The following is a 55,162-nucleotide window of genomic DNA, read 5'->3' on the forward strand; positions in this document are numbered from 1 at the left end:
CGTCTCTTGTCACATGGATCTCACCCGCACCACAGCATGGGCTAGATCACCCGCACACCATCTCCCTGGACGTGAACAATGCTAACAATGCTGCCGCTGCTGCGTCACTGGGCCACCGCCGACACACCGGCCCCAGGCAACGGCTGGTTGCCGGTCGTCTGCGACCTGCTCACCCCTGAGGCCATCGCCCTGGTCCACGAGCTGGTCACCCGCCTGGCCGCCTACCGGGGCGGCCCGTTCGTCTGCCACCACGCCGACATCAACTGGAGCGAGGACCGTTTCCTGAAGGGCCGGACCATCTCGGTGGCGCGTGGCCTGATCTGGACCTGCGAGGTCATTGACGAACCTTGGGTCCCGTCGCTGCTCGCCGACGCCGCCGTCACCTGCGGCACCGGCCACGATGGCCCCAGCTCCACCTGCCGCAGCGAGACCGTCGCCAACGGGGCTGTCGGCGTGCTGGCCCGCCGGGGCGGACCCGAGACACTCACCCCACTGGCGCTCATTCAGACGCAGGTGCGTGCGGCGTCCGTACAGGAGAATGTCACGCGCGCGCTCGACGCGCTCGCCGACGCGGCCGCGCTGACTCGTGACCAGTTCCTCGACCGCACTCTGCCCGCCGCCGCCACGCCCAGAGAGGTCGAGCAGGCGCGCACGGCCGCGCGCTACCGTCTGGAACAGGCGCTCATCCACCAGCGCGAATGGACCTGGCGTGAGGTCGGCGAGCACCTCCTCGACCACCCCGTCACTGGCCCCGACGCACGCAGGTCAGAGGAAGATGATCTCTTCTTTCATGTAGGCCAAGTTGACCGAACGCAGCCCTGTCCTTGACGGGGCCACGGTGACGCGATTGTGGTTAACCCTTGATTTGTGCGGCCGCCCTGGCGATCTGCTCGATCTTCGCGCGGTAGGCGGCGCGTTCTTCCTCATCGATTGGCTTCTCGTGTTCGGCGCGCAACCCGGTCCGGCCGTCGAGGCCCTCGCGCAGGATGTCGGCGTGCCCGGCATGCCGGACGGACTCACTGAGGACATGGAGCATGATGGCGAACAGGTTCGTGTTCGGTTAAGGCTCCGGCCACCACGGCACATGGCCGGGGGCGTCGAGGGGAAGCTCGTTGATCGTCGCGTCCGAGTGTTCCCACGTGCGCCGGTAGAACCCGATGATCTGTTCGCGGGTCTCGTCTTCGGTCGCCCACTGATCGCTGCCGTCGGAGTCCTGCCACCGGGTCAGCGGTTCCGGGGAAGGACGGTCGAAGACCTCGCCGAAGTACCGGGCCTCGACGGTGGCCACGTGTTTGACCAGGCCGAGGAGGTTGGTCCCGGTCACTGTCAAAGGTCGGCGGGCGTCGTATTCGGACAAGCCGTCGAGTTTCCAGAGCAGCGCCTTGCGGTCCCGCCGCAGTCTCCCGTGCAGGTTGCCTTTCGCGAAATCGTCGATCACGGGTCACGATCCTGTCAGACTGCACCAACCGGGTGTGCACACGACTTCAGACATCCGTGCAGAGGACTCCCGGAAATCGACACTCTTCGCGAACCGCCGACAGCCCGTCTGAGTGTCGGAAAAACGTGTTGCGAAGTCGGAGTGTTCATCAACTGTTGTAGCACCGTTTCTCTACACTTCCGAGGTGTGACGACGCTCCGCGACGACTCGGCCCCCGCCGCAGTGAACGGCCAGGCCGCCGACGACCTCCTTGGCGCCGAACCTACACTCCTCACCGGAGCGCTCGTCGGCTACGCCCGGGTCTCCACCCGCGATCAGCGCCTCGACCGACAGATCCGCGCGCTCGAAGCCGCCGGTTGCATCCGCATCTTCGCTGACAAGCTGAGCGGCAAGAACACCGACCGCGAAGAGCTCACCAAGGCCCTGGACTACCTACGGCCCGGCGACACCCTCGTCGTCCCCTCGCTCGACCGGCTCGCCCGCTCCCTGGCTGACCTCGTCACGATCGTCGCTGAGCTGCGCCGCCGCGGCGTTGGCTTCCGGTCCCTGAAGGAAGCCCTCGACACCACCACCCCCGGCGGCCGCCTCGTCTTCCACGTCTTCGCCGCCCTGGCCGAGTTCATCCGCGAGCTGATCGTCGAGGGAACCCACGAGGGCCTGGCCGCCGCCAAGGCTCGCGGCGTGCGACTCGGCCGCCCACCCGCGATGACCCCCGAGCAGGTCCGGCACGCCCGTGCCTTGCTCACCCAGCCCGATGCCACCGTGTCCTCAATTGCCCGGCTGCTGAACGTCAGCCGCTCCACGATCTACAAGTATCTGCCCGAACTCGCCACGGACCGTCCTGCCGTCGAACAGCCGGCAGTGCGAGCCGAGCTGGAGAATGGCGGCTGATTCCCCAGGTCAGCGCCTACTTGGCGGCTGATGGCGCATTAGTTAACTGCACCCCATCTTCGCGCGAGCGGCCGCCAGAGCGTCTCGAAGCTCGACCTCGTGGCGGGCCGCCTGGAGGAGTTTCTCCGTGAGCTGGTGGCATGTGGGCGTCAGCGCGATCACCTGCTCATCGAGTTGCCCTGGTGGGATGGGCAGGTGCGGCGTGGCGACCGTTTCGTACCTACCTCTGCCTGACTTCTGTTCAGCTGGTGTGCGGACGGTTCGAAAGTTGCCAGGCACCCCAGTTCTGATCGCTACGTCGATCTTGACCACATGCGCTTGCTTCTGGCTTGATCAGGACGCTGAGATCGTTCTCGTCGAGCGGAGATTCCTGTGCGTCCGTTACCCCTGGCACGTTCCCACTCCATCACGTCACGTCTCGCCCGCCGATCGGCGGGACTCGCCTCGGCCCTGGCTATCGCGGCAGGGCTCCTCGTCGCACTGAGCCCGGCCGCCTCGGCCGCCGACACCACGACGGACCTCGGTGTGAACTACCTCTACAAGGACGGTGACCTGGCCGTCGGCAACGGCAAAGTCTTCGTCACGAATGGCGAGAACATCATTGTCGCCGGCACCGACGGTGAGCTCCTGGGTCAGGTCGGCGGGCTGACCGACGCCTCCGGACTGGCGATGGCACAGGACGGCGCCCACCTGTACGCGGCGCTGACCCAGTCCGGGCAGGTAGCCGAGATCGACACTGCCACCCTGCAGATCACCCGGAGCTTCGACCTCACGGGATACCCGTGCCCGACACACCTGGCGCGGTCCGGTGACAGGCTATGGGTGGGCTACGGCTGCGAGGGTGACAACGGCGTCGTCGGGCTCGATCTGAGCGTGGCTACGCTGCAGCCGATCGCGATCGCGTACGCCTTCTCCGGTGCTCCGCTGGTCGCGGCAGGCGGCGACACGCTGGTGGTGGTGGGCGCGGCTCATACGAGCACCTCCAGCTTGTTCGTCTACGACGTGAGCGGCACCCCCGTATTGCGCGGCCTGCTCGACGGGTTCACGCACGACATCGGCGGTCTGGCGGATCTCGCCGTCACCGCGGATGGAGCGGACGTGCTCGCGGTGGCCTCGCCCTGGCGCCGGACCTATCGGTGGGACGCCAGCAGCCTGGAGAAGACCCGCACCTACGCGGGGGCGACGGCCTCGGAGGGCATCCCCTCGTCCGTCGCGACCAGTCCTGATGGGGCCCACGTGGTCGTCGGCGGGGCCGACGGATCGGACATCGTGCTGTACGACGCGGCGACGGGCGAGACGATCCACGGCCTCGACAGTACGGACGCCACAGGCACGGGCGAGGTCGCGTTCTCGGGCACGGATGTCTTCGCCGTGGTGACTGCGTCCTCTGGCCGGCTGCACCTGTGGCGGGTGGAGAACATCACCTTCCCGGCCTCCATGCTGCCCCTGACGCTCTCCTCCGACGCGGTGGTGAATCAGCCGCTCACGCTGACCGGCACGCTCGAACTGCCCGGCGGTGCGGCGCCCGGCGCGCAACCGCTCACAGTGACCCGCCGCCTGCCCAGCGGGACCACCGAGACGCTCGACGACGTGACGACGGCCCCGGACGGCTCCTTCACCCTCACCGACACCCCGGCCGCCTACGGGGCGCACACCTATACCGTGCTCTGGAACGGCAACGACGACGCCCGCTGGACCACGACGTCAGCGACGCTGACGGTCAAGAACACCTCGTCGCTCACGGCGACGGGCCCGGCGGAGTGGCTCGTCGGCCTCCCGGTGACGATCAGCGGAGTGCTGCTGCCCAAACCTCCGGCCTCTGGGTGGGGGTACCCGCTCACGGTCAAGCGGACCTTGACCAACGCCAACGGCACCGTCACCATCGCCCTGCCGGGCGTAGGCGCCCGTAAGGACGGGACGTACAGCTTCACCCACACGCCGACCGAGGTAGGGATCTACACGTACACGGTCCAGTGGGCGGGCAACGCCGACTACACATCCGCCAAGGCCGACCACGAGGTGCAGGTCAAGGAGTGGGAGGAGTAACCGCGGCGTGAGCCGCTGGGCTGCGGCACCGCGTCGCGACCATTGAAGACCGTGTCTCGGTCACCGAAGCCGCTCGCGCCCTCAAGATCGGCCGCTCTACCGCCTGCGTGGCCCTCGCCGAGCGCTGCGTACTAGGCGATGACGGCGCGAGGCTGTTCCTCGAAGGGCGAATGGGATGGACCAGCTTCTATGGGATCTGATTGGCTGATTCGAATGGGAATGTCATCCATAGTGGCCGCAGAAGCGTCACCCTTCGGACGTCTGAGGTTTCGCCCAGGAAGGCGGGACCCCAATTGCCAGGTGCGCACCCTCCCCGCCGTCATGATCACCCGATCGCCCATCGCAGGTGGTGGCACAAGCCGTGGATGAAGTGGGCAGGCGTCTCAGTGGCAACGCCCGTGCTGGTAGGCGTGCTGACCTGGACTATTCAGCGTCCGTTCTCCTCGACGGGGGTGCCTGCCACGCCCGCTCCGACGAAAACGTCTGCTTCGCCTACCTTGCACAAGGAAGCGGCGAATCAACCAATTCTGATTGACCTTGTGAAGATAGATCCGGGCCTCAATCCCACACGAGTCCTGCCCGCATCCTGTCGAGTTGTCACAATCCGAACTCGCCTCGTTCAACCGGCTTCCGACCCAGAAACAGGAAACATGGTTCCGGCAGCACGGTTCGGTCGATCTCGATTTTCTCGAGGCGAAGGTGATCCTGCGCGGCAACAGCGAACAGAAGGTCCGCATCACCGAGATCGGCGCCGTCAAGCAGTGCTCCTCACCTTTCCACGGGACACTGTTCTACAGCCCTCCCGGAGGCGCGGACGACGACATCATCCGCCTCGGCTTCGACTTGGACCGGCCGGACTCCCGAGCGCAGCTCATGACGGGATGGAGCTGGAAAGGGAACTACTTCGATCAGAAAACCATCTCGTTGACACAGGGCGAGGACATCGTCCTGCAGTTCGTGACGACAACGGCCGAACACTACTGCAGCTTCTCGTTCGCGGTGAACTATCTGGTCGCCGGCCGCTCAGGATCCCTGGTGATAGATGACCACGGCAAGCCGTTCAGGCTGAACGCTTTGATCAAGGGCATGGACGACTACCCCTACGGTGACTACCGGAAATATCAGTCGCTGTATGTGGGAGGGCTGGGGGACCCCACCGGCAGACATCCTGAGTGGGTGAAGTGGCGGGCCGACGATCTGAGAAAGGCCCAGAACGTCCGACTCTCCAGCGAGTAACCACGCCGAGCGCAAAAAGCTTGGAGCGCCGACGCGGCCTGCGGTCACGGCGCGCGGTCGGCTGAACGTGGCGTGACCAGGCCGGCCTCGTAGGCGGCGATGACGAGTTGGGCGCGGTCGCGGGCGTTAAGCTTGGCCAGCAGACGGCCGATATGCGTTTTCACGGTCCCGGGACTCACCTGGAGCCGCACACTGAGCTCGGCGTTGGACAGTCCGTGGGCGACGAGGGTGAGCACCTCGCGCTCCCGCTCCGTCAACGTGTCGAGCCCGTGAAAGGTCTGCTGAAGCGGCCGCTGTACGAACTCCGCGATCAGCCGGGTGGTGACGGTCGGCGCGAGCAGCGTCTCACCCGACGCCACCACGCGGATGCCCTTCAACAGGTCGTCCGGAGGCGCGTCCTTGAGCAGGAACCCGCTGGCACCCGCGCGCAGCGCCGCATAGACGTACTCATCGAGGTCGAACGTGGTCAGGATGAGCACCCGCGTGTCCCCGGCGAGCTGCCCGGTCGCGGTGATGCCGTCCATCTCGGGCATTCTGACGTCCATGAGCACCACGTCAGGTGACTCCGTACGCGCGAGCGCCACCGCCTCCTGCCCGTCGCCCGCCTCCCCCACCACGGTGAGATCGTCCTCCGACTCGATCAGCAGGCGGAAACTGCCGCGCAGGAGTGCCTGATCGTCGGCGATGAGCACCCGAATCACGAGCCTCTCCCTGCCGCCCCCATCGCTACCGGGCCCGGCCCGGTCCGCGGACGCCCTGGCCGGACCCGCCGACTCCGCTTCCTCCGGCTCATGCTCGTGATCCTCGTCATCGCGTCCATCATGACCGATCCGTGCCTACCGTTCGCACCACGTCGACGCTAGGAACGCCTGCCGTACGTATCTCCATGCGCCACTGCGGCGCTCTGGCGAATGGGCCCGTCGTTCGAGCACGTCCGCGCCTGACGCCCGGCGCCGCGCCCGCTCCCCCGCGAACTCCCAGGCGGGTCAAGGGATCTCCCATGACGCGTGCACACCGAACCCCCTTCCCGGAAGCGGGCCGGCCTCGAAGGTGCCGCCGTACAGCAGCGCCCGTTCGCGCATTCCCGCCAGCCCGTGCCCACCCGGCAGCACCCGCTGCCCAGGCCCGTCGTCGACCACGGAGATCCGCACCCTCCCATCGGCGACCGACACGTCGGCCTGGCAGTGGGCGGGAGCGGCGTGCTTGACGACGTTGGTGATCGCCTCCTGGACGATGCGGTACACGGCCGGCGCCATGCTGTCGGGCACGGTTCCGTTCACCGACAGATCGACCTGCACGCCGGCCTCCGCCGCCCCGTGCGCCAGGGACGGCAGGTCGGCGAGCCGAGGCAGCGGCGTCCTGTCGGGTGCGCCGCCGGATGCGCGCAGCGCGCCGAGAACATGGCGCATCTCCGCGAGCGAGCCGCGCCCGATCTCTTCGATGGCCCGCAACGCCTTGCGCCCTTCCTCCGGATGCTTGTCCAGGACTTTGGCCGCCACCCCTGCCTTGACGGTGATCAGGCTCATCGAATGGGCGACGACGTCGTGCAGTTCGCGCGCGATCCGCAGGCGTTCGTCGGCCGCCGCCTGCTCGGCCTGGCTCCTGGCCTCGCGGGCGGCGAACTCGCGGCGGGTGCGCGCCGCCGTGCCGAGACTCCAGCTCGCCGCGAGGACCAGCCAGGCCGTACCGATGATGAAGACGGGGTCGGGCCACCCGTCCGAATACCGTGGTGGACCCGGCAACGACACCAGCAGCGAGCCTCCGTTGACCAGCAGGCCCGACACCAGGGCGATCGCCGATCGCCACACCGGCCGGCCGGTCGCCACCGGGTAGATGGCCAGGGCCGCCACGGCCGTCGGCATCAGCCGGTTGGTCTGCAGCGCGAGCACGGCAAGGCCGATCAGGAGCGCACCGTAGTAGGCGGGCTCCGGCCATACCCGCCGCACCGCCACGGGCACCGCGAGCAGCCAGCAAAGCGCCATGGTCACAAAGTTCGTGGTCAGCTCCGGCGGACTCGCCGTGGACGCCAGCGCCAGCAGCACCGCGACCACGGTGTCGGCCAGGATGAGCAGCCAGGGTGGAGGCCGCCGGGCGAGCAGGTTCACATGCCGACGTTATCGAGGAACGGCCGAGGGCGAATCGGAGCACGGGCCGTCGGACCAGGGTCGTACTCCGCCCACGTACGCCCGTACCGTACGACCCTGGTCCGATCCCAAAGATCGGATCTGGCTCCGATGTGCGGACCCGCTGCCGCACAGCATCGTTGCCGCCATGAACCGACGCAGACTCATCGCCGTGTGCCTGGCGGCCTGTCTCGCCGTGCCGCTCGGCGGCATCGCGCTGGCCTCGGCGCAGGCCCACGGCCTGGTGTGGAAGGACTGCGGTGACGGGCTGCGATGCGCCGAACTGGTCGTTCCCGTGGACTGGGCCGATCCTGGCGGGCCCAGAACCTCGGTGCACGTGGCCAAACTGCCCGCGACGGGCAAGAGCATCGGCCCGCTGATCGTCAACCTCGGAGGGCCCGGCACCAGCACCTCGATGCTCAGGCGGAAAAGTCAGCCCGACGCTCAGGCGGAGTTGCCGAACCTGCTCGACGAGTTGCAGAGGAGCTTCGACGTCATCGCCATCGATCCGCGCGGCCTGTCGGAGCCCGCGAGCGGCAAAAGGGTGAGCTGCGCGAAACCCGAGCCCTCCGTCTACGGACTGCTCCTGGCCAGGACGAAGCAGGAGTGGGACGCTCACGCCGCCGAGAACGCGGCCCATCAGGCGAGCTGCCGCATAGCGGCCAGATCGGCCTGGCGCGGGATAACGGCGTGGAACGTGGCGCACGACATCGACGCCCTGCGCGCCGCACTCGGCCAAGACAAGATCATCTATGCGGGCAACTCCTACGGCACCGTCTACGCCCAGGCATACCTGGAGCTGTTTCCGCAGCGGGTCGGCCGCATGTACTTCGACGGCACCGCCGATCACACCCAGCGGGAGTTCGAGCTCTGGATACGCAACTACGCGCTCACGCAGGAGCGCCATCTCACCCGCTTCCGCGACTGGTGCGCCCGCCGCACCGACTGCGCCCTGCGTGGCACGGACGCCGGCAAGGCGTGGGACGAGCTCGTCGCCAGGGTGCGCCGCGCGCCGCTGCCGGCGTCGGCCGGGCGGACGGTGCATGAGGGGCAGCTGTACGCCGGCGCGGCCAAAGGCATGAATCCGGCATTTTGGCCCCAGCTCGCCACCGCCATCCGCAAGGCTCTCGACGGCGACGCCGGCGACTTCCTGGAGGAATTGCTCCCGGAGCAGGGCGGCGCGTCGGTGAGCCAAGACTCCTTGTGCAACGACTTCATGCCGACGCTGCCAAAGTATGAGGAGTTTCAGGGCATCGAGGCCAGACTCCGTGAGATCGCGCCGAGGTTCGGTTGGCTCGAGGGACGTTTAGAGCTCGGTCGCTGTTGGGGACGCAGCGGGGGCGCGTCCTGGGCGCCGCATCCGCTGCGCGTGAAGGACGCCCCGCCGATCCTCTTCGCGATCGGGGACCTCGACAACAACACCAACTATCTCGGGCAGGCGCACGTGGCCGAGCAGATCCCGTCCGCGCGCGTCCTGCGGCACGGCGACGGTCACGCGTCGTGGGCGCGAAACATCTGCCTGCGGCGGCACGTCAGTGCCTACCTGACCACGGGGGAATTGCCCGCGCCGGGCACGCGCTGCCCGGCCGAGATCATCCAGAAGGTGGGGAAATGATCGAGGTCAGAGAGCTGACGAAGATGTACGGCTCCACCCGCGCGGTGTCCGGTCTCACGTTCGACGTCAAACCCGGGCAGGTCACCGGTTTCCTCGGGCACAATGGCGCCGGCAAGTCCACCACCATGCGTGTGATCCTCGGTCTCCACGCGCCCACGTCGGGCCAGGCGTTGATCAACGGCGTCCGCAAACACGACCTGCGCGATCCCATGCGCGAGGTCGGTGCCATGCTCGACGCGGCCGAGGTGCAGGGCGGGCGCAGCGCGTTCGCTCACCTCGAGGCGCTGGCGTACGCGGGCGGGATAGGGCGCCGCAGGGTCGTGGAGGTGCTGGAGGAGGTCGGCCTGGCCGGGGCGGCACGCAAGCGGATCGCCGGATTCTCTCACGGGATGCGCCAGCGCCTTGGCATCGCGGCGGCACTGCTCGGCGACCCGGGCGTGCTCATCCTCGACGAGCCGGCCAACGGCCTCGACCCCGACGGGATCCGCTGGCTCAGGACACTGCTCAGATCCCTGGCGGCCGAGGGGCGCACCGTCCTGCTGTCGAGCCACCTGATGACCGAGATGTCCCTCACCGCCGACCGGCTCATCATCATCGGCCAGGGCCGGCTGATCGAGGACGCCTCGACGGCCGACCTGCTGGCCCGTTTCCAGAGCGGCGTACAAGTCCGATCGCCCCATGCGGCCTACCTGTCCAAGGCACTCCAAGCGGCCGGAGCAACCGTACGCCCCGCTCAGGGCACCAGCGCCGGTGAGGAGCCGACGCCCGGTCGGCCCGCAGGCGCTGGAGAGGAATTGCTGGTGACCGGCCTGACCAGAGCCGCCATCGGCGACATCGCCCTGGCGAACGGCTGCGCCGTTCACGAGCTGGTATCGCGCCGGACATCACTGGAGGAGGCCTTCATGGAGATCACCCAATGATCAACCTCGTCGCATCGGAATGGCTCAAGCTACGCTCGCTCCGAGCCACCTACTACGTCCTGGCCTCCACTCTCTCGGCTCTTGCGCTCACCGGCTTCGCCGCCTACTCGATCTCGCACTACTTCGACACCAACGGCCCCGGCGGCGAAGCCGTCGGCACGGGTCTCAGCCTCAGCGCCGACATTCCGCCCGTGCTGTTCGGCATGCTGGGCGTGTTCGCCATCTCCGGCGAGTACACCACCGGCATGATCAGACTCACGCTGACCACGATCCGGAGCCGGTGGACGCTCCTTCTGGCCAAGGCCGCCGTGGTGGCCGCCGTGGCCGCTGTCGCGGGCCAGGCGCTGGCGTTCGCCACCTACTTCACCGCACAGGCCGTAGTGGCCGGGCGTCCCATCGGCGCCTCGTTCGCCGAACATGCGGCCCTGACCGAGGTGCTGACCACCAGCGCCGGCTCCGCCGTCGCCGCGGTGGTGGGACTGGGCCTGGCCACGGTGCTGCGTTCGACACCGGGAGCGCTCATCGCGCTGGTCGTCCTCCTGCTGTCCCCGACCGTGGTCGAGCGCTTCCTCCCGGCCCCGTGGAACGACTGGATCAGCTCCCTGACAATTCCGTCGCTGGCCAGGCAACTGGCCGCCGTACCCGACGCCGGAGCCTTCGGTCCCTCAACGGCCACCGTCATCCTGATGGGTTACGTCGTGGTGTCCCTCCTGCTGACAACCGTGGCGATCAATCACCGCGATGCCTGACCGGACCCCTACGGTCGGCCATGTACGTGGAAGGGTCAGCTATCACGTACCTGGCCGCTCGCCGCTTCGCTACGGGCCGGGGCTCGCCATCCACGGGGTCACCACGACCGCGAACTGTTCCCGACGGGCGCATCCACCTCGACCTGCGCGGCGACGACGCCGAACACGCGCTGCCCCCGCACGCGGCGCTGGGCCGCCTGCTGGCAGCCGTCGCGCGTGTCCGATCAGGACATTCCGGCCCGACACCCGGTCACGGGCCGCGCGCCGGCGCACCGAGACGACGGCCGCAGGTCGCCTGTGCTGCTTGACAACACGGCCTCGGCCGCTGCGCCGGGCCGGACCGCTGGATCTGCTCGACCCGGGCGGCGGGGCGGAGATCAGGCACGTCTTCGGCTGCTCGAACCGCCTGCTCGAACCCGATGCTCGTACCGGCTGCTCGACGCCGAGGCGCAGCGCCTGTTCCGGTTGCTGAGCCGCTGACGGCACGCCGGGCTCGCCCTCGATCCCAGCGGCGTCACCCTCTCGCCGGGCGCGGCACTGTCGTGGTCGGACAGCGAGCCGGTGTCGTTCGGCACGATCTGCCAGTTCGCGGTCAGGCAGGGACGGCCGGAGCGGGCGGTCACCCCTTGCCGCCGCGGTACACCGGGCGGGGGCGTGCTTGATCACGGTTTGATGTCGCGCGATCGGCCGATCTTGACGTGGGTGCGCCCAGGGGACGTTATTAGAACCTCTGTTCCCATTTGTGTAGGAGGCCCTCGTGCGCCAGCCACTGGTTCGCCGATTAGCCGCTCACTCAGATCATGGTCGAGTGATCTGACGGCCGTGCCCGGTCATCGGAGCCGGGCGCGGCCGGCAGCCTTCATCGCACCGCCGAAGTCGAACGAGCCCGCCAGGTCCGATCCTCATGACGGGCCTTTTCGGTTGCTCAGGCGAAATCAGTCGGCGGGCCTGCCGAACCAGCGGGAGAGGCGGTCGTCCAGGTCCTGCTGATCGTCGCCGATCCAGGCGACGTGGCCGTCGGGGCGGAGCAGGACGCCCGGAACATCCAGTTCCGCAGTGGGATCCGCGAGGTAGTCGACCCGGTCTGACCAACGGCCGACGGTCAGGCGTTCGGTGCGGTCCAGCAGCAGGCCGCGGCCGCGATGCAGCAGACCGTAGAGGTGGCCCTGTTTCAGGTGGATGTCGCGCAGGCGGCGGCCGAGCAGGTCGGGGCCTGCACCGAAGTCGTAGCGAATGCCGATCGCGGTGATCTTCTCGATCAGATGGCGGTTCACCTCGTCGAAGTCCATCAGTTCGGTGAACAGCCTGCGCACGGCCCGCGGGCCCGGTTCGGCGGACGACAGTTCCACCTGGGCGCGGGTGTTGTCCAGCACCTCCTCGGCGACCGGACGACGTTCGGCCTGGTAGGTGTCCAGCAGTGGTTCCGGCGCCCAGCCGCGGATCTGTGCGGCCAGTTTCCAACCGAGGTTGAACGCGTCCTGAACGCCCAGGTTGAGGCCCTGTCCGCCGATGGGTGGATGGATGTGTGCCGCATCGCCGGCCAGCAGCACCCGCCCGACCCGATAACGTTCGGCCAGCCGGGTGGCATCCCCGAAGCGGGACAACCAGCGCGGGGAGTGCACGCCGAAATCGGTTCCGGCGATGGTGCGCAACTGTTGTTGGAAATCTCCGAGGGTGGGCGGTTCCGCGCGATCACTGACTCCCGCGGCGGGCACTACGACGCTGTAGACCCCTTCGCCGAAGGGCCGGAGCCAGAATCGCTGATGAGTCTCGCGGATTTCGGTCACCTTGGCGGCGAGCTCCTCCTGCGGCACGCCCACTTCCATCTCGCCCATCAGCGTCTCGGTCCGCGAGGGCTCGCCGGGGAAGCCGACACCGAGCAGTTTGCGCACCGTACTACGCCCGCCGTCACAGCCGACCAGATAGCGCGAACGCAGCTGTTGCCCATCGGCCAGCTCGACGGTCACCCCCTCGTCGTCCTGCTCGAAACCGGTCACCGCGCAACCGCGCCGGACCTGCGCACCCAGTTCGGCCGCATGTTCCGCGAGCAGATGTTCGATGACCGGCTGCGGGATGCCCAGCAGATAGGCGTACGCGGAATCCAGGCCCGTGGGCGCGGGTTTGGGGATGGCGGCGAAGAAACCGCCCGCCGGACGCCGTCTTCCCTGCCGGAGAACGCGCTCCAGCAGTCCGCGCATCGCCATCAGCTCGAGACTGCGCATATGCAGACTGACTATGCGGGCGAACGACGCGGGCTCGGTTTCCTTCTCCAGAACGAGTACGCGCACATCGTGCAGCCGCAGTTCGGCGGCCAGCATCGCACCGGTCGGCCCGCACCCGGCAATGATCACATCGAAGATGAGGGGCGCGCGATCGGCGCCGGAGGCCGGCGGCCAGAGTCCGGGGACGTCGCTCACCGTGGAGTCACGCTCGACCCCGTCGTCCGACGACGGCTCGGCGGCGAACTGCTGAGAGTGCATAGGTGTTGCCTTTCGGGAGTGCCTTGTTGGCGAGGCGCTCCCGGCGACACCTACGTCAATCGCCCGGCCGTGATGGGAAGGGGGAGCACCCACATTGATACAGCGTTCATGGGTCTCACCTCCTCGGGCGGTGTCACGGTCGCCTGCAAGCTACAAGCCCGAGCATCATCCCGTCCACCTTTCCCGGCCAGGTGATCACGGCTCCGAACGGGCCCGTGCGGTTGCAAACGGGGATGGACCGCTTGGAAGAGATTTTCTATGGTGCGGTCATGAAGGGCCGGTATCAGGTGTACTTCGAACGTGCCCGGATCCCGATCGCCGCGGTGGACGGGCTCGGCCGGGTCAGGGAGAGCAATCCTGCCTTCCGCTTCGTGGTGGACCGCACCGCCGAGGAGCTCGACGGTCTCCTGGCGGAGGAGCTGCTCGTTCCTGGTGAGATCGACGCGCAGCGGCCCTTCTGGCGGATGCTGGCCTTCGGGCGGCTGAACGTCTACCGGACGCGGTTGCGGCTCATCCGCGGGAACGGGGCCGTGATCCGCGCCCGGGTCAGCGCCTCCGTCGAACACCGCGCGGACGGCATGCCGTGGCGGGCGGTGGCCGTACTGGACGAGATCTCCTCCGCCGCGCCCGTGCTGGGCCCGCTCCAAGGCGAGGTGCTGCGGCTGGTCGCCGCGGGCGCGTCCAACGCGGAGATCGCCCGGCGGCTGTACCTGACCCGCCAGGCGGTGGACTACCACTTGGTGCGGCTGCGCGCCAAGCTCGGCGCCGAGAGCCGGTCGGCGCTACCCGGGCGGGCGTTCGTGCTGGGGCTGTTCGTGCCCGGCGTGTGGCCGCCGCTCCTGCACCCGCCCCTGGCCGGGGCGGGTGGGCCGGAGTGTGGTCACTGGACGCCGAGGAACTGAACCGCTGGGTCGTTACGGGCGGAGGTGCCCCAGACCGCGTCGTATTGGGTGGTGTCGTCGTGCAGGTAGTGCAGCAGCCAGGTGGTGGTCACCCGGCGGGTGATGGCCTGCTGGGTGGCCCGACTGATCGAGCCGTTGTCGCAACCGATGCCGCCTGAGTCGGTGAAGCCGCAGTGGAAGCCGCCGACGATCGTGCGCAGTTGCTTGGGGGCGAGCTTGGCGTTGTAGATGGGGATCTGGTGGCCCGACGGGCCCGCGACGGTGTCATTGGAGCCGGCGACCAGCTGCATGGGGACGGCTGTGGTGGCCGCGGCGGCCTTGGCGGAGGGATTGGTCTCGGCGGCGGCCAGGTTCGTCACCGTCCGCACCGACGAGTTGCGGGCGGCGGCCAGCACGCTGGCGCCGCCGCCCATCGAGTGACCCGACAGTCCCAGCCGGTTGGTGCGCACGTGGGCGTTGAACCGCGAGCCGGAGGTGGAGTTCTGCGACACCATCCAGGTCAGCGCGGCGTTCAGGTCGTCGGCGAAGGCGCTGTGGCTGGGGAACAGGCCGCCCTGTGAGGTCGGCATGATCGTGATGGTGCCCCAGGAGGCCCAGTGAGTGCCCAGAGAGGCGTACTTGCTGATGCTCTGGAAGAATCCGTGGCCGAAGGCCGTCACCGGAAACTGCCCGGAGGCGACGGCCGTGCCGTTCCCCGCCGAGGTCGCCGGATAGTAGACCCTGGCGCCGAACGATCGGCCGGAGGCGGAGACGCTGACGTCGGCGTAGCCGACGGGGTACGCGCCCGGTGCGGACGGGTCGGCGGAGGCCCTGGCGGGGGCGGCCGTGAGGATGAGAAACGGGATCAAGAGGGTCGCGCAGATCCTGACCAGCCAGGAGCGCATCATGCTTCACCAGCTTTCGCGCGTGGGGAACTGTTACCCGGATTTTGGAAACGATGGTTCCCTTATGGCAACACTGGTGGATGTGGACTAGGCAAATGCCAAAAATTCGGCCCAGTCGGCCCGTATCAGACTTGGCGACCGGGGCGGCATGCGGGAGGAGACGCGGTCCGCGGATGCCTGGAGCGTTCAGCGTCCTCTGCGCATGTAGGCGCGCAGCGACAGCGGGACGAAGATCACCAGCAGCGCGGCCGACCAGAGCAGGACGGTGGTCACCGGATGCGCGAGGGGCCAGGCCACGTTTCCGGACGGGCCGCCCGGGTTGCCGAACAGCTCCCGTGAGGCGGCGGTGAGCGCGCTCACCGGGTTCCAGTCGGCCAGGAGGCGCAGCCAGCCCGGCATGCCGTCGGTTGGGACGAACGCGTTCGACAGCATCGTGAACGGCAGGAACAGCGGCACCATCGCGTCGGCGACCTGGTCGTTCTTCACCGCCAGGCCCACGTAGACGCCCACCCAGCTCAGCGCGTACCGCAGCACGATCATCAGCAGGAACGCCTGGGCGGTGGGGATCAGGCCGTGGTGCGGCTGCCAGCCCACCAGCAGGCCCGCACCCACCATGATGGCCAGCATCAGCAGGCCGATCAGCAGGTCGGCGCCGGTGTGCCCGAACGGCACCGCCAAGCGCGCCATCGGCATGGAGCGGAACCGGTCCATCACACCGCGGGAGGCATCGGTGGCCATCCGCGTCATGGCCGCCATCACCGCGGAGAAGGTCACCATCGCGAACAGGCCGGGCATCAGGTACTCGCGGTAGTCGCCGCCGTCCGGCACCTGGATCGCGCTGCCGAAGACGTACCCGAACAGCACCACCATGACGGCCGGGAAGATCAGCGCCGCGACGAGTTCGCCGGGATCGTGTCGCAGCCGTCCCAGCTCGCGGCCGACCAGGGTCAGCCCGTCGGTGAACGTCCACCGCAGGCGGTGGCCCAGCGGCGGGGCGAGGTCGGTCATCAGACCAGTTCCTTCCGGTCGGTGAGGCGCAGGAACACCTCGTCGAGGGTGGGGCGGCGCAGCCGCACGTCGGCCGCGGCGACCCCGGCGCGGTCGAGCTCGCGCACGATGTCGGCGAGCCGGAAGCCGCCGCCCGGCAGGGCGACGCCGAGCCGGTCGGCGCCGGTCATCGTGGGATCGGTCCCGGCCAGGGCTTTCAGCACGGTCGCCGCCGGACGCAGGGCGGCGGGGTCTTCGAGGACGACGTCGAGGCGGTCGCCGATCGTGGCCTTCAGCTCGTCGGGTGTGCCCGTGGCGATCACCTGTCCGTGGTCGACGACGGCGATGTCGTCGGCCAGCTGGTCGGCCTCGTCCAGGTACTGCGTGGTGAGCAGCACCGTGGTGCCGTCCGCCACCAGCTCGCGGACGCTGTCCCAGATCTCGCCGCGGCTGCGCGGGTCCAGGCCGGTGGTCGGCTCGTCCAGGAAGAGCACCTCGGGGCGCAGGATGAGGCTGGTGATCAGGTCGAGGCGGCGCCGCATGCCGCCGGAGTAGCCGGTGACCTGCCGATCGGCGGCGTCCATCAGACCGAAGCGTTCGAGCAGCTCGTCGGCCCGCCGGTGCGCCTCACGCCGGGACAGGTGGGAGAGGCGCCCGAACATGCGCAGGTTGCCGCGGCCGGTGAGCTTCTCGTCCACGGCGGCGTACTGGCCCGCGAGCCCGATCTTGGCGCGCACCTGGCCGGCCTCACGGACGACGTCGTATCCGGCGATGCGGGCGTGCCCGGCATCGGGGTCGGACAGGGTCGCCAGGATGCGCACCGCGGTCGTCTTCCCGGCGCCGTTGGGCCCCAGCACGCCGCAGACCGTTCCTCTCGGGACGCTCAGGTCCAGCCCCCGTAGCGCATGGGTGTCGCCGAAGGACTTGTGCAGCCCCTCGGCGAAGACGACCGGATCCGCCATGATTCCTCCACTGGGTACGTTGTACGCGGTTATGCCGGTCAGGCTAAGTTACTGGGTACTATGTACGCAAGTAGGGGGTGGAACGGTGACCGACGCCGAGTACGTGAACATCTGGATGCGGCCCGAGCGCCCCGCCCGCGGGCCGAAGCCGATCTACAGCCGGGCGCAGATCACCGAGGCGGCCGTCCGGATCGCCGACGCCGAAGGGCTGGAAGCCGCCACCATGCGGCGGATCGCCGCCGAGATCGGCGCCGGCGCGATGTCCCTCTACCGGTACGTCCCGAGCCGCGACAACCTGGTCGAGCTCATGGCCGACCGGCTGATGGGCGAGATCGACGTCACGGGCATGCCCTCGGGTGACTGGCGCGCCGACCTGACCCGCTACGCCGACGGGCTGCGGGCCATGTGGCTCAGGCACCCGTGGATCGCCACCGTGCAGCGGTCACTCCCCAGCTTCGGCCCCAACCAGCTGCTCCTGATCGAACGGTTGATGGGAGTGCTCGACGCCTTCGTCTCTATCGACGAGAACCTCGGCCTTGTGGCCATGCTGAACAGCTACGTCGAGAGCTCCGTGCGCGAGGAGATCAGCTCGGCCAGGGAGGTCCGCCGCAGCGGGCTCAGCGAGTCGGAGTGGATGGCGCGGAGCTACCCGTACGTCGACCGGCTGGTGAAGAGCGGGGAGTACCCGATCTTCACCAAGATCGTGATGGAGGCGCGCCAGCCGCACCTGAGCCGCGAGGACCAGTTCCGGTACGGGCTCCAGCGTGTCCTCGACTGCATCGCCGCGGCCCTCCCAGCTGAGCACCACTGACTATGTGGCCGCCTGCCGTGGTGGGGTGGGCAGTTGGACGACGGTCCGGAGTCCGCCCGCGGGGCGCGGGACGATGGTGAGCGACCCGTCGTGCACGTGGATGATGCTCTTGACGATCGCCAGGCCGAGGCCCAAGCCTGCGTGGTCGTCGCGCGTTCTTCCGGTGCCGCGCTGAAACGGTTCGGTGAGTGCCGAGACCAGTTGCGGGGACAGCTTCTCGCCGCTGTTCTCGACAGTGAGCGCCACGGTCTCGGAGCGGACGCTGGTCGTGACCCACACGGTGCCCTGTTCGGGCAGGTTGTGGACGATGGCGTTGTGCACAAGGTTCGTCGTCATTTGCAGCAGGAGCGCCTGCGACCCGACAGCCGGGGTGATGTCACCGGAGGCATGAAGGGTGACACCGCGTTTCTCGGCGAGCGGGAGCAGTGTTTCGGTGGCCTCTTCCATCAGGAGGGACAGGTCGACGGGTTCTCGGGTGAAGAACCTCTGGTCAGCGCGGCTGAGCACGAGTAGCGCCTCGGTGAGGTCGATCGCCCGGGCGTTGACGGCGTGCAGGCGGTCGACGAGTTCGCCATGGTCGTGCGCCGGATCATTGCGGGCCACGTCGAGAAGCGACTGCGAGATCGCCAGCGGGGTGCGGAGTTCGTGTGAGGCGTTGGCCGCGAATCGCCGTTGCTCGGCGACGTGTGCTTCGAGCCGTGCCAGCATTGTGTCGAAGGCGTCGGCGAGTTCGCGGAACTCGTCCGCCCGGCCAGGCAACCGGATCCGGTGGGAGAGCGATCCGTTCGCGGCCATGCGCGTGGCGTCGGTGATGCGGGTCAGGGGGGCGAGCATGCGTCCGGCGAGAATCCATCCTCCCAGCAGGCCGAACACCAGCAGGAACGCCATCACCGCGGCCGCCGCAGGGGCGAAGGCCCCCAGGAGGAGGATGCGGTTGGGCGCCACGTAGAGAAGGGCGGGCCAGCTGTCGGGCACGTACCGCAGGAGGAACACCCACACGGCGCCGAGCAGCAACGCGCCCGCGAGCATGAGGAATCCGGCGTAGCTGAGGGTGAGCTTGAGCCGGACGCTCATCCCGCGCGCCCTATCCACCCTCGCCTCCCGCGTCGATGCGGTAGCCGACGCCGGGCACGGTGGCTATGATCCACGGTTCGCCGAGGCGTTTGCGCAGTGCCGAGACCGTGATGCGGACGGCGTTGGTGAAGGGGTCGGCGTTCTCGTCCCACGCTCGCCGCAGGAGTTCTTCGGCGCTGACGACACCGCCTTCGGCGGCGACGAGGACTTCGAGCACGGCGAACTGCTTGCGGGTGAGCGCGACGTAACGGCCGTCGCGGTAGACCTCGCGGCGGAACGGGTCCAGGCGCAGGCCGGCGATCTCGCGTACGGGCGGCCTGTTGTGCGCGCGCCTGCGGTCGAGTGCCCGCAGGCGGAGCACGAGTTCCTGGAGATCGAAGGGCTTGGTGAGGTAGTCGTCGGCGCCGAGTCCGAACCCGGAGGCCTTGTCGTCGAGCCGGTCGGCGGCGGTGAGCATGAGGATGGGCATGCCGCTGCCGGAGGCGACGACGCGTCCGGCGATCTCGTCGCCCGAGGGGCCGGGGATGTCGCGGTCGAGGAGGGCGATGTCGTAGGCGTTGACGCTCAGCAGCTCAAGAGCGGTGTCGCCGTCACCGGCGATGTCGGCGGCGATCGCCGCCAGGCGCAGCCCGTCGCGGATGGCTTCTGCCAGGTAGGGCTCGTCCTCGACGATCAACACACGCATGCACTCGATGCTAGGAGCCCGGGCGTATCGCCGGCGTATCGAAAACTGCATACGTGCCGGCAACACCGCGCCGCCTTGACTGCGGGCATGGCCTACAGCGAAGCGAGGACCCAGCAGTGACCGGCTCACGGCATGACCCGGCCCCCCGGCTTCCCCGGACGGCCGCGAGCCCCGATGCCTTGGCCGCCGGCGCGCGGAACCTGACCAAGACCTACGGCCAAGGCGATGCCCAGGTGCACGCCCTGCGCGGCATCGATCTCGACCTCCCACGAGGCAGGTTCACCGCGATCATGGGGCCGAGCGGGTCGGGCAAGTCCACGCTGATGCACTGCCTGGCCGGACTCGACCAGGCCAGTGGCGGCACCGTCACCGTGGCCGGCACCGACCTCGGATCACTCGACGACGACGCTCTCACGATCTTCCGCCGTGAGCACGTCGGCTTCGTGTTCCAGTCGTTCAACCTGCTGCCGATGCTCACCGCGGGCGAGAACATCGTGCTCCCGCTTGAGCTGGGCGGTCGCCGGGTCGATGACGCGATGCGCGAGCGAGCGCACCTCCTCGCGGACATCCTCGGCGTGGCCGACAGGCTCGGCCACCGGCCCGCGGAGCTGTCCGGCGGCCAGCAGCAGCGGGTCGCGATCGCCCGGGCCCTGATCACCCAGCCGGACCTGCTGTTCGCCGACGAGCCCACCGGAAACCTGGACAGCGCCACATCGGCGGAGGTGCTGGATCACCTGCGCCGGTCGGCGCGCGAGCTCGGCCAGACCGTCGTGATGGTCACCCACGAGCGGGACGCGGCCACGTACGCCGACTACGTGGTCACCATGCAGGACGGGCGGATCGCGTGATGCGTACCGTCTTCCTGGCGTCGCTGCGCACCCACGTCCGCAGGTACGTCGCAGCGGCGGTCGCGATCACCGTCGGAGTCGCCTTCGTCGTCGTGGTCGGTGTGCTCACGGCCGGGGCACATAACGGACTCATGGACGGTCTGGGGGCGCCGTACCGCCATGCCGACCACGTGGTCTCGCCGGCGGGGTGGCCATCGTCCGAGCTGGACGCGAAGGCCGTGATCGCGTTCGCCGAGCGACACGGCGAGAACGCGTCCGCGATCGGCCGGGCGACGCTTCCGGCGCGCGCCGGGAGCCGGAAGCTCTCGGACACGACGACAGTAGGGCCGATCGCCACCTCGCAGGTGTGGCGCTGGCAGGAGCTCAGCTCGGGGCGCTTTCCCGCACGCACGGGCGAGGCCGCAGTGGACGTGTATGTCGCCTTGGCCGAGGACATCGCGGTCGGCGACCGGATCAGGATCGGGGTGGGAGCCGCTGCGGCCGACGTCCAGGTGGTCGGTCTCGTGGAGTCGCCCTCTCCCCCGGCCCAGGCCTCGATGTACGTCACCTGGCCGCAGTTGCTGCAGTGGCGCGACCACCTCCATCTGGGCTCGGTGGCGGTGCGCGGGGAGGTGGGTCTGCTGCCTGAAGGCGCGAAGGCGCTGTCGCCGGAGGCGTTCACCGCTGAGCGGCTGACCTTTGTCCAGAACAGGGTGAACAGCTTGTCGGTGATGTTGCTGTCCTTCGCCGGCATCGCGCTCTTCGTCTCGGTCCTGGTCATCGCGAACACGTTCTCCATCCTGTTCGCGCAACGACTGCGCGATTTCGCGCTGCTGCGCTGCATCGGCGCGACCAGGCGGCAGGTGGTGCGTTCGGTACGCCGCGAAGCCGCCGCCGTCGGGGTGCTCGCGTCGCTGACCGGGACACTGGTCGGCGTCGGCCTCGGCTACGCGCTCATCGCCCTGATCAACGCCCTCGCGCCCACCACCCCGATGGGCGCCGCCGAGCTGCCCACACTCTGGCTGCTGGGCGGGTTCACCATCGGGCTGGTGGTCACCATGGTCGCGTCCTGGTCGCCGACCCGGCGCGTGGTCCGGGTCAGCCCGCTGGCGGCGCTGCGCCCGGATGCCACGGTCGGTCACCGCACGGCCACCGGCCTGGCGCGGCTGGCGCTCGCCACGCTCCTCCTGGTCATCGGGCTGGTCCTGCTCGGCGCGGCGATGGTCCAGGACAGCACGGCGCTCATGCTGGCCGGCGGAGGATCGGTGTTCGCCGGCGTGCTCCTCTTCGGGCCGGTGCTCATCCCCCGCCTGGTCCGGCTCACCGGCGCGCTGCTCGGCCCGGCCGGGCGGCTGGCGACCAAGCACGCCGTGCGCAATCCGCGCCGGACCGCCACCACCACCGCCTCCCTGCTGGTCGGCGTCACCCTGACGACCGCCGTACTCACCGGGATGGCCACGTGGCGTTCGGCGTTGGATGAGCAAATCGGCAGGGACCACCCCATCGACGTCGCTTTCACCTCGCCCACGGAGCCGGTCACCACCGACCTCCTCAATCGGGTACGTCGCACTCCCGGAGTGGCGCGGGCCATTCCAGTGGACGGCGCCGTGGCCCGTGTGACCGGGCTGGCCGAACCGATCCCGATCGTCAGCGCGCCGGCCGCGGAGCACGTGGCCCGCGACGGCGGGGCGTTCGCCCGGGTCGAGCCGGGGCAGATCAGCGTCGATTCCGAGGCCTTCGGCAAGGACCTGAGCCTCCGGCCCGGTGACCCGGTCACGGTGCGCGTCGGCGACCGGCGGGCCCGGTTGCGGGTCGCCGTCGGCACCGGCTGGGGCCCGGCGGGCGTGGTCGCGCCCGAGACGCTGGCGACGCTCACCGACGCCCCCGAGCCGTATGCCATCTGGATCCGCGCCTCCTCCGGCGCCGACCCGGCTCAACTCGGCGCCGACCTGGACGAGCTGGCCGATCCTGTCGGCGCGACGGTCGAGAACGGGTTGCGGACCTGGGAGTCGCTGGACCAGCAGCTGGGGATCCTCACCTGGTCAGTGCTCGGCCTGCTCGGCATCGCCGTCGTGATCGCCCTGATCGGGATCGCGAACACCCTGGGGCTCTCCGTACTCGAACGCGCCCGCGAACACGCGATGCTGCGCGCGCTCGGGCTCACCCGCGGGCAGTTGCGGCGGATGCTGGCGGCCGAGGCGGTGCTGCTGTCGGTGGTGGCCACCCTGCTCGGCACCGTGATCGGCGTCGGGTTCGCCTGGGTCGGCTACGAGACGTTCGTGACGCGGGCTCTCAGCGACGCCACCATGCGGGTCCCCTGGCTGTCGCTCGGCGTCGTCGTCCTCATCGCCGCCCTGGCCGGACTCCTCGCCGCTGTTCTCCCGGCGCGCCGGGCCACCCGGGTGACTCCGGCCGCAGGGCTGTCACTCGACTGACGCCCTACGAGACCAACCGCTCCCCCGGGTTGCGACCGGAGCCGGTCGGCTCGACACCGTGTACGGGCTGGTTGATCTCGGCCCACACCGCATCGAGGGAGAGGCCGAGGACATCGGCGATCGCGGCGATGGTCGGGAAGGCGGGGGTCGCCACGCGGCCCGACTCGATCTTCCGGAGGGTCTCCGGTGAGACCCGTGCGTCGAGCGCGGTTTCGAGCATCGAGCGCTCTCCCCTGGCGCGACGCAACAGGGCGCCGAGGCGCTGTCCGCGCTCGACCTCCGCGGGTGTGAGCGGCAACCTGACCATGCCCTCGATCCTATACCGGGATAATATGGCCGGGATAGTTATTGGTAGCGTGAGAAGGGCGCCGCATGATCGAGATTCTGAATCCCACCGAACTGGCCCGGGCAAGGGACACGGGCGCCCTGGTGGCAGACATTCTGCAGACACTGAAGAGCCGCAGCACGGTCGGCACGAACCTCCTGGACATCGACCGGTGGGCAGCGGCCATGATCGTCGAGGCTGGGGCGCAGTCCTGCTACGTCGACTACGAGCCGTCCTTCGGTCGCGGGCCGTTCGGCCACCACATCTGCACGGGCGTCAACGACGCCGTGCTCCACGGGCTGCCCTACGACTACACGCTCGCCGACGGCGATCTGCTGTCACTCGACCTCGCCGTCTCCAAGGACGGAGTCGCCGCGGACTCCGCCATCAGTTTCATCGTGGGCGCATCGAAGCACCCGGAGAGCGTCGCGTTGATCAGCGCGACCGAACGCGCGCTGTACGCGGGGATAGCCGCTGCCGGTCCTGGGGCTCGCATCGGGGACATCTCCCATGCCATCGGCTCGGTTCTCAGTGCGGCGGGATACTCGATCAACACCGAGTTCGGCGGCCATGGCATCGGATCAACGATGCACCAGGACCCGCACGTCTCCAACACCGGACGACCCGGCCGTGGATACAGGCTGCGCCCCGGGCTGCTGCTCGCACTGGAACCGTGGGTCATGGCCGACACCGCCGAGCTCGTCACCGATGCCGACGGGTGGACGCTCCGAAGTGCGACAGGCTGCCGGACGGCACACAGCGAGCACACGATCGCCATCACCGACGACGGAGCCGAAATCCTCACCTTGCCGAAACAGGGGCAACCGTGAGGCCGAAGCCACGCTTGCCCCTGTGCTCCTGGCACCTGGTCAAGAGTCGTGGGGGTGAGGAGCCGGCACGCTCGCGGACGGCGGGGTCCACGGCGTGAGCTCCGGGCGCTTGGCCGTGCGGCCGTCGCCCGAGGAGCGGCCGCGGATACGGCGGCCGATCCACGGGCCCGCGAAGGTGGCCAACCAGCGCAGCTCAGCCGCCGCCACCCGCCACGCCGCCGCCGCAGGCAGGGACGGGAAGGGCAGCATCCACGTGTCGTCGCTGCCGGGCAGGCCGAGGGAGTGGGCTATGGCGGCGGCGATGCGGGCGTGCCCCGCCGGGCTCGCGTGCAGCCGGTCCGTGCCCCACATGCGCGCGTCGGTGACGAACTCCATCGCGAACGTGTCCACCACCGTGACCCCGTGGCGGGCCGCGGCGCCGCGGATGCGGGCGTTGAGGTCGAGCACCTTGGGCCGGAGCGGACGGGCCATCGGGGCGATCTTCCCAATATCCGGAAAAGTCACGGTAACCACGTGTGCGCCCGACTCGGTGAGGGCGGCGTACATCTCCTCCAGTACCTCCGCCACAGCCACGGGCTCGCAGCCGGGGCGGATGAGGTCGTTCATGCCCGCCATGACCGTGGCCAGATCGGGGCGCAGCGCCAGCGCGGGGGCCAGTTGCTCGGCGCGGATCTGGCCCGCGAGCCGGCCGCGGACCGCGAGGTTGGCGTACAGGAGATCGGGGTTGGCGCCGGCCAGGTGCTCGGCGAGGCGGTCGGCCCAGCCGCGGTGGCCGGTGACGTCGTCGCCGTCGCCGAGGCCCTCGGTCTGGCTGTCGCCGAGCGCGACGTAGCGCGTGTAGACGGTCATGGGGTCTCCCTTCCGGTGCGGGCCATGCGCTCGCCGAGCGTCCGCGCCGTCTCCAGGCACCACGCGCGGGTCTCGCGCTCCAGCTCGAAGACCTCCAGCTTGGCGGCGGCCTCCATGGCCCGGTCATGCAGCTGCTCGATCACCGGCGCGGGGTTGAGGAGGTCGACGGCGTGCACCTCTGTACTCGCCGTCGAGCAGCGCCGCCAGCACCGCGTGCCGGAGGGCCATCGGCTAACGGTACTCATAAAGGTGAATAGTCATGGATATGACTATAACTGGGCACGCCGACCGGGGCCATCGCCCTCCCGATCCGCCGGATAACCGGGAAACGAGGCGTTCGCGCCAGGGACGCTGTCGACCGCGATCATCCGTCAGGCGACGGATCGCGCCACCAAGGCCATGGCCTGCCGCATGGCGTCCCGTGCCTCGTCGGGACCGTCGCCGCGCTCCAGCGCGGTCAGCGCGGCGGCGCTGACCGCGCCCACCATCGCGCCGACGAGAGCGGAGGCGGTGATCGCGTCGAGCCTGGCGGGGAATGCCCGCTGCAGCGCCTGGGCCAACTCGGCCTGCGCGGTGAGGTAGCGCTGCAGCAGCCGGGTCTGCAGCGCCGGCACCGAGGCCGCCAGCCGGGCCCGCAGCGCGGCGAGCCCGCTGGACAGGTCGCGGTCCCAGGTGTCGGCGATCATTCGGTCCATCGCCCGCACCAGCACCTCGGACAGCGGCTCCCCGGCGTGGCGCTCGGCGATCACCTGTAGCGCCAGGTCGACGCGCACGTCGGCGTTGGCCAAGAGCACGTCCTCCTTGGTCTGGAAGTGGAGGAAGAAGGTGCGGGGAGACACCTCCGCCGCGTCGGCGATCTCGGCCACGGTCACCTGGTCGTAGCCCCTGTCGTCGAACAGGCGCACCGCCGCCTCGATCAGCGCCTGCCGGGTGCGCTGCTTCTTCCGCTCCCGCAGTCCCAGTTTCTCCACCATGTGCGCCAGTTTACTTTAGAGCCTGCACTAGTGCATACAATGTATTGTTACAGTGACTGTAGCAATTGAAGGGTGGTCAGCATGAGAAGCCTGGACGGACGAGTCGTCCTCATCACCGGAGCAGGACGCGGCATCGGGCGGGAGGAGGCGTTGTTCTTCGCCGCCGAGGGCGCCAAGGTCGTCGTCAACGACCCCGGCGTCGCCATCGACGGCACGGGCGGCGACGCCGGCGTGGCGGCGGACGTCGTCGAGGAGATCACCGCGCGTGGCGGCCACGCCGTGGCCAACACCGACGGCGTCGCCGACTGGGACGGCGCCCGCCGCATGGTGGAGACGGCCCTGCGAACCTTCGGCGACCTGCACGTAGTGGTCAACAACGCGACCATCGAACGGAACCTCGGCCTGACCGACCTGTCGGAGGAGGACTTCGACGACGTCCTGGCCGTCAAGCTCAAGGGCACCTTCGCGGTGACCCGCTGGGCGGCCCGCCACTGGCGCGACCGATACCAGGCGGGCGTCCGCGCCGACCGCGCCGTCGTCAACACCTCCTCCGGCTCCGGACTGCTCAACCCGCTGCCCACGCAGGTCTCCTACGCGGCGGGCAACGCCGGAGTCGCGGCGCTGACCGTCGTGGCCGCCCTCGAACTGGGCCGTTACGGCGTTCGGGTCAATTGCATCTCGCCGTCGATGGCGCGCACCAGGCTCACCCTCGGCGTCCCCGGCATGAGTCAGGCACCACCGGCGACCGGGTTCGACCCCCTCCACCCGGCCGCGTGCGCGCCGGTCGCCGCCTATCTCGCCGGTCCAGCCTGCCCGCTCACCGGCCAGGTGCTGTCGGTGCGGGGCGGTACGGTCGCGGTCAACCAAGGCTGGTCCCTCGGTGGCCACATCCACAAGGACGGGCCGTGGAGCGTGGCGGAGCTGGCCGCGAAGGTGAAAGAGCTGCCGATGGACGACCCGTTCGACAAGCTCGCCCAGGCCCTGTCCGGCGCGCTCGGCACCACTGGACGCGCCGAACTCCAGGAGATGATCAACACCCTGCTGGACCAGAGCGGGCAGTCCGGCACAGCCTCCGCATGACGCGCGCCACATCGTGACGGGGACCCGTTCGGGGAAGGACGTCTGTACGTTCGTCCTGTTCGCCATCTCCGTCACGAGTGAGGACCCGTCATGCGAGCCATCACCGTTCGAGACCGCGCCGCCGGTCTGGCCGGGCTTTCCCTGACGGAAGAGCCGTACCCGCATGCCGCCGAGAACGACGTCGTCGTCCGGGTGCATGCCGCAGGGTTCACTCCCGGAGAGCTCGACTGGCCGGCGACGTGGTCCGATCGCGCCGGCCGTGACCGCACGCCCAGCGTGCCCGGGCATGAGGTGTCGGGTACCGTCGCCGAGCTGGGATACGGGACAACCGGCCTGACCGTTGGTCAGCGGGTGTTCGGGCTGACCGACTGGACCCGCAACGGCTCGCTGGCCGAGTACGTGGCGGTGGAGGCCCGCAACCTCGCGCCGCTGCCGGCCGGCGTCGACCACGCCGTGCCCGCCGCACTGCCGATCTGAGGGCTGACCGCGTGGCAGGGCCTGTTCGACCACGGCCGTCTGGCCGCCGGCCAGACCGTCCTGGTCCACGGCATCGCGGGCGGTGTTGGTTCCATCGCGGCGCAGCTCGCACGCGAGGCGGGAGCCCGGGTGATCGGCACCGGCAGGGCCGGCGACAGGGACACAGCACTCGGCCTCGGCGCGGACGCCTTCGTGGACCTGCAGGCCGATCACCTTGAGGATGCCGGTCAGGTCGACGTGGTGTTCGACGTGATCGGCGGTGACATCCTGGACCGCTCGGCCGCGCTGGTGCGCGCCGGCGGCACGCTGGTCACCATCGTCTCGCCACCTACGGTCCGGCCCCGTGACGGGCAGGCGATCTTCTTCGTCGTCGAATCCGATCGTGCCCGGCTGGCGGACCTGGCACGGCGGGTCCGGGACGGACGGCTCCGCCCGATCGTCGGGGCCGTGCGAACGCGCGCCGAGACGCCCGCCGCGTTCGCGCCCGCCCAGCGCACCCCCGGCAAGACGATCATCCGGGTCACGGAAGGCGACTAGCCGGCTCAGTCGCCGGCGACGTCGTATCGGCTCGGCTCGGCTCGGCTCGGCTGTATTTGAGCAGACCATCACGGAGGCTTGAAATCGCCGGTGGTTAGGCTCCGAGATGCCTGGACATCCTCATCATCACTCCTCCTGACCGACGGAACCCGAGACGCCTCGCGATCACCCGGTTCGCCTGAAAGGTCCGAGCAGTATAGGAGAGGTCGTCTTCGTCTCCAACGCGGGAGACGAGCTCAAGGTCGACGACCCGCCAAGGTAGAACCATCAGGGAAGGCTGGACTCATGTTTCCGGAGACTCCCGCCGCCGCGGCGGCGCTGTCGGTGGCCACGCGTTTCTACCCGCCCGCGCTGTTCAACCACTGCGTCCGCTCCTACCTGTGGGGAGCGATGTACGGCACAGCGCACGGGATCGCCTTCGATGACGAGCTCTACCACGTCTCGGCGCTGCTCCACGACATCGGGCTGACGGAGGCCTTCGACAGCCATCGGCTGCCGTTCGAGGAGGCGGGAGGGCAGCTAGCCTGGGTCTTCGGCGTGGCGGCCGGCTGGCCGGCAGAGCGGGCCGCCAGAGTCGCCGAGATCATCAAGCTGCACATGCGTGACGACGTGTCCCCGGCTACCGACCCCGAGTCCCACCTGCTGCAGGTCGCCACCAGCTGGGAGGTGGTCGGCCGGCGGCCGGAGGAGTTCTCGCCGGACGCCAGGGCGCGGATGCTCGCCCGCTATCCCCGGCTGGGATTCGGCGCGCGGTTCCTGGCGTGTTTCGAGGACCAGGCGAGACGCAAACCGGACAGCGCCGCCGCCGCATCGGTCAGGAACGACGTCGCGGGACGGGTCGCCGCCAACCCTCTCGAAGGCCGCCCACCCGCCTGACCCGCGAGTCCGCGAACTCGGCCGTCCATCTGCCCGGACGCCTTCGGGAACGTCCGCGAGCAGGTCAAGAGTGCGCGTGCCGGTCGAGGCCGAGCGTGGCGATGAGGTCTTCGTGGAGCTGGAACCAGACGCGATGGCAGGAGTCGACGTCGGTGCGGTCCACCCAGGCGTTCTCCCCGGCGCGCGCTCGCGCCAGGGCCGCGGTGAATCGGGTGTCGTATCCGCGCAACCGGGTCAGGACGCTCCCGAGCCGGTCGGCCAGTGGCGTGAGCGCGCGGGAGATGTCGCCGAGCTCGCGTAGGACCCGGGCGTCCCAGGCAGGATCGCGGTGGTCGTTGGCGGTGAGCCGGTCGCCGGCGGTGGGCCGGAGTTGCCAGTCGGTGCAGGCCCGTAGCAGCAGGGCGTTCAGCGGGAGGAACTCGCGGTGGACGTCGCGGACCTCGTCGGCGCCGCCGACGCGGGCGAGCTCGGCCGCGAGCAGGCGCTCGTTCTCGGCCCGGCCCCGTTCGGTCAGCGACCAGCCCGCGGTGCCGGCGAAGGCGGTGTACGAGACCCAGCCGCGCGCCTCGGCGTCGCGCAGCAACTCTTCGGTCTCGGCCGCATCGAGCCCGTACCGCTGCGCGGCCACCGGGGTGTCCGCGAACCCGAGGACGCGCACGGCGTGCAGGACCAGCAGGCCGGGCAGGGAGTCGCGCGTCATGAGCCGGCGTCCTGCCGCGCCGTCAGGCGGTTGAAGTGCTGCTGGCACGCCTGCGGGGAGTTGAACCCCATCGCGTTCGCCATCTGGGCCCAGGTCAGCCCGGCGCTGCGGGCGATGAACAGCAGGGCGGACTCGAGTCCTTCGACTTCGGCGTGCGCGGCGGGCAGGAGGCTCAGCGCGCTCAGGACGTCCTCCGGATCCAGGTCGGCGTTGCGCCAGACGGCGAACTGGACGAGGTCGACCGCCGACGGCGGCGCCGGAGAGGGGCGCCACGGGCGGGCGTCGAGCGCCCCCGCGCCCAGGCGCAGAAGGCGGTCGCTCGCGTCGTGCTCGCGCCTGGCCTGGACGTGGTCGGCGCGTCCGGCCTGGGTGAGGTCGTGCTTGCGTGACATGGTCACATGATCCACAATCAATAAATTGTTGTCAATCTATCGTTGATAGGTAGCGGATGATCGTACCCCTCATGTCGGCTGCCGCCGATACCTGCGGCGGCAAGGCCGGTGCGCTCGGCGCGCTGCTTCGCGCGGGACTACCGGTTCCCGACGGTTTCGTGGTGCCGTTCGCCGCTTACCGCGCCGCCCTCCTCGACCTGGGCTTCGAGCGGCTCGCCGGCCGGCCGGACCGGCTCGACGCCGTGCGGCGGGCGATCGAGGCCCGCCCGGTCGATGACCTTCTGATCGACGCGCTCGGACGCGTGCTCGGCGAACTCGGCGATCCGCCCGTCGCGGTGAGATCGTCCGCCGCGGACGAGGACACCGGCCAGACGTCGGCGGCCGGGCAGCACGACAGCTTTCTCGCCGTGCGCGGGGTCGGCGCGGTCATCGACGCCGTACGCGCCTGCTGGGCCTCGCTGTTCACTTCGCGCGCCATCGACTACCGGGATGCCTCCGGCCGCGGCGGCCGGCCCGTCGACGATCTCGTCATGGCCGTGCTCGTGCAACGCCATCTGGACGCCGAGGTGTCCGGGGTCATGTTCACCCCCGCGGACCCGCACGACGTGACCCGCATCGAGGCGTCCTGGGGGCTCGGCCCCAGCGTCGTCGGCGGCACCGTCACCCCTGACGCCTACCGCGTCGCCGGGGACGGCTCGGTCACCCGCACGCTCGCGCGCAAACGGACCCGCCTCGACCGGCGTGGCGGGCGACTCGTCACCTCCGCCGTGCCCGACCATGCCCGCGACCGGCCGGCACTCGACGACGCGACCGCCGGGCTGCTCGCCGAGCTGGGCAAGAAAATCGCCACCGTACGTGACGGGCCTCAGGACGTCGAGTGGGCGATCGCCGATGGCGGCGCCTGGATCCTGCAGGCACGGCCGGTCACCGCCGCTCCCCCGGCGTGGCCTTCGCCCGCCGGCCACGCCCCGGCCGCCGCGCCCACGCTGACCGGAACACCCGGCAGCCACGGGGTCGTGACCGGCACCGCGAGGATCATCCGCGGTCCCCGCGACTTCACGCGCGCGCACCCCGGCGACATCATCGTCTGCCCCTTCACCGACCCCGCCTGGACACCGCTGCTGCGCATCGCGGCCGGCGTCATCACCGAGACCGGAGGCGTGCTCTCCCACGCCGCGATCGTCGCTCGCGAGCACGGCATCCCCGCGGTCCTCGGCGTCCCCAACGCGACGAGCAGACTCCACGACGACAGCACCATCACCATCGACGGCACCACCGGCACCGTCACGGCGGCCGATGCGTGACCGATCCGCACTCACGCCCGCGTCACCCATGGACCGAAAGGAGACGGGGAGCGGCCCACACGGGCACGCGCCCCAGCCGCTCATGACCACGCGACACCTCTACCTGGCGCGCCACGGCGCCGCCGACGCGTTCGGGAACCTTACCGACATCGGTCGCCGGCAGGCGGGCCTGCTGGGCGAACGGCTCGCCGGCCTGCCGGTCGACGCCGTGTGGCACTCTCCGCTACCGCGCGCCGCGGCCAGCGCGCACGAACTCGCCCGGCACCTGCGGAACGCGCCCGTCTTCGAGGCCGAGGAACTCATCGACCACCTGCCCTACGTTCCCCAGGCTGCCGAGACACCCCCGTCCTGGGCAGGCTTCTTCGACGGCTACGACGCCGCCGAGGCGGCCTCGGGCCAGAAGCTCGCCGCGGCCCTGGTCGCCCGGTTCGCGGAGTCCCCCAAGACCGCGACAGGCACCCGGCGCGACACTCACGAGGTTCTGGTGACGCACGCCTACCAGATCGCGTGGCTGGTGCGGCACGCTCTGGACGCGCCGCCCTCCCGGTGGCTCGGCCTGAACAGCGCCAACGCCGCCCTGACGGTCATCGACCACCGCGCCGGTCTGCCGCCGACGCTCGTCATGTTCAACGACATGAGCCACCTTCCGGCCGACCTGCGCTGGACCGGGTTCCCCGACGGCACGAGGCCATGAGGCGGCCGTGCCGACCGGGGCTCGGGCGTCTGGCGCGTGATCGCGTGCGCTCAGGCCTCGGGCACGACCACGGCCGGCACCCGGTGGCGAGTGTGGGCGAGGTCCTGTCGCGTTGGTCGTCGGTGTTCAGGCGGTGCGAGTGTCGTACTCCTCGCGATTGGCGAGCACTTCGTTCATGTGCGTCTCGGCCCACTCCTTGATGCCGCGCATCATGTGGTGGAGCGAGAGACCGAGCTCGGTCAGCTCGTAGGTGACCGTGACGGGCACGGTCGGCGTCACGGTGCGGGTGACCAGGCCGTCGCGTTCGAGGGAGCGCAGCGTCTGGGTGAGCATCTTCTGACTGACCCCGGCGAGCCGTCGGGACAGCTCGGAGTAGCGCATCGCCCGCGGCTTGACGGCGCTGTCGTCCCCGGAGGGGTGCGGGCCGTCGCCGCCGAGGGCGGCCAGGATCAGCGCGATCCACTTGTCGGAGATCCGGGCGAGTAGCTGGCGGCTGGGGCAGCCCGCCAGGAACGCGTCGTAATCCGCCCGAGCCTGTGCCCGCTTCTGGGCCGCCGTCATCGTCGGCATCGACCGCTCCTTCCTACCGAGGGGTGACCTACGCACTTCGAAGTGCCCACTTCCCGTTGGGGAGTTACCCATCCCACAGTGGTGCAAGGCAACCGCCGAACACAAGCCACCAGGAGCGAACCCGTGAACACTCCCACGCCCCGTACCGCCACCTTCCGGACGGCCGTTGTCCGCACCCCGAGTGGACCCGACTCGATCGAGATCATCGACGTGCCCGTCGTCGAGCCCGGGCCCGGCGAGGTGCGGGTGGAGATCGCCGCCGCGCCGGTCAACCCCGTCGATCTCGGGGTCGCGAGCGGCTTCTTCCACGCCTCGGGGTTGATCGACCAGCCCGAGCACACCGGCCTGGGCTGGGAATTCGCCGGCACCGTCGTCGCCGCCGGCCTCGGTGTGGACATGGCGCCCGGCACCCGGGTCGCCGGCCTGGTGGACGGCTTCGACCGCGACTTCGGCACCTACGCCGAGCAGCTCGTCGTGGCGGTCGCCAGTCTCGCCGTCGTTCCCGACGGGCTGGACCTGGCGGCGGCGTCGACGGTGCCGCTCAACGGGCTGGCCGCCGCCCAGATCCTCGACCTGCTCGGCGACGCGCCATCCGACGGCAACCGGCTGCTGGTGACCGGCGCGGCCGGCGCGGTCGGGGGCTACGTCGCCGCGCTCGCGCCCGACCGCGGCTGGCAGGTGACCGGTCTGGCCAGAGCCGAGGACGAGGAGTTCGTCCGCGGCCTCGGCGTCGGCTTCACCACGCACGCCGAGCCGGGCTGGGACGCGGTCGCCGACGGCGCGGCGTTGCAGGGAGCGGGCCTTGCCCTGGTCCGAGACGGCGGCGCGTTCGTCGGCGTCCGGCCGAACGCCGTGCCGACCTCTGAGCGGGGGATCACCGTGGCCGTCGTGGTGACCCACCCCGACGGCCCTCGATTGAGCGGCCTGCTCGCCCGCACCGCGTCCGGCGAGTTGCCGGCCCGGGTGCAGGCGGTCGTGCCGCTGGACCAGGTCGCCGACACCCACCGGGCCATGGCCAAGGGCGGGGTGCGCGGTCGCTTCGTGCTCACGCCCTGACCGCGGCGACGGCATACACCCGGGTCCACCAGGTCCCGGTCCTGGTCGGCGAGACCGGCTCGCCGTGCTCGCCGGTGCGGGCCGGAAGCGGCGTAATGGAAGCCACCGACGGCCAGGAACTGCGAGCTTAGTCCTTCAGGACCGGGAAGCCGACAGGGTCTCGGTCACGGGACGGCGGCCACCGAGGTAGGCGGGAACGGAGGTGAGCGCCGCCACCACGAGCACGGTTGCCAGCGCCATGGCGGTCAGCTGCCAGAGGGCGGGAAGCGTGGCCTTGTCGCTGTCGCCGCCGGTGATCGTGACGATGGCGGCGAACAGCGCCCAGCCTCCCGGAAAGACACCGAGGACGGCACCGAGGAGCGCGGGCAGCACCTGCGCGGCCGCCAGGGCGCCGCTCACCTCCCGCGGGGTCGCGCCGAGGGCGCGCGCCAGCGCCGACGCATGCCGGTTGTCGAGCACCGTCGCCCAGGTGATGACGATGGCGTTGACCGCCGCGAGGGAGAGCAGGATCACCGTCCAGACGAGCAGCACCTGCCGCAGCACCGCCACCTGGGCTTCGGTGTACGCCCCGGTGCTCGGCTGGTCGCCGAGGAAGGCGTTGAGCACCAGCAGGACGTAGAGCCCGCTGACCGTGACCGCGATGCTGACCACACCCAGCGTCACCCGTCGCGGCCGGCGGGCGGCGACCCGCAAAGCAAGAAGCAGCGGGACGGGCAGTCGCGCCGAGACGGCGATCAGCCAACCGGTGCGGCGCGGTGGGCGTGCCGCGTCGGCCAGCGCGCTGACGGTGCTGGAGCGGGCCGCGCGCACGGCCGGAACCGCGGTCGCCACCACCGCGACGCCGAGGGCCACGGCGGTGACCAGACCGATCGTGGACCAGGTCAGCGACGCCGTCCCCGCGCTGCCGACGAGCCCGGCGCTGGACTCGGTGAGCAACGGAGCGGTCAGCGCTCCGATCGTCAGCCCGGCCCCGGCCGCGACGACGGCCACGAGGAGATACCGCGCGAGCAGCACGGCAGCGACCAGGCCCGGGGTGGCGCCGACTGCCTTGAGGAGTCCGACGCGTCGGGTCTGGTCGGCCATCCTGCCGCCCACCAGCACCGACAGACTGGCCACGGCGAGCAGGCCGAGCAGCCAGGCGCCGATCAGCAGCAGGATCTGGGAGTCCTGGGCCAGTTCGGTGGCGTCGGCCAGGATGCTCTGCCAGGTCCGCATGGACATGACGCCGCCGTGTTCGCCGCCGTTCCGGTCGACGAACGCCTGGGCTTCGTCCGGGTCGGCCAGCTTCAGGTTCATCACGTACGACAGGGAGCCTCCGTCCGAGGCGAGGCTCCGTACATCCGCCTGGGTGAGCCAGACCAGCCCGGGATTGTGCAGCAACCCCGGCGGCAGGTCCCGGTCGTCGGGGATGGCACCGTTGACGCAGCCGGCGGAGACGATGCAGGACCCACCGGGATAGGGCGGCATGGCGGCGGTGACCGCGACGCCGACGACCTCGAACGACCTGCCGTTCAGGACCACCGACTCACCGACGCCCACGTCGAGCGAGTCGGCGAAGGCGGCCTCGACCACCACGCCGCCGTCGCTGACCCAGCCGCCCTTCGTCACCTCCGGCTGGTCGACCGACGCGACAGTGGCGTCGCGCCCTTCGACCTGCGCGTCCGACGTCCGGCCGGACGCCTCGATCTTTCCCGCGAAGAGCTTCCCCGCGATGAGCTTCCCCGCGATGACGGGGTACGGTCCGCTGTGCTCGGTGACGCCGGAGGCGGTGGCCAGTTGATCGAGGTGGTCGAGCCCGGTGGACTGGACGTTCGCGACCACGTCGGGCCCCTTGGTCACCGCCCGGGTGCTCTCGTACGGGTCTCCGGCCGCGTCGCGCAGCACGAGCGCGAGCGTCAGCGTCGTGGTGGCGGTCAGGATGGCGATCAGCAGAAGCACGGCCTCGGTGCGACGCCGCCGGAGGTCGCGCAGCGCCAGGCGGACCACGAGGAGGATGCGGCCCATTCCGGTCAGTCCTCCAGTCCGGCGAGCGCGCCGAGCCGCCCGGTGGTGCCGCCGGTCGGCCAGGTTTCGTCCACGAGCGCGCCGTCGCGCATCGTGAACGTCCGGTCCGTGGTGGCCGCGATCCGCGCGTCGTGCGTGACGATGACCAGCGTCTGCCCGGCCTCGTGCAGGTCCTTGAAGAGCTGAAGGACGTCCAGGGTGGCGGCGCTGTCCAGGTTGCCGGTCGGTTCGTCCGCGAGGACGACCAGCGGCTCGTTGCTGAGCGCCCGGGCGACCGCTACCCGCTGCCGCTGGCCGCCGGAGAGCGCCGAGGGCAGGAAGCGCGACCGGCCGGCGAGCCCGAGCTGGTCCAGCAGCTCCTCCGCGCGCCGCCGGGCGGCCCGCGGCGAGCGGCCGGCGAGCAGCGCCGACAGTTCGACGTTCTCGACGGCGGTGAGCTCCTCCATCAGGTGGAAGGACTGGAAGACGTAGCCGACGTCGGTCCGCCGCATCCTAGACAGGGCCTTCTCACTGATGTCGTCGATGCGCCGGCCGTTCAGTGACACCTCGCCGCCCGAGGGCCGGTCCAGCCCGCCGAGCAGGTGCAGCAGCGTGGACTTCCCGCAGCCGCTGGGCCCCGTGATCGCCACCGTCTCTCCCGCGCCGATGTCCAGATCGACGCCGTCGACGGCGCGTACCAGCCCTTCCCCCTTTCCGTACTCCTTCCGCAACCCGCGTGCGCTCAGCACGGGCGTGTCGGCGGTATCGCTCACGATCCACTCCTTCGTCAGGTCCAGTCGGTGACTCGTTGCCGGCCGTCGCGGCAGGCGCGTCACAGGAGCGTCAGCGCCTTGGCCACGCCCGGGTCGCGACCGGTGGCCAGGTCGAGGGCGGTCATGGGGGCGTGGTGGTCGACCGGCACGCCGATGGTGTCGATGATTTCGCGGGCGGGCCCGAGGTGCCGGACCCTGGGCAGCAGCAGGACACTGCCGTCGTCGAGGAGGTATCCCTCGCTGGGGCCGGAGACGGCCCCGGCGGTGCGGGTCCCGATGAGCGTGCCCAGGCCGTTGTCCTTGACCGCCGCGCTGAAGTCCTCGCAGGCCGAAGCGCATCCGCGGTCGGTGAGGACGACCAGGCGCGAGCCAAGCAGCGGGACGCTGTCGTCGGTCCGGTTGGGCACGCAGTCGCCCTTGAGCGGGCAGAAGTGGCTGGTGACCTTGCCGTGCGCGAACGCGCCGAGCAGCCGCGTCACCTCGCGAGGCGAGCCGCCGCCGTTGCCACGCAGGTCGAGGACCACCGCCTTCGGCTTCCCGCCCAGCTTGGCGATGACCTGGTCGGCGGCGCCTTCGTAGAATCCGGGCAGTCGGACGTACACGACGCCGTCGGCGAGCTTTTTCGACGTCACGGCCGGAGGCTGCCGCCTGATGGGGCCCTCTCTGAGCTCGACGACGCGGTTGCGTCCCGTCGTGGGCCGCTTGAGCGTGAGCCGTACCGTGCCGGAGGCGAAGGCGTCGAGGAGGCCCTGATTGACGGTGTCGCCGATGAACGCCGGCACGCCGTTGACCTTGACGATGATGTCACCGGCTCTGATGCCGGCCTTGGCCGCGGGGCTGCCGGGCAGGACCTGGGTGATGAACAGAGGCGGTCGGGCCGCGGGGTCGAGCTGGGATCCCTGCTGGGCCGACGCGCCCACGATGCCCGTTCCGGTAGGCCCGCCGTCCTGCGGCGGGGCCGGCCTGACCGAGCGGGCGTGGTTGTCGTGCAGTCCGGCGACCATGCCGGTGATCGCGGCGCGCAGGGCGGCGGGGTCACCGGCGCCGAGGACTTTCGCGAAGGCGGCCCAGTCGGTGTCGTGGTTCCCGGTGAGGGCGGGCAGCCGAAGGTCGGCCCGGTCGGCGCCGCGCCGCATCAGGTTCTGGGTGTAGGCGGCGAACGCGCTCTTCAGCAGCGCCTTCGAATCCATGACCGGGCCGCTGTAATAGTTGGCCAGCACGCAGAAGTACGCCTGCCGGAGCGTGTTCACCGAGGTGGGCGGTGCCGATCGCGGCGGTGGCGCCGTGCTTGCGGTGCAGCCTCCGCCTGGGGTGGTGGCCGATGGTGACGCCGGCTGCGGCGTCGGGCCCGACGCGGGGGTGGACATGGAGCAGGCCGTCACCAGGACGGCGGCGCACAGGGCTCTGATCATGGCCGCGAGCGTGGCCTGAGGCGGGTTGCACGGTGGTGAACGGATCCGTTAACGCCACTGTTACCCCTGTTCGGATACGAACGTCGGCATGCGGATTCTGGTGGCCGAAGACGAACGCGATCTGGCCGATCTCGTGGCGGTGGGGTTGCGCCGCCATGCCATGGCCGTCGACGTGGTGTACGACGGGGCCGCCGCGTCACAACGGCTGGCGGTGCACGACTACGACGTGCTCGTACTGGACCGGGACCTGCCCGAGATGCACGGCGACCTCGTGTGCCGTGAGCTGGTGGCGAACGGGAGCCGTACGCGGATCCTGATGATGACGGCGGCCTCGGCGGTGCCGGAGCGAGTCGCGGGTCTCGGGATGGGGGCCGACGACTACCTGCCCAAACCGTTCGACTTCGCCGAGCTGGTCGCACGGGTGCAGGCGCTGGGGCGGCGCAGCCGGTCGCAGGTGCCTCCGGTGCTGACGCGGCACGGGATCGTGCTCGACGCGCATCGGCTGCAAGCCTCGCGGGACGGGCGGCACCTGCACCTGTCGCTCAAGGAGTTCGCCGTCCTCGAGGTGCTGATGAGGGCGGACGGCGGGGTCGTGAGCTCCGAACGGCTGCTTGAAGAGGCATGGGACGAGAACGCCGATCCGTTCACGACGGTGGTGCGGGTGCTGGTCAGCCGCCTACGGGCCAAGCTGGGCGACCCGCCGTGCATTCAGACGGTTCCCGGTGCGGGATACCTTTTGTGACGACGATCCGGGTACGGCTCACGCTGATCTACTCCGGGCTGTTCCTGCTGACCTCGGTCGTGTTGCTGGTCACGGTCAACCTCCTGCTGCGCCGGGCACTGGAGGCGCGGATCGCCCGCCTGCCCGAGGGAACGCCGGCGCCGACGCGGGTGACGCCGGGCGATCGGCTGCCGCCGCTGCCCCGGCTGCAGCCACTGCCGCGGCTGCCCGAGCTGGTGAACGACGTGATCGGCTACCAGTGGGAGGCGACCGGGTTCACGGTCGGGATCCTGGTGCTGGTCTCGTTGCTCGTCGGATGGCTGGTCGCCGGGCGGATCCTGCGGCCCCTCCACCGCATCACCGCCACAGCGCAGCGGCTGTCCCTGTCGACCCTGCACGAACGGATCGCGCTCGCCGGGCCGAAGGACGAGCTGAAGGAACTGGCCGACACCTTCGACGCGATGCTCGACCGGCTGGAACGCTCCGTCGCGGGGCAGCGGCGGTTCATCGCGAACGCGTCCCACGAGTTGCGAACCCCGCTGGCCGTCCAGCGGGCGGCGATCGAGATCGGACTCCCCGAGGACGTCGGCGAGATCCGCGACACTCTCCTGCTCCACAACCACCGCGCGGAGAAGCTCATCGACGCCCTGCTGGTCCTGGCCCAGGCCGAGCACGGGCTGGACGACAGGAGTCCGGTGGCCCTGGACCAGGTGGTACGGCTCGTCGTGGCGGAAGGGGGCGCGGAAGGAGGCGCGGACGGCGTCACCGTGGCGGCGCGGGCCGAGCCGTTCGTCGTCGACGGGGATCCGGTTTTGCTGAACCGGCTCGTCACCAACCTCCTCGACAACGCGGTCCGCTACAACCATCCCGGCGGAACCGTCGAGGTCACGCTCTCCCGTGGGGTTCTGACCGTCCGCAACACCGGCCCGGACGTGCCCCAGGAACGTTTCGACGATCTTTTCGAGCCCTTCAGGCGGCTGCAGACGACCCGTGGGGAGGGCTCGGGGCTCGGGTTGTCGATCGTCGCGTCGATCGCGAAGGCTCACGGGGCCGACGTGCGCGCGAGCCCCAACCCGGGGGGCGGGTTGGAACTCGTGGTGGTTTTCGCGGGAGCCGAGGATGCGGAGGCGAGTCGGTGATCATGGCGGCTCGGCGGGCGCTAGGCTACTCCGATCCCCCTCCACAGAGCTCGGAAAGTCCCCCCGATGCGCATGACGAAGTTCTTCTGGTCGGCAGCGGTGGCCCTGTCGCTGTGGGAACTGCTGGCCGAACCGTTGTTCGCCGAAACGGTGATGGTCACCTGCAGCAGTGCCGGGCCGCTGGAGTGGCCGCAGCCGGTTCCGGCGGCCCAGGTGGCCGGCTTCCTCGGTGACTGGCTCGGCCGGCTGCAGCCCTTACTGCTGGCGCTGACCGCGTTCTGGGCGATCCGATCCCGCCCCCGGGGCGGCCCCTACGCGGGCCGGGGCGGTTTCCCGCTCCCCGCCACGCTGGGACTGGCGCTCGCCCTGCTTCCCGCCGCGCTGGTCGAGGCCGAGGACCGGCTGTCCGCCGACATGCCCTTCATGTGGCAGGAATGCCTGAACGCGCAGATGACGACGCCGTCCTTCGTGGTGCCGCGACTGATCCTGGCCTGGCTCCTCTCCCCCGCCACCATGGTCCTGCTGGCCGGGATCGTGGGCGCGGGCATCCGGCCGCGCCTGACCGAGCTGCGCGCCACCGTGCTGGCGGTGGCAGCCGCCGTACTGGCCGTGTTCCTGCCCGCCGCGCTGATCGGGCTGCCGGTCAACGCCGACGGCACCCCGCGTTACGCGGTCGCCGGCGCGGGCCGGCCGTACGTGCTGGACCTGGAGACCGGTGAGCCGGTGAGCCTGCTGCCCCAGGCCACGCGCACCTACTTCCAGTACGATCTCGTCGTCCGCACCGAGCCCGGCCGCTACGTAGCGGCGCTCACCAGCCTGTCGGGCCGTCACTTCCGCCTCTACCGGCTGTCCATGAGCGACGACGGCCGGATCACGGTCGGCGAGCGGCTCACCCCCACCCTCGAAGGCACGGTCAACGGCCTGGCCGTCTCCACCGAGGGCCGCATCGCCTACGGCCGGATCACGGACGAAGCCCGCTTCGCGGGCACCCTGGAACGCGAATGGCCGGTCAGCGGCTACCGTCTCCAGTGGCTGGACACCCGGGTCCTCGCGCTCCCCGAGCACAGCGTCCCGGCCGGCGTCCTGGCCACCCTCGACGTGGGCACGGGCGCGATCGGGGAGGTCGCCGCCCCGCCCGAGCACGAGTTCACCCGCCCGATCCTGCCTCTGCCCGGCGGGCGGCAACTGCGGGCGCTCGGCTGGCCGACCCGCACGCTCGTCCTGCATGAGGGGACGCGGCTGGTCAGGAAGGTCCTGGCGGTGGACTGCGGCCACATCGAATCGCTGGCGCTCGACCCGACCGGCCGCCACGCGCTGGTCGGCGTCGACCGGGAGGCCGCGGAGATGGACCGGTCGCCGCTGGCCGGGCTGCCTCCGTGTGGCGGCGCCCGCTCCCAACTGCTGCGCCTCGACCTGGAGACCGGTCGCACGCACGTGGTGCCCGGCGAGCAGGACCCCTTGGTCCAGGCATGGTGACGGCGACGGCTGACCTGGGAGAGGAGGCCAACGCCCGAAGATGAGCGAAGGGTGACCGGCCCTGACCTTCAGCTCCCAGTCTGCCGCTGCGAGGCTCCGGCGACCTGCGGTTGACGCCATCGGCTAATGGCATTAGCTTTACAGCTACACAGATGAGCTTGGAGGCGGAATGACCGAGTTCCTGAACGTCGACGGTGGGCGGCTCGCGTACGAAGTGTCGGGCGAAGGGCCGCTGATCGTGCTGGCCCACGGCATGGGTGACGGCCGCGGCGCGTTCCGCCACCTGGCGCCGCTGCTGGTCGAAGCCGGACACCGCGTCGCCGCCATGGACATCCGAGGGCACGGCGAGTCGAGCGTCGGCTGGCCCTCCTACACGCGCACCGATGTGGCCGGCGACCTCGCCGCGCTCATCCGGCATCTGGGCGGGCCGGCCGTCGTCGTGGGCCACTCCTTCTCCGGCGGGTCCGCGACCATCGTGGCGGCCCGGCACCCCGAGCTGGTCAGCGCCGTGGTCGAGCTGGGCCCGTTCACCCGGGCGCAGAAGATCGACCTGGGCGGGCTGCTGCGCAACCCGCGGCACCGCAGCGGAATGACGCGGCTCATGGGCGCCGCGCTGTTCAGGAGCGCCGGCCTGTGGAAGAGCTACCTCGACGTCGCCTACCCCGGCGTCAAACCCGCCGACCACACCGAGTACGTCACCGCGCTCCAGGCGGACCTGCGCCGGCCGGGCCGGATGGCCGTGGTCGGCAAGATGGGTCAGTCGGCGCCTGTCGACGCCGGCGAGTGCCTGGCCGGGGTCCGGTGCCGCGCCCTGGTCGTGATGGGCCGCCAGGACCCCGACTGGCCCGACCCCGAGGCCGAGGCGAACGGTATCGTCGCCGGCATGGCGCCCGGGGTGGGCCGCGTCGCCATGATCGAGGGAGCCGGCCACTACCCTCACGCGCAGTATCCGGCCGAGGTCGCCCACGCCGTCCTCGGCTTCCTCAAGGACTGACCACGGCCGGCGAGATCGCCAGGGCCGTGCGGGACGTGATCGGAAGGAGGCCGTCGATGGCCAGGGCGGCGTTGTCCCGTGAAGCGGTGGTGGAGATCGCCCTGCGGCTCGTCGACGAGGAGGGGGAGCCGGGGCTGACCCTCTCGGCGGTGGCCGCCCGGGCGGGCGTGGCCACACCGTCCCTCTACAAGCACGTACGCAACCTCGCCGAGCTTCGGGAACTGCTCTCCATCCGGATCATGGGCGAGATAGCCGACGAGGCGGGCGCGGCCGTGCTCGGCCGGTCGGGCAACGAGGCGGTCCGGGCGCTGATGGAGAGCTGGCGCTCGTATGTCCTGCGCCACCCCCGCCGCTACTCGGCCATGCTGCAGACTCCGGAGCCGGGCCTGGCCGAGGCCGGATCCCGGCTGGTCGGCATCGTGCTGGCCGCGCTGCGGGCCTACGGGTTGAGCGACTCGGCGGCGATCCACGCGGCCCGGTGCGTGCGCGCGGCCGTGCACGGGTTCTCGGTGCTGGAGGCCGCCGGCGGGTTCGGGCTCCCCGAGAAACCGGACGAGAGCTACAACCTGCTGATCGACGTGATGATCTCCGGCCTGAGCGCTCACCGGCCCGGCTGACGAGCGCGCGGCTCCCGGACGGGTTTCCGCGCACCGGCTGTCAGCTGGTGGCGCCCCAGGTGAGAGAGAAGCCGGTGGCGGCGCGTTCGGTGCGGATCTCCATCATGCTGCCGAGGATGGTGGCGTGGTCGGACACCACGGGCGTGGCGTCGAGCGTGAAGGTGATCCGGGTGCTGACGAGCACCGGGCTGCCCTGCGGCTCGTGGAGGTGGCGGGCGGCGGCCGGGTCGAGCAGACCGGGCCGCACCACCTCCGACGCCCGCGCGACCGTCACTCCCGCGTCGGCGAGGGCCGCGTAGAGGGAGACGGCGGTGAAGTCACGGTCGCGGATCTGTTCGGCCACCGGCCGGCGGACCCAGGACACCTGGTGTACGGCGGGACGTCCGGCGAACTCGCGGACCCGCTCCAGCCGCAGGGCGGTGTCGCCGGGACGCAGCCGCAGCTCCGCGGCGATCCGGGCGGGGGCCCGGCGCACCGCCCGCCCCGCCACCGAGGTGCGCACGTCGTGGCCCTGTTGACGCAGGTCGTCGACCAGGCTGCGGAGCGAGCCGAGCTGGTACGCCAGGTGCGGCGGGGCGACGAACGTGCCCCTGCCGGGCTGCTGCACGATCAGCCGCTCGTCGCTGAGCTCGCGCAACGCCTGGCGCAGCGTCATGAGGGTCACCCCGTAGGAGGCGCTCAGCTCCCGTTGCGGCGGCAGGGCCTCACCGGGGGCGTAGTGCCCCGACCGGATCTTCGCGGCGAGGTCGGCGGCGATGGCGCGGTATCTCGCCTCGTGCCCGGCGTCGGCGGTCATCGTGGTCGGTCACACTCCTGGTCGAGGGCTTGCCGCAGGGTCACGAGGAAGACCCGCAGGTCGTCCGGCCCGGCCCCGTCGAGCACCCGCCGCATGACCGCGGCCCCGACCACCACGCCGTCGGCGTGCCGGCGGGCTTCGCGTGCCTGGGCCGGGGTGGAAATGCCAAATCCTAGCAAGACCGGCCGGTCGGTGACGTGCCTGAGCCGCTCGGTGAGCTCCGCCGCCGAAGCGGCGAGGTCGGCCCGCTCACCGGTGGTGCCCATCAGCGACACCGCGTAGACGAATCCGCGGCTGCGGCACGCGATGTCCGCCAGCCGTGGTTGCGGCGTCGCCGGCGACGCCAGCAGGGCCACCTCGATCCCGGCGGCGGCGGCCACGTCCGTCAGCTCGTCCGCCTCGTGCACCGGCAGGTCGGGCACGATCAGGCCGCCGACGCCGGCCCGGCGCAGCGCGGCGCAGAACGCCTCGGGGCCGTCGTGCAGCACCAGGTTGTAGTAGGTGCTGACGACCAGCGGCACGCCCAGGTCCGGCAGGCCGGACAGGTCGGCGAGGATCCGGCGGGTGCTCGCCCCTCGGGCCAGGGCCGTGTCACTGGCCTGCTGGATGGTGGCGCCGTCCAGCGTGGGATCGGAGAAGGGCAGGCCGACCTCGATCACGTCCGCCCCGGCGGCGGCGAACGCCCGCAGGTAGTCCGTCCAGCCGGGCGTGATCCCCCCGGTGACGTACGGCATGAGCAGGCCGCGGCCTGCGTCCCGGCGGGCACGCAGGTGGCGTTCGACCGCGCCGGCGGCTAGGACGGGGTTCGTCACAGCAGCTCCTTCAGGGTTGAGACGTCCTTGTCGCCCCGGCCGGACAACGTCATCAGCACCGTCGACCCCGAGGGCAGGTCGCCGCCGCCCGCCGCGCTGATCACCCAGGCGAGGGCGTGCGCCGATTCGAGCGCCGGGACGATGCCTTCGGTACGCGCCAGCCGCAGCGCCGCGCCGACCGCCTCGTCGTCGGTCACCGTGACGTAGCGGGCCCGGCCCAGGTCGCGCAGGTGGGCGTGCTCCGGGCCGACGCCCGGGTAGTCGAGCCCGGCGGCGATGGAGTGCGGCTGGGCGATCTGCCCGTCGTCGTCCTGCAGGAACAGCGAGCGGCAGCCGTGCAGGACGCCGAGCCGGCCACGGGCCGCCCCGGCGCCGCCCTCCGCCTCGACCCCGACCAGGCGCGCCGGGGTGTCGGCGAAGCCGGCGAACGTGCCGGCCGCGTTGGAGCCGCCGCCGACGCACGCGACCACGTGGTCCGGGACACCGGTCCGCAGCTCGGCGGCGCACTGCGCGCGGGCCTCGTCGCCGATGACCCGCTGGAACTCCCTGACCATCCACGGGTACGGATCCGGCCCGACGACCGAGCCGATGCAGTAGTGGGAGTCGCCGGTCGCGCCCACCCAGTGCCGCATGGCCTCGCTGGTCGCGTCCTTGAGAGTACGGCTGCCCGTGGACACCGGGACCACCTCGGCGCCCAGCATGCGCATCCGGAAGACGTTCAGCGCCTGCCGTTCGATATCGCGTTCGCCCATGAACACCGTGGCCTCCAGCCCGAGCAGGGCGGCGGCGGTCGCGGTGGCCACCCCGTGCTGGCCCGCTCCCGTCTCGGCGATCAGCCGGCGCCGTCCCATCCGGGTGGCCAGCAGCGCCTGGCCCAGCACGTTGTTGATCTTGTGGGATCCGGTGTGGGTGAGGTCCTCGCGCTTGAGGTACAGCTGCACGCCCAGCGCCTCCGACAGCCGGTGGGCCGGTGTGAGCGGGGTCGGCCGCCCGGCGTGTACGGCGAGCAGCCGCGCCAGCGCGCCGCGGAACCCCGGATCCGCCCAGGCCTCCCGGAACGCCTCGTCCACCTCGCGGCACGCCTCCACCAGGGACTCCGGCGCGTACCGCCCGCCGTACTCGCCGAATCGGCCCCGCGCTCGGGGCTCGCCCATCGTCCCGTCCAGCGGGACCGGCTCGCGCCACGGCAACACGTCTGGCATGCCATGCTCCGATCGTTCTATAACTCCCTAATGAGTTCTATAACAGTGAGTGTGGCACGGACGGCGCGGGCGCGCCACCACCGGTGCTCGGCACGGCAGCCGGGCGGGCCTTCGGCCGCGAAGCGCGGCGCGAGCGACCGTCCCGGCAAGAGATGGCGCGCTGCCTGGTCAGCGGGCTCCACGTTTCCCGGCCTGCCTGTCGCCCAGCGGCAGGCTCAGCTCAAGGGGGCCTGCCTGGCCACGCTGACCAACGCGATGGACATCTCCACGGCCCGGTGCCAGGGCCGGAGGCGGCGAGGTCGCATCACGCGACGGCGGTGCCCTCAAGCTCGACCATCAGGCCGGGGATCGCCAGCCGCGTCACCCCGAGCATCGTGGTGGACGGCGCCACCCCGGCGGCGCCCAGCCTCGACGCCAGCACGCCGTAGTGCTCGAAGAGCCGGTCGACGTCGGTGGTGTAGACGTTGAGCCGGACGAGGTTCGCCAGGGACATGCCGCCCTCGCCGAGCACGGCCTCCAGGTTGTCGAGGCTCAGCGCCAGCTGCGCGCCCATGTCACCGGCATGCTGGGGCTTGCCTTCGCCGCTCATCGCGGTCTGCCCGGAGCAGTAGAGGGTCCGGGTGTGCCCGGAGACGATCTCACCCTGGTTGTATCCCAGCTCCACCGACCACGCCCACGGGTTGACCGCCGTTCGCTCCATCGCCACATCAGCTCCATTCGATACGCCGACCTTACGTAGGTCCGCCGGCTTGGTTGCCGCCGTCCCTGTGGTCGTGGTGATGAGCGTCCCAACAAATCACGACATCCTGTGTCGTATATTTCGGTAGAGTTCTGGTATGCGCGCAGACCGGTTGGTCTCGCTGGTGCTGCTGCTGCGGCGGCACGGTCGGCTGTCCGCGACCACGCTGGCCCGCGAGCTGGAGGTGTCCACCCGCACCGTGCTGCGCGACGTCGAGGCGCTGTCCGCGGCCGGCGTCCCGGTCTACGCCGAACGCGGCCGGCACGGCGGTTTCGCGTTGTTGCCCGGTTTCCGGACCGAGCTCACCGGCCTCACCCCCGACGAGGCCCTCGCCCTGCTGATCGCCGGATCGCGGCGCGGCGCGCAGGCATTCGGCCTCGGCTCGGCGCTCGCTTCGGCGATGCTCAAGGTGGTCGACGCGCTGCCCGAAAGCCATCGGGACGCCGCGGCCGGCGCGGCCGAGCGGTTGCTCGTGGAGCCGGAGACCGACCTCCTCTCACGTCGGCTGGTCGCCGAGGAGGTGCCTGACGCCGTAGTGGCCGAGGTCCGGCGCGCGGTGCTCGCCGGACACAGGCTGCGCATCCACTACGCGGCCGTGGACCAGACCCCGAAGTGGCGCACGGTGGACCCGATCGGCCTGGTCACCGTACGCGACCGGGGCTACCTGCTGGCCACGAGGTCCGGCGCGGACCGCACCTACCGGCTGTCCCGGATCTTGGCCGCCAAGGAGCTCGCCGAACCCGCACAGCGACCAGAGCGGGTCGATCTGGACCAGGCCTGGCAGGAACGCGGCACGCGGTTCCGCACCGGCGGTGACCAGGTCGCGGTGCTGGTACGGGTGGCCCCGGCGCGGCGGGAGGACCTGGTGGGCACCGCGCTGGCCGTCCGCTCCGAAGAGGCCGACGCAGACGGCCGGCTGCGGCTGGAGGTGACCTTCCAGGATTCACGACACGCCGAATGGGCACTGTGGCAGCTCAGCACGAACGCGGAAGCCCTGGCCCCGCAGTGGTTGCGCGACTCCCTGCGCGACCGCGCCGCCGCGATCGCCACTCGCTACGGAGTGTCATCCTGAGAAGCGTCGCCTTCCGCGGGCCGAAGGGTAGGCGTCGGGAACGGCGATGACGTTCGCGGCGACGTTCATCCGGTGTCGTCATCTCCGGGCCCTCCGGGTCGAGCGCGGGCCGGCGGTCAGGGCTTCGCGTTGCACGGGGCTCAGCCGGTCCGGCCTCGGGGTGACGGCGTACGTGCCGCGCCCGAGCCACTCCACGGTGAGGGGGTCGGACAGGATCGGACGACGGCCGATCGCGTCGAGGGCACCGGCCGTCCGCTCGACGGGCCAGTCCAGTGCCGTGGCGAGGTCGTCCGTGGTGAGCGGCCGGGCGGCGTGCACGAGCGCGGCGATCACCGTCAGCGCGTCGGCCACGGCGGCGTGGGTGAGGCCGTCGCCGTCCATGTGGCCGCTGATGCGGGCGAAGAACCGGCCCATCTCGCGCAGCCGGGCCCCGACGGGAGTGTCGGAGCCGAAGATGTGCGTTCCGCGCCGCGCGGCCACCGCGACCTCGGCGTGCGCCCCGGCGTCGGCCCTCCAGGCGCGGCCCCAGACGTCGTCGTCGATCGCGTATCGCTCGCGGCGCCCGCCCGGATCCTGACCGCGTCCGACCACTTCGATCGATTCGAGGTAGCCGATGGCCTTGGACACCGAAGCCGGGCTGACCTGTAACCGGCGTACGAGGTCGGCGGAGGTCAGACTCCCGGAGTCGGAGGTGAGCAGGCAGACGAACACCCGGCACGGCATCCGGGGCAGACCGGTCCCGGCCAGCAGGGTGGCGAACTCCTCCGCGAAGCGGCGTACCTCCTCACTCTGCCGCTCATCGGGCGCGGTGGCCCTGACCGCCCGGTGCCGGCGGGCGCGCCGCCCGGCGGCCCGCTGGGCGCGGTCCGCCAGATAGCCCGCGGGCCCGCCGTTGCGCGCGACTTCGCGGGTCACCGTGGACGTGGGCCTGCCGAGCCGCCTGCCCATCTCGGAGTAGCCCAGCCCGTCGGCCAGCCAGGTCGCGATCTTCCGGCGATCCTCATGGGTCAGCCTGCCTCCGGGCATCGGCCCCCTCCTTTCGAGGTGCGTTCACCAACAGTACATTGCAACGGACAAACAGCGGAATTGCATTCACCGACAATACCGTTGCAACGATCCGCCGTTAAATCGCCGATTTCATGCGCTTTTCGTTGACGGCATCTGAAACGCAACATAGCCTTTCCTCATCTGGAAAGGACATGCCGATGTCAGATCTGACGCGCGCACGGGCGCGGGTCGCCGAGCTTCTCGCCGAATACCGGATTCCAAGCGCCGCGATCGGAATCCTCCGAGACGGGGAGATAACCGACTTCGCGGTCGGCGTCAAGAATGCGGCGACGCGCGAGCCCGCGACGGCCGACACCATTTACCAGTGCGGTTCCATGACCAAGACCTGGACCGCCCTCGCCTTCATGCAACTCGTCGACGAGGGAAAAGCCGACCTGGACCAGCCGGTGCGGACCTATCTCCCCGGTTTCGAGGTCGCCGATCCCGAGGTCGGCGCCCATGTCACGCCCCGCCATCTCCTGAACCACACGAACGGCATCGAGGAGGCCTACGGCCGGCCCGGCGAAGGCGACGATGTGAACGAGCGCATGGTCGCGAACATCGCCGGCGCGCCTCAGGTGCATCCCCTGGGCCACACCCACGGCTACAGCGCGGCCCTGGGTTATGCCATTCTCGCCCGCGTCATGGAGGTGATCGATGGCGGACGGTGGGACGACATCATGCGCGATCGCCTCTTCGTCCCGCTGGGACTGACCAGCACGTCCACCTGGCACGACCAGGTGGACCCGCACCGCGCCGCGACGGGACACCTGATCCGCTCCCTCGACGAGGGGCCGATCGTCTCACCGCTGACCCATTTGCCGCGTTCCTTCGGCGCCGGTGGCAACATCAGCTCGACGGCGCGGGAGGTGCTCACGATGGCGCACGTCTTCCTCGACGGCGGCAGAGCGCCGAACGGCACCAGAATCGTCTCGGCCGAGGCCGTTCGCGAGATGACCGAATCGCGCGTCCCCGTGCCCGATCCGTATCTGTTCGGGCCCGAGTGGGCCCTCGGTCTCATCGTGTGCGACTGGCACGGCCAGACCGTCTACGCGCACGACGGCAGCACCGTCGGCCAGAGCGCCCGCCTGCGGATCCTGCCGGATTCGGGCCTCGCCCTCGTGCTGCTGGCCAATGCCGGGCCGCGGGACGGCTTCTACAAGAAGGTGTTCGACGAAATCCTCTCCGACCTCGGGGCGCCCACGATCCCGGACCTGCCGGAACCCGATCCGAGCCTGGTCCTCGACCCGTCCAGGTACGAAGGCGTCTACGAGCGGCCGGGCTCCCGTTACACGGTGTCGGCCGAGGACGGAGATCTCCGCCTCACCTTCGCCGCGAATCCCCTGGAGGCACAACTCACCGGTAAGCCGGAACGCGTCACGTACGAGCTGCTTCCGATCAGCGAGACGCACTTCCTGATGCCTGCAGCCGGCCCGCTCGAAGACCCCCAGACCGTCGCCATCTACGACTTCCAGCACGGCGTCGCGCAATACCTCCACACCAATTGCCGAGTGAATCCGAGAGCAAAGGAAAAGAACACCGGAATGCACGTCATGACGATTTCCACGATTTCCGACAACGGCGGGTTCTGGGACGCGCTGAAGGCGGCGTACGGACAACTGCCGAAGGGCGCCGGCTGGCCCCTTGCGGTGGCCAGCGACGACGGGACCAAAGCGGTGAACATCATCGTCCACGACTCAGTCGACAGCGTCAGAACGTTCTTCGAGGGGCACGCCGGCCCCTTCGCCACGACGGAGTACTTCGAAGCCGACGCGGCCAACGCGGTAGGCCTCCCGAAGTAGCCGCTCCTCGAACTCGATGGGTGACCAGCGGAAAGGCAGGGTCAATGTCCAGCGCGCAGTTGTACGACACCATCGGAGCCACCTACACCGTGACACGGCGCACCGAACCACGCATCGCCGCGCGGATCTGGGCCGCGCTCGGCGATGCCCGGACCGTGCTGAACGTCGGGGCGGGCACCGGCTCCTACGAGCCCCCCGACCGCCACGTCCTCGCGGTGGAGCCGTCGGCGCTCATGCGTTCGCAACGCCTTCCGGACGCGGCGCCGTGCCTGGTCGGATCCGCCGAGCACCTGCCGTTCGACGACCAGTCCTTCGACGCCGCGATGGCTGTCTCCTCCGTTCATCACTGGCCGGACCCGATCGCCGGCCTGCGCGAGATGCGGCGGGTCGCTCGCCGGGTGGTGGTGTTCACGCACGACACCAGTGACAGCGGGTGGCGTCATCGGTTCTGGCTTACTCGCGACTACCTGCCTGAGGTCTCCGGCCTCCTTGCCGGCCGGCCTTCGGTGACCGAGCAGGCCCGAGCGATCGGAGCCCGGACGGAACCGGTGCTCATCCCGTGGGACTGCGCTGACGGCTTCTTCGAGGCCCACTGGCGCCGGCCCGAGGCATACCTGGACGAGGATGTCCGTCGCGGGGTGTCGGTCTGGGCCAGAGTCGGGCCGGACGCCGAGCAGCGCGCGGTGCGCGGCCTCCGGGATGACCTCGCCTCCGGCCGGTGGGCCGAACGCAACCGAGACCTCGTCGAGCTCGACGCGGCGGAGCTCGGCCTTCGCCTGCTGATCGCCTGAACCCGCGCCGCCCGCACTTGCGGAGCCACTGGCTCCGCCTCGAAGATCGTCTGATGGACATGTTGCCCGCAGTCGATGCCCTGCTCGTGGTCCGTACCGACTTCTCTGACCAGGAACGATGGCAGGCCGTCCACGACTCGCTCGGCGACACCGACGAGGACGGCTGGATGAGGACGTTCTCGGACACAGTGAAGGTCGTCGAGGATCCCGCCCATCACGGCCTCACCTCGGTGCAGGTCCTCGCCCTGCTCCCGGACGGCTACAACGACCCGCTCCTCGTCATCGCCGACAAGGTCACCATCGATTCGCCGGAGATGCCGTTCCTGGTCATCGAGCTGGAATGCACCTGGGAGATGCGCGTCATCCCCTCCGAGCTTCCCGGAATTCACGCCAACCTCTCCATCGCCAACATGGACTTCGGCGAGTTCGCCGAAAGCGCCGACGCGGACGGCGTCTTCCGCGGGTTCCGGAGCTGAACCGCTACGCCGCCGAGGAGCGGGGAACGACGACTCTCGCCGGCGTCAGCCCGAGCTGAGGACGCAGAACTCGTTGCCCTCGGGGTCGGCGAGGCACGTCCATGGCACATCGCCCTGGCCGACGTCGGCGTCGGTGGCGCCCAGAGCCCGCAGCCGGGCCACCTCCGCCACCTGGTCGTCACCGGGGTACGGCTTCAGGTCGAGATGGACACGGTTCCATACGGTCTTCGCGCCGGACATGCGAAGGAACTCCAGATACGGCCCAACCCCCTGGGCCGAACGCAGCACCGCGTGATCGTCGGTCACCGTGTGCAGGGTCCAGTCCATCGCCTCGCCCCAGAACCGGGCCATGGCTCGCGGATCAGCGCAGTCGACCACCACCGCCGCGATCGGCCCGGTGTCCCGGTAGATCGATCGGGGCTCCAGCACGCAGAACACGTTGCCCTCCGGGTCGGCCAGGACCGTCCACGGGACGTCGCCCTGGCCCACATCGGCGGGCGTCGCCCCGAGCTCCTTCAGGCGCGCGACCAACTCCGTCTGATGGGCGGCCGAGGTGGTGGCGAGATCGAGGTGCACGCCGTACTTCACCGTCTCGGGGTTTGGGACGGTGACGACGTCGACGCAGACGGCGGCGGGGTCCGGCCAGGTGAAGCCCAGGGGTTCGACGTTGGTCACACCGGGTCCCTCGCTGGAGGTGCCCCAGCCGAGCGCCCGTGCCCAGAACCGGCCGAGCGCCGAGTCGTCCCGGGCCTTGAAGTTCACCTGAACAAGTCGCAGCGCCATGCCGCCTGACCCTATGCCCACGGACGGGGAGGGGCGGTCGTCGTGACCGGGTGGGCGGCGCTCACCCGGACTACACCAAGCTCGGCGCGTACGAGGCGTCCAAGGCCGAGGCTGACCCAAGTCGTGCCTGGTGAAGATGGCGATCAGCTTCCTTGATCAATGTCGGTGAGTTTTGACGTCACTCCAGGCTGTCTGGGTGACCGGGCGGTGGCTGTTTGGCGAGGATGTCGTGGAGGGGCAGTAGGTCTCGCAGGGCGCTTGAGACCCGTTGCGAACCTGAACGCCCCGAGCGCCCGAATCGGTCGCGCGCTCGGTCTGCGGTCTGGTTCGCATCACGACGGTGTTGAGCAGGGGGGATCGGGCGCCGATGAGAAATGGCGCCGACAGTCGTCTAAGTAGACGTCCGGTGAAACGCGCTGCGCGCATCAAGGGAGAGCAACGAAATGAGACCACTTCGATACTCGATCAACGTCACGCTCGACGGCTGCTGCCATCACGAGGCAGGGCTCCCCCCGGACGAGGAGTCGATGCGTTACTGGACCGCTGAGATGGAGCGAGCCGATGCCCTGCTATTCGGCCGGGTGACCTACGAGATGATGGAGTCGGCGTGGCGGAAGCCGGCCACGGACACGTGGCCTGACTGGATGGATGAGTGGCAGATCCCGTTCGCCGAGACCATCGACCGGGCGAAGAAGTACGTCGTGTCGAGCACGCTGAGCGCGGTCGATTGGAATGCCGAGCTGGTGCGAGGCGACTTGGGGCAAGCGGTTCAGCGGCTCAAGCAGGAGTCAGGCGAGGGCCTGTGGGTGGGTGGCGTGACGCTCCCCCTGGCGTTGGCAGATCTGGGACTGATCGACGAGTACGAGTTCCTTGTACAGCCGGTCCTTGCCGGACACGGGCCGACGTTGCTCGCCGGTCTGCGCGAGCGCATCCAGCTCGAGCCCGTGGACCGCCGTGAGTTCCGCTCAGGGGCGGTCGCCCTGCGATACCGGCCCACGCGAGTTACGGCTTGACGTGATTGATCCTGGCACGTTGGCCGCTCCCTCGCGACGGAACGACGGCCGGCCGTCCCCATGCTGCGGCGCAGGGCTTTCGCCGTGGGCTCGGCCGGCCCGCTCACCGTGACGGCCGGGCCACAGAGTGTCCGAAAGCGCCGGGGCGGGGCACTATCCGCAGCTCACACACCCGGCTCAGGTCGCCTGCCGCCTCGGTCCGGTCCCGGACCCGACCGGCTGAGCCGGACGGCTCGGGGCCCGGGCGGCGAAGGGGTCGCCGGTCGCGCGGGGCCGGTCACGCCAGCGGGGGCAACACGCAGAACTCGTTGCCATCGGGATCGGCCATCACCACATGGCTGACCCCGCGCTGGCCGATGTCGACCCGGGAAGCTCCGAGGGCGACGAGACGGTCGACCTCCGCCTGCTGATCACCGTGCGCAGGCGGAGCGAGGTCGAAGTGCAGTCTGTTCTTCCCCGTCTTCGGCATCACCGGCGGGCCGCCCCAGGTGATCTTCGGGCCGCCGTGCGGCGAGCGGATCGCGGTCTCCTGGTCCTGGTCCCAGACCAGCGGCCAGCCCAGCGCTTCGCTCCAGAAGTAGCCGACCTCCTGCGAACCGTCGCAGGCGAGCGCTCCGACGAATCCGCAGTCGGCCAGGAACTCGTTGTCCGGCCCGATGACGCAGAACTCATCGCCCTCAGGGTCGGCGAGCACCACGTGATCCTCCTCGGGGCGTTGCCCGACGTCGATGTGCCGCGCGCCGAGCCGAAGTGCCCTGGCCACCGTCTGCCGCTGGTCGTCGAGGGACGTGCTCGTCAGATCGAAGTGCATCTGGTTCGGGCCGATCTTCTTCTCCTGGCTCGGCAGACATCGGATCCGGAACCCGGTGTCGTCGCTCGGCAGGAGCGCGATGCCGTCGCGGGGGTCGTCGGCCATCTCCCAGCCCAGGACTCCGGCCCAGAAGCGCGCGAGAGCGAGCGGGTCGTTGGCGTCGAAGCAGAGCGCGACGAGCTGGGACGTCATCGTGGGTCTCCGATCTGCGGACTCACAGGCGCGGACAGGGCACGTCCTCCTGACGCGTGGCGCAAGCAACGCTAGCCCGATCGAGGACCGCGACGCCAACGAGTTTCCGCCGCGCCGGCCAGTACCGCTGGGCGTGCCGCGAGTACGGCGGCGCAGGCGGCGAGGGCCAGGCAGGCGGCGATCACTCCCAGGACGAGCGGCCACGGCACCACGAGGGGGACGTCCGCGCGCATGGCGGTGGCGAAAGCGCGTCGCATGCCCAGCAGCGCGGGCAACGCCACCACCAGCCCCAGCCCGGCGCCGAGCAGCACCACAAGCACCGACTCGGCCGCCACGGTCGCGAGCACCTGCCGGACCGTGGCGCCGGACAGGCGCAGCACCGCGAGGTCGCGAACGCGCCCGGCCGCCGACATCGCCATCGTGTTCACGATCGCCACGCCCGCGTAGGCGGTGGACACCACGACGAGGAGCACGGTGGCGATCCACACCAGCCGATCCTCCTCCGCGTCCGCCTCCGCCGCGTAGGTGGGGACGTCCACCACGCGCGCCCCCGGGCCGGACGGGCCGGCGGCGCCCGCGACGTACGCCTCCTTGGCGAGGGCCACCGGGTCGTGCCTCCTGAGTAGTTCCCGGGAGAGCAGCACGTCGGCGTCCGCCTCCCGGACCACCCCGGCCACCGTCGGCGACGCCGACGTGCCGTCCTCGAACGACACCGGCAAGGTCGAGCCCGGCCGCAGCCCCCGGTCCTCGGCCAGCCACTGCGCCACGAGCACCCGGTCCTC

57 protein-coding genes and 1 pseudogene (1 of these 58 cut by a window edge) are annotated in these 55,162 nt (G+C 70.4%); 31 read left to right on the plus strand and 27 right to left on the minus strand.

The window, feature by feature from the left end; all coding sequences use genetic code 11:
- Positions 1–87 precede the first annotated feature (87 nt).
- Entirely contained in the window at positions 88–828 is a 741-nt protein-coding gene (locus AC5L3X_RS25785) for a hypothetical protein (RefSeq protein WP_494860234.1), read from the plus strand.
- A gap of 25 nt (positions 829–853) precedes the next feature.
- Here the strand turns inward: AC5L3X_RS25785 and AC5L3X_RS25790 are convergent.
- Positions 854–1,438 (minus strand): annotated as a pseudogene (locus tag AC5L3X_RS25790) (DinB family protein).
- Between the two features lie 186 nt (positions 1,439–1,624).
- On the opposite strand from AC5L3X_RS25790, the gene AC5L3X_RS25795 reads away from it, so the two are divergent.
- The 3 genes from AC5L3X_RS25795 to AC5L3X_RS25805 all read left to right on the plus strand — a co-directional run bounded on the left by AC5L3X_RS25795 (position 1,625) and on the right by AC5L3X_RS25805 (position 5,611).
- A complete protein-coding gene (locus AC5L3X_RS25795) occupies positions 1,625–2,329 on the plus strand; it encodes a recombinase family protein (RefSeq protein ID WP_494860236.1) in 705 nt (234 codons plus the stop codon).
- A 372-nt stretch (positions 2,330–2,701) separates the two neighbouring features.
- The gene (locus AC5L3X_RS25800; RefSeq protein WP_494860238.1) at positions 2,702–4,375 is read left to right on the plus strand and encodes a WD40 repeat domain-containing protein; all 1,674 of its coding nucleotides are present in this window, start codon (positions 2,702–2,704) and stop codon (positions 4,373–4,375) included.
- A 594-nt stretch (positions 4,376–4,969) separates the two neighbouring features.
- On the plus strand, positions 4,970–5,611 hold the full coding sequence (locus AC5L3X_RS25805) for a hypothetical protein (protein ID WP_494860240.1): 642 nt from the start codon (positions 4,970–4,972) through the stop codon (positions 5,609–5,611).
- Between the two features lie 44 nt (positions 5,612–5,655).
- Here AC5L3X_RS25805 and AC5L3X_RS25810 read toward each other — a convergent pair whose 3' ends face one another.
- On the minus strand, positions 5,656–6,312 hold the full coding sequence (locus AC5L3X_RS25810) for a response regulator (RefSeq protein ID WP_494860241.1): 657 nt from the start codon (positions 6,310–6,312) through the stop codon (positions 5,656–5,658).
- Positions 6,313–6,597: 285 nt separating this feature from the next.
- Entirely contained in the window at positions 6,598–7,716 is a 1,119-nt protein-coding gene (locus AC5L3X_RS25815; RefSeq protein ID WP_494860243.1) for a histidine kinase, read from the minus strand.
- Positions 7,717–7,882: 166 nt separating this feature from the next.
- On the opposite strand from AC5L3X_RS25815, the gene AC5L3X_RS25820 reads away from it, so the two are divergent.
- The 4 genes from AC5L3X_RS25820 (at position 7,883) to AC5L3X_RS25835 (ending at position 11,490) form a co-directional block, all read left to right on the plus strand.
- On the plus strand, positions 7,883–9,349 hold the full coding sequence (locus tag AC5L3X_RS25820; RefSeq protein ID WP_494860245.1) for an alpha/beta fold hydrolase: 1,467 nt from the start codon (positions 7,883–7,885) through the stop codon (positions 9,347–9,349).
- A complete protein-coding gene (locus tag AC5L3X_RS25825) occupies positions 9,346–10,269 on the plus strand; it encodes an ATP-binding cassette domain-containing protein (protein ID WP_494860247.1) in 924 nt (307 codons plus the stop codon). Before AC5L3X_RS25820 ends, AC5L3X_RS25825 begins: the two co-directional genes overlap by 4 nt.
- Positions 10,266–11,018: a DUF2705 family protein gene (locus AC5L3X_RS25830; protein WP_494860248.1), complete on the plus strand. Its 753-nt coding sequence runs from the start codon at positions 10,266–10,268 to the stop codon at positions 11,016–11,018. Before AC5L3X_RS25825 ends, AC5L3X_RS25830 begins: the two co-directional genes overlap by 4 nt.
- A gap of 304 nt (positions 11,019–11,322) precedes the next feature.
- On the plus strand, positions 11,323–11,490 hold the full coding sequence (locus tag AC5L3X_RS25835) for a hypothetical protein (RefSeq protein WP_494860249.1): 168 nt from the start codon (positions 11,323–11,325) through the stop codon (positions 11,488–11,490).
- A gap of 463 nt (positions 11,491–11,953) precedes the next feature.
- Here the strand turns inward: AC5L3X_RS25835 and rox are convergent, their stop codons facing one another.
- Positions 11,954–13,378 carry a rifampin monooxygenase gene (gene rox / locus AC5L3X_RS25840; RefSeq protein WP_494860501.1) on the minus strand — a complete coding sequence of 475 codons (1,425 nt, stop codon included), beginning with the start codon at positions 13,376–13,378 and terminating at the stop codon, positions 11,954–11,956.
- Positions 13,379–13,767: 389 nt separating this feature from the next.
- Between rox and AC5L3X_RS25845 the strand changes: the two genes are divergently transcribed.
- Complete coding sequence (locus tag AC5L3X_RS25845; RefSeq protein WP_494860251.1) at positions 13,768–14,400, plus strand: LuxR C-terminal-related transcriptional regulator; 633 nt, start codon at positions 13,768–13,770, stop codon at positions 14,398–14,400.
- On the opposite strand, the gene AC5L3X_RS25850 is transcribed toward AC5L3X_RS25845, so the two are convergent.
- The 3 genes from AC5L3X_RS25850 to AC5L3X_RS25860 form a co-directional block, all read right to left on the minus strand.
- Positions 14,379–15,287 (minus strand): alpha/beta hydrolase family protein, encoded by a 909-nt coding sequence (locus AC5L3X_RS25850; RefSeq protein WP_494860252.1) that lies wholly within the window; start codon positions 15,285–15,287, stop codon positions 14,379–14,381. The two genes, AC5L3X_RS25845 and AC5L3X_RS25850, sit on opposite strands and share 22 nt — an antisense overlap.
- A 183-nt stretch (positions 15,288–15,470) precedes the next feature.
- Entirely contained in the window at positions 15,471–16,292 is an 822-nt protein-coding gene (locus tag AC5L3X_RS25855) for an ABC transporter permease (RefSeq protein WP_494860253.1), read from the minus strand.
- Entirely contained in the window at positions 16,292–17,233 is a 942-nt protein-coding gene (locus tag AC5L3X_RS25860) for an ATP-binding cassette domain-containing protein (RefSeq protein ID WP_494860255.1), read from the minus strand. Before AC5L3X_RS25860 ends, AC5L3X_RS25855 begins: the two co-directional genes overlap by 1 nt.
- A gap of 85 nt (positions 17,234–17,318) precedes the next feature.
- On the opposite strand from AC5L3X_RS25860, the gene AC5L3X_RS25865 reads away from it, so the two are divergent.
- Entirely contained in the window at positions 17,319–18,044 is a 726-nt protein-coding gene (locus AC5L3X_RS25865; protein ID WP_494860257.1) for a TetR/AcrR family transcriptional regulator, read from the plus strand.
- On the opposite strand, the gene AC5L3X_RS25870 is transcribed toward AC5L3X_RS25865, so the two are convergent.
- Positions 18,045–19,073, minus strand: a complete 1,029-nt coding sequence (locus AC5L3X_RS25870) for a sensor histidine kinase (protein WP_494860259.1) — start codon at positions 19,071–19,073, stop codon at positions 18,045–18,047.
- Between the two features lie 55 nt (positions 19,074–19,128).
- Entirely contained in the window at positions 19,129–19,803 is a 675-nt protein-coding gene (locus AC5L3X_RS25875; protein ID WP_494860261.1) for a response regulator transcription factor, read from the minus strand.
- 116 nt (positions 19,804–19,919) lie between these two features.
- Here AC5L3X_RS25875 and AC5L3X_RS25880 point away from each other — a divergent pair, with 116 nt between their 5' ends.
- Positions 19,920–20,651, plus strand: coding sequence for an ABC transporter ATP-binding protein (locus tag AC5L3X_RS25880; RefSeq protein WP_494860263.1), 732 nt, complete (start codon positions 19,920–19,922; stop codon positions 20,649–20,651).
- On the plus strand, positions 20,651–23,065 hold the full coding sequence (locus AC5L3X_RS25885; protein WP_494860264.1) for an ABC transporter permease: 2,415 nt from the start codon (positions 20,651–20,653) through the stop codon (positions 23,063–23,065). The genes AC5L3X_RS25880 and AC5L3X_RS25885 overlap by 1 nt, the downstream gene beginning before the upstream one ends.
- A gap of 4 nt (positions 23,066–23,069) precedes the next feature.
- On the opposite strand, the gene AC5L3X_RS25890 is transcribed toward AC5L3X_RS25885, so the two are convergent.
- Positions 23,070–23,372 carry a helix-turn-helix domain-containing protein gene (locus AC5L3X_RS25890; protein ID WP_494860266.1) on the minus strand — a complete coding sequence of 101 codons (303 nt, stop codon included), beginning with the start codon at positions 23,370–23,372 and terminating at the stop codon, positions 23,070–23,072.
- Positions 23,373–23,437: 65 nt separating this feature from the next.
- Between AC5L3X_RS25890 and map the strand changes: the two genes are divergently transcribed.
- The gene (gene map, locus AC5L3X_RS25895; RefSeq protein ID WP_494860268.1) at positions 23,438–24,220 is read left to right on the plus strand and encodes a type I methionyl aminopeptidase; all 783 of its coding nucleotides are present in this window, start codon (positions 23,438–23,440) and stop codon (positions 24,218–24,220) included.
- Positions 24,221–24,259: 39 nt separating this feature from the next.
- Here map and AC5L3X_RS25900 read toward each other — a convergent pair whose 3' ends face one another.
- The 3 genes from AC5L3X_RS25900 to AC5L3X_RS25910 all read right to left on the minus strand — a co-directional run bounded on the left by AC5L3X_RS25900 (position 24,260) and on the right by AC5L3X_RS25910 (position 26,043).
- Complete coding sequence (locus tag AC5L3X_RS25900; RefSeq protein ID WP_494860270.1) at positions 24,260–25,069, minus strand: SGNH/GDSL hydrolase family protein; 810 nt, start codon at positions 25,067–25,069, stop codon at positions 24,260–24,262.
- On the minus strand, positions 25,066–25,245 hold the full coding sequence (locus AC5L3X_RS25905) for a hypothetical protein (RefSeq protein ID WP_494860272.1): 180 nt from the start codon (positions 25,243–25,245) through the stop codon (positions 25,066–25,068). The genes AC5L3X_RS25900 and AC5L3X_RS25905 overlap by 4 nt, the downstream gene beginning before the upstream one ends.
- Before the next feature lie 195 nt (positions 25,246–25,440).
- On the minus strand, positions 25,441–26,043 hold the full coding sequence (locus AC5L3X_RS25910; protein ID WP_494860274.1) for a TetR/AcrR family transcriptional regulator: 603 nt from the start codon (positions 26,041–26,043) through the stop codon (positions 25,441–25,443).
- Between the two features lie 81 nt (positions 26,044–26,124).
- Between AC5L3X_RS25910 and AC5L3X_RS25915 the strand changes: the two genes are divergently transcribed.
- The 4 genes from AC5L3X_RS25915 to AC5L3X_RS25930 all read left to right on the plus strand — a co-directional run bounded on the left by AC5L3X_RS25915 (position 26,125) and on the right by AC5L3X_RS25930 (position 29,013).
- Complete coding sequence (locus AC5L3X_RS25915) at positions 26,125–27,123, plus strand: SDR family NAD(P)-dependent oxidoreductase (protein WP_494860275.1); 999 nt, start codon at positions 26,125–26,127, stop codon at positions 27,121–27,123.
- A gap of 90 nt (positions 27,124–27,213) precedes the next feature.
- Positions 27,214–27,600 (plus strand): alcohol dehydrogenase catalytic domain-containing protein, encoded by a 387-nt coding sequence (locus tag AC5L3X_RS25920; RefSeq protein ID WP_494860277.1) that lies wholly within the window; start codon positions 27,214–27,216, stop codon positions 27,598–27,600.
- A gap of 93 nt (positions 27,601–27,693) precedes the next feature.
- Complete coding sequence (locus tag AC5L3X_RS25925; RefSeq protein WP_494860502.1) at positions 27,694–28,137, plus strand: zinc-binding dehydrogenase; 444 nt, start codon at positions 27,694–27,696, stop codon at positions 28,135–28,137.
- A 285-nt stretch (positions 28,138–28,422) separates the two neighbouring features.
- Positions 28,423–29,013 (plus strand): HD domain-containing protein, encoded by a 591-nt coding sequence (locus AC5L3X_RS25930; RefSeq protein WP_494860278.1) that lies wholly within the window; start codon positions 28,423–28,425, stop codon positions 29,011–29,013.
- Positions 29,014–29,077: 64 nt separating this feature from the next.
- Here the strand turns inward: AC5L3X_RS25930 and AC5L3X_RS25935 are convergent, their stop codons facing one another.
- Both AC5L3X_RS25935 and AC5L3X_RS25940 read right to left on the minus strand, forming a co-directional pair.
- Entirely contained in the window at positions 29,078–29,713 is a 636-nt protein-coding gene (locus AC5L3X_RS25935) for a transcriptional regulator (RefSeq protein ID WP_494860279.1), read from the minus strand.
- Positions 29,710–30,105, minus strand: a complete 396-nt coding sequence (locus tag AC5L3X_RS25940) for a DNA-binding protein (protein WP_494860281.1) — start codon at positions 30,103–30,105, stop codon at positions 29,710–29,712. The genes AC5L3X_RS25935 and AC5L3X_RS25940 overlap by 4 nt, the downstream gene beginning before the upstream one ends.
- Before the next feature lie 71 nt (positions 30,106–30,176).
- Here AC5L3X_RS25940 and AC5L3X_RS25945 point away from each other — a divergent pair, with 71 nt between their 5' ends.
- Both AC5L3X_RS25945 and AC5L3X_RS25950 read left to right on the plus strand, forming a co-directional pair.
- Positions 30,177–31,409, plus strand: coding sequence for a PEP/pyruvate-binding domain-containing protein (locus AC5L3X_RS25945; protein ID WP_494860282.1), 1,233 nt, complete (start codon positions 30,177–30,179; stop codon positions 31,407–31,409).
- Between the two features lie 82 nt (positions 31,410–31,491).
- On the plus strand, positions 31,492–32,103 hold the full coding sequence (locus tag AC5L3X_RS25950; protein ID WP_494860283.1) for a histidine phosphatase family protein: 612 nt from the start codon (positions 31,492–31,494) through the stop codon (positions 32,101–32,103).
- A 126-nt stretch (positions 32,104–32,229) separates the two neighbouring features.
- On the opposite strand, the gene AC5L3X_RS25955 is transcribed toward AC5L3X_RS25950, so the two are convergent.
- Entirely contained in the window at positions 32,230–32,673 is a 444-nt protein-coding gene (locus AC5L3X_RS25955) for a winged helix-turn-helix transcriptional regulator (protein ID WP_494860284.1), read from the minus strand.
- Between the two features lie 123 nt (positions 32,674–32,796).
- On the opposite strand from AC5L3X_RS25955, the gene AC5L3X_RS25960 reads away from it, so the two are divergent.
- Positions 32,797–33,729: an NADP-dependent oxidoreductase gene (locus tag AC5L3X_RS25960; protein ID WP_494860285.1), complete on the plus strand. Its 933-nt coding sequence runs from the start codon at positions 32,797–32,799 to the stop codon at positions 33,727–33,729.
- Between the two features lie 135 nt (positions 33,730–33,864).
- Here the strand turns inward: AC5L3X_RS25960 and AC5L3X_RS25965 are convergent, their stop codons facing one another.
- From AC5L3X_RS25965 to AC5L3X_RS25975, 3 genes are read right to left on the minus strand one after another with little or no spacing between them, the layout of a single operon-like run.
- Complete coding sequence (locus AC5L3X_RS25965) at positions 33,865–35,733, minus strand: ABC transporter permease (RefSeq protein WP_494860286.1); 1,869 nt, start codon at positions 35,731–35,733, stop codon at positions 33,865–33,867.
- Between the two features lie 5 nt (positions 35,734–35,738).
- On the minus strand, positions 35,739–36,485 hold the full coding sequence (locus AC5L3X_RS25970; protein WP_494860287.1) for an ABC transporter ATP-binding protein: 747 nt from the start codon (positions 36,483–36,485) through the stop codon (positions 35,739–35,741).
- 59 nt (positions 36,486–36,544) lie between these two features.
- Positions 36,545–37,735, minus strand: a complete 1,191-nt coding sequence (locus tag AC5L3X_RS25975; RefSeq protein ID WP_494860289.1) for a S41 family peptidase — start codon at positions 37,733–37,735, stop codon at positions 36,545–36,547.
- A 34-nt stretch (positions 37,736–37,769) separates the two neighbouring features.
- On the opposite strand from AC5L3X_RS25975, the gene AC5L3X_RS25980 reads away from it, so the two are divergent.
- From AC5L3X_RS25980 to AC5L3X_RS26005, 6 genes are all read left to right on the plus strand, one after another.
- Positions 37,770–37,916: a hypothetical protein gene (locus AC5L3X_RS25980; protein ID WP_494860290.1), complete on the plus strand. Its 147-nt coding sequence runs from the start codon at positions 37,770–37,772 to the stop codon at positions 37,914–37,916.
- A 69-nt stretch (positions 37,917–37,985) separates the two neighbouring features.
- Positions 37,986–38,639, plus strand: a complete 654-nt coding sequence (locus AC5L3X_RS25985; RefSeq protein ID WP_189125539.1) for a response regulator transcription factor — start codon at positions 37,986–37,988, stop codon at positions 38,637–38,639.
- Positions 38,636–39,757, plus strand: coding sequence for a HAMP domain-containing sensor histidine kinase (locus AC5L3X_RS25990; RefSeq protein WP_494860292.1), 1,122 nt, complete (start codon positions 38,636–38,638; stop codon positions 39,755–39,757). Before AC5L3X_RS25985 ends, AC5L3X_RS25990 begins: the two co-directional genes overlap by 4 nt.
- 66 nt (positions 39,758–39,823) lie before the next feature.
- Entirely contained in the window at positions 39,824–41,233 is a 1,410-nt protein-coding gene (locus AC5L3X_RS25995; protein WP_494860294.1) for a PQQ-binding-like beta-propeller repeat protein, read from the plus strand.
- A 169-nt stretch (positions 41,234–41,402) separates the two neighbouring features.
- Positions 41,403–42,227: an alpha/beta fold hydrolase gene (locus AC5L3X_RS26000; RefSeq protein ID WP_189125542.1), complete on the plus strand. Its 825-nt coding sequence runs from the start codon at positions 41,403–41,405 to the stop codon at positions 42,225–42,227.
- Positions 42,228–42,283: 56 nt separating this feature from the next.
- Entirely contained in the window at positions 42,284–42,844 is a 561-nt protein-coding gene (locus AC5L3X_RS26005) for a TetR/AcrR family transcriptional regulator (protein WP_494860296.1), read from the plus strand.
- A gap of 40 nt (positions 42,845–42,884) precedes the next feature.
- Here the strand turns inward: AC5L3X_RS26005 and AC5L3X_RS26010 are convergent, their stop codons facing one another.
- From AC5L3X_RS26010 to AC5L3X_RS26025, 4 genes are all read right to left on the minus strand, one after another.
- Entirely contained in the window at positions 42,885–43,640 is a 756-nt protein-coding gene (locus tag AC5L3X_RS26010) for a GntR family transcriptional regulator (protein WP_494860298.1), read from the minus strand.
- The gene (gene trpA / locus AC5L3X_RS26015) at positions 43,637–44,452 is read right to left on the minus strand and encodes a tryptophan synthase subunit alpha (RefSeq protein ID WP_494860300.1); all 816 of its coding nucleotides are present in this window, start codon (positions 44,450–44,452) and stop codon (positions 43,637–43,639) included. Before trpA ends, AC5L3X_RS26010 begins: the two co-directional genes overlap by 4 nt.
- Positions 44,449–45,654, minus strand: coding sequence for a tryptophan synthase subunit beta (gene trpB / locus AC5L3X_RS26020; protein ID WP_494860302.1), 1,206 nt, complete (start codon positions 45,652–45,654; stop codon positions 44,449–44,451). The genes trpA and trpB overlap by 4 nt, the downstream gene beginning before the upstream one ends.
- A gap of 304 nt (positions 45,655–45,958) precedes the next feature.
- Positions 45,959–46,354 carry a RidA family protein gene (locus AC5L3X_RS26025; RefSeq protein ID WP_494860503.1) on the minus strand — a complete coding sequence of 132 codons (396 nt, stop codon included), beginning with the start codon at positions 46,352–46,354 and terminating at the stop codon, positions 45,959–45,961.
- Between the two features lie 136 nt (positions 46,355–46,490).
- On the opposite strand from AC5L3X_RS26025, the gene AC5L3X_RS26030 reads away from it, so the two are divergent.
- Positions 46,491–47,465: a helix-turn-helix transcriptional regulator gene (locus AC5L3X_RS26030; RefSeq protein ID WP_494860304.1), complete on the plus strand. Its 975-nt coding sequence runs from the start codon at positions 46,491–46,493 to the stop codon at positions 47,463–47,465.
- Between the two features lie 78 nt (positions 47,466–47,543).
- Here AC5L3X_RS26030 and AC5L3X_RS26035 read toward each other — a convergent pair whose 3' ends face one another.
- On the minus strand, positions 47,544–48,491 hold the full coding sequence (locus tag AC5L3X_RS26035; protein WP_494860306.1) for a GbsR/MarR family transcriptional regulator: 948 nt from the start codon (positions 48,489–48,491) through the stop codon (positions 47,544–47,546).
- Positions 48,492–48,670: 179 nt separating this feature from the next.
- Here AC5L3X_RS26035 and AC5L3X_RS26040 point away from each other — a divergent pair, with 179 nt between their 5' ends.
- From AC5L3X_RS26040 to AC5L3X_RS26050, 3 genes are read left to right on the plus strand one after another with little or no spacing between them, the layout of a single operon-like run.
- A complete protein-coding gene (locus AC5L3X_RS26040) occupies positions 48,671–50,314 on the plus strand; it encodes a serine hydrolase domain-containing protein (RefSeq protein WP_494860308.1) in 1,644 nt (547 codons plus the stop codon).
- 44 nt (positions 50,315–50,358) lie between these two features.
- Positions 50,359–51,105, plus strand: coding sequence for a class I SAM-dependent methyltransferase (locus AC5L3X_RS26045; RefSeq protein ID WP_494860310.1), 747 nt, complete (start codon positions 50,359–50,361; stop codon positions 51,103–51,105).
- Between the two features lie 53 nt (positions 51,106–51,158).
- Positions 51,159–51,581, plus strand: coding sequence for a DUF6924 domain-containing protein (locus AC5L3X_RS26050; RefSeq protein WP_494860312.1), 423 nt, complete (start codon positions 51,159–51,161; stop codon positions 51,579–51,581).
- 45 nt (positions 51,582–51,626) lie between these two features.
- Here the strand turns inward: AC5L3X_RS26050 and AC5L3X_RS26055 are convergent, their stop codons facing one another.
- Positions 51,627–52,364 (minus strand): VOC family protein, encoded by a 738-nt coding sequence (locus AC5L3X_RS26055; protein WP_494860314.1) that lies wholly within the window; start codon positions 52,362–52,364, stop codon positions 51,627–51,629.
- A gap of 443 nt (positions 52,365–52,807) precedes the next feature.
- On the opposite strand from AC5L3X_RS26055, the gene AC5L3X_RS26060 reads away from it, so the two are divergent.
- Entirely contained in the window at positions 52,808–53,377 is a 570-nt protein-coding gene (locus AC5L3X_RS26060) for a dihydrofolate reductase family protein (RefSeq protein ID WP_494860316.1), read from the plus strand.
- Between the two features lie 277 nt (positions 53,378–53,654).
- Here AC5L3X_RS26060 and AC5L3X_RS26065 read toward each other — a convergent pair whose 3' ends face one another.
- Together AC5L3X_RS26065 and AC5L3X_RS26070 are read right to left on the minus strand one after the other, a co-directional pair.
- On the minus strand, positions 53,655–54,380 hold the full coding sequence (locus tag AC5L3X_RS26065; RefSeq protein WP_494860318.1) for a VOC family protein: 726 nt from the start codon (positions 54,378–54,380) through the stop codon (positions 53,655–53,657).
- A gap of 71 nt (positions 54,381–54,451) precedes the next feature.
- Positions 54,452–55,162 carry the end of an FtsX-like permease family protein gene (locus AC5L3X_RS26070; RefSeq protein WP_494860320.1) on the minus strand. 1,707 nt of this gene lie beyond the right edge of the window, so only the last 711 of its 2,418 coding nucleotides appear in the window; its start codon lies beyond the right edge, outside the window; the stop codon is at positions 54,452–54,454.

The organism is Nonomuraea sp. CX421, assembly GCF_059358955.1.

Coding starts and splice junctions, on each gene's coding strand:
- AC5L3X_RS25900 (WP_494860270.1), bottom strand. CDS start 25,069: ATGACCGTCTACACGCGCTACGTCGCGCTCGGCGACAGCCAGACCGAG.
- AC5L3X_RS25820 (WP_494860245.1), top strand. CDS start 7,883: ATGAACCGACGCAGACTCATCGCCGTGTGCCTGGCGGCCTGTCTCGCC.
- AC5L3X_RS26000 (WP_189125542.1), top strand. CDS start 41,403: ATGACCGAGTTCCTGAACGTCGACGGTGGGCGGCTCGCGTACGAAGTG.
- AC5L3X_RS26045 (WP_494860310.1), top strand. CDS start 50,359: ATGTCCAGCGCGCAGTTGTACGACACCATCGGAGCCACCTACACCGTG.
- AC5L3X_RS25935 (WP_494860279.1), bottom strand. CDS start 29,713: ATGACGCGCGACTCCCTGCCCGGCCTGCTGGTCCTGCACGCCGTGCGC.
- AC5L3X_RS25940 (WP_494860281.1), bottom strand. CDS start 30,105: ATGTCACGCAAGCACGACCTCACCCAGGCCGGACGCGCCGACCACGTC.
- map (WP_494860268.1), top strand. CDS start 23,438: ATGATCGAGATTCTGAATCCCACCGAACTGGCCCGGGCAAGGGACACG.
- AC5L3X_RS26030 (WP_494860304.1), top strand. CDS start 46,491: ATGCGCGCAGACCGGTTGGTCTCGCTGGTGCTGCTGCTGCGGCGGCAC.
- AC5L3X_RS25995 (WP_494860294.1), top strand. CDS start 39,824: ATGCGCATGACGAAGTTCTTCTGGTCGGCAGCGGTGGCCCTGTCGCTG.
- AC5L3X_RS25930 (WP_494860278.1), top strand. CDS start 28,423: ATGTTTCCGGAGACTCCCGCCGCCGCGGCGGCGCTGTCGGTGGCCACG.
- AC5L3X_RS26055 (WP_494860314.1), bottom strand. CDS start 52,364: ATGGCGCTGCGACTTGTTCAGGTGAACTTCAAGGCCCGGGACGACTCG.
- AC5L3X_RS25985 (WP_189125539.1), top strand. CDS start 37,986: ATGCGGATTCTGGTGGCCGAAGACGAACGCGATCTGGCCGATCTCGTG.
- AC5L3X_RS26005 (WP_494860296.1), top strand. CDS start 42,284: ATGGCCAGGGCGGCGTTGTCCCGTGAAGCGGTGGTGGAGATCGCCCTG.
- AC5L3X_RS25870 (WP_494860259.1), bottom strand. CDS start 19,073: ATGCTCGCGGGCGCGTTGCTGCTCGGCGCCGTGTGGGTGTTCCTCCTG.
- AC5L3X_RS25785 (WP_494860234.1), top strand. CDS start 88: ATGCTGCCGCTGCTGCGTCACTGGGCCACCGCCGACACACCGGCCCCA.
- AC5L3X_RS25890 (WP_494860266.1), bottom strand. CDS start 23,372: ATGGTCAGGTTGCCGCTCACACCCGCGGAGGTCGAGCGCGGACAGCGC.
- AC5L3X_RS25950 (WP_494860283.1), top strand. CDS start 31,492: ATGACCACGCGACACCTCTACCTGGCGCGCCACGGCGCCGCCGACGCG.
- AC5L3X_RS25875 (WP_494860261.1), bottom strand. CDS start 19,803: ATGCGTGTGTTGATCGTCGAGGACGAGCCCTACCTGGCAGAAGCCATC.
- AC5L3X_RS25885 (WP_494860264.1), top strand. CDS start 20,651: ATGCGTACCGTCTTCCTGGCGTCGCTGCGCACCCACGTCCGCAGGTAC.
- AC5L3X_RS26035 (WP_494860306.1), bottom strand. CDS start 48,491: ATGCCCGGAGGCAGGCTGACCCATGAGGATCGCCGGAAGATCGCGACC.
- AC5L3X_RS25920 (WP_494860277.1), top strand. CDS start 27,214: ATGCGAGCCATCACCGTTCGAGACCGCGCCGCCGGTCTGGCCGGGCTT.
- AC5L3X_RS26025 (WP_494860503.1), bottom strand. CDS start 46,354: ATGGAGCGAACGGCGGTCAACCCGTGGGCGTGGTCGGTGGAGCTGGGA.
- AC5L3X_RS26050 (WP_494860312.1), top strand. CDS start 51,159: ATGGACATGTTGCCCGCAGTCGATGCCCTGCTCGTGGTCCGTACCGAC.
- AC5L3X_RS25915 (WP_494860275.1), top strand. CDS start 26,125: ATGAGAAGCCTGGACGGACGAGTCGTCCTCATCACCGGAGCAGGACGC.
- AC5L3X_RS26010 (WP_494860298.1), bottom strand. CDS start 43,640: ATGACCGCCGACGCCGGGCACGAGGCGAGATACCGCGCCATCGCCGCC.
- AC5L3X_RS26060 (WP_494860316.1), top strand. CDS start 52,808: ATGAGACCACTTCGATACTCGATCAACGTCACGCTCGACGGCTGCTGC.
- AC5L3X_RS25910 (WP_494860274.1), bottom strand. CDS start 26,043: ATGGTGGAGAAACTGGGACTGCGGGAGCGGAAGAAGCAGCGCACCCGG.
- AC5L3X_RS26065 (WP_494860318.1), bottom strand. CDS start 54,380: ATGACGTCCCAGCTCGTCGCGCTCTGCTTCGACGCCAACGACCCGCTC.
- AC5L3X_RS25825 (WP_494860247.1), top strand. CDS start 9,346: ATGATCGAGGTCAGAGAGCTGACGAAGATGTACGGCTCCACCCGCGCG.
- AC5L3X_RS25830 (WP_494860248.1), top strand. CDS start 10,266: ATGATCAACCTCGTCGCATCGGAATGGCTCAAGCTACGCTCGCTCCGA.
- AC5L3X_RS25965 (WP_494860286.1), bottom strand. CDS start 35,733: ATGGGCCGCATCCTCCTCGTGGTCCGCCTGGCGCTGCGCGACCTCCGG.
- AC5L3X_RS25860 (WP_494860255.1), bottom strand. CDS start 17,233: ATGGCGGATCCGGTCGTCTTCGCCGAGGGGCTGCACAAGTCCTTCGGC.
- AC5L3X_RS25945 (WP_494860282.1), top strand. CDS start 30,177: ATGTCGGCTGCCGCCGATACCTGCGGCGGCAAGGCCGGTGCGCTCGGC.
- AC5L3X_RS25855 (WP_494860253.1), bottom strand. CDS start 16,292: ATGACCGACCTCGCCCCGCCGCTGGGCCACCGCCTGCGGTGGACGTTC.
- AC5L3X_RS25850 (WP_494860252.1), bottom strand. CDS start 15,287: ATGATGCGCTCCTGGCTGGTCAGGATCTGCGCGACCCTCTTGATCCCG.
- AC5L3X_RS25955 (WP_494860284.1), bottom strand. CDS start 32,673: ATGCCGACGATGACGGCGGCCCAGAAGCGGGCACAGGCTCGGGCGGAT.
- AC5L3X_RS26040 (WP_494860308.1), top strand. CDS start 48,671: ATGTCAGATCTGACGCGCGCACGGGCGCGGGTCGCCGAGCTTCTCGCC.
- trpB (WP_494860302.1), bottom strand. CDS start 45,654: ATGCCAGACGTGTTGCCGTGGCGCGAGCCGGTCCCGCTGGACGGGACG.
- AC5L3X_RS25845 (WP_494860251.1), top strand. CDS start 13,768: ATGAAGGGCCGGTATCAGGTGTACTTCGAACGTGCCCGGATCCCGATC.